At 53.8% G+C, this 54581-nt stretch carries 62 protein-coding genes and 3 pseudogenes (1 of these 65 running past the window's edge); 42 read left to right on the top strand and 23 right to left on the bottom strand.

What is annotated here, in order from left to right:
* Nucleotides 1-104 carry the 3' portion of a hypothetical protein gene (locus ABRZ26_RS20850; RefSeq protein WP_319606027.1) on the top strand. 19 nt of this gene lie to the left of the window's left edge, so the window shows 104 of its 123 coding nt (coding positions 20-123); its start codon lies beyond the left edge, outside the window; the stop codon is at nt 102-104.
* A gap of 92 nt (nt 105-196) precedes the next feature.
* Here the strand turns inward: ABRZ26_RS20850 and ABRZ26_RS20845 are convergent.
* From ABRZ26_RS20845 to ABRZ26_RS20835, 3 genes and pseudogenes are all read right to left on the bottom strand, one after another.
* Nucleotides 197-300 (bottom strand): annotated as a pseudogene (locus ABRZ26_RS20845) (transposase domain-containing protein); the annotation flags it as partial.
* A 193-nt stretch (nt 301-493) separates the two neighbouring features.
* Nucleotides 494-1483: a class I SAM-dependent methyltransferase gene (locus ABRZ26_RS20840; protein WP_319606026.1), complete on the bottom strand. Its 990-nt coding sequence runs from the start codon at nt 1481-1483 to the stop codon at nt 494-496.
* Entirely contained in the window at nt 1452-2291 is an 840-nt protein-coding gene (locus tag ABRZ26_RS20835; RefSeq protein ID WP_319606060.1) for a DMT family transporter, read from the bottom strand. The genes ABRZ26_RS20840 and ABRZ26_RS20835 overlap by 32 nt, the downstream gene beginning before the upstream one ends.
* Before the next feature lie 172 nt (nt 2292-2463).
* On the opposite strand from ABRZ26_RS20835, the gene ABRZ26_RS20830 reads away from it, so the two are divergent.
* A complete protein-coding gene (locus ABRZ26_RS20830) occupies nt 2464-2739 on the top strand; it encodes a LysR family transcriptional regulator (RefSeq protein WP_319606025.1) in 276 nt (91 codons plus the stop codon).
* 122 nt (nt 2740-2861) lie between these two features.
* Here the strand turns inward: ABRZ26_RS20830 and ABRZ26_RS20825 are convergent, their stop codons facing one another.
* The 12 genes from ABRZ26_RS20825 to ABRZ26_RS20770 form a co-directional block, all read right to left on the bottom strand.
* Entirely contained in the window at nt 2862-3254 is a 393-nt protein-coding gene (locus ABRZ26_RS20825; RefSeq protein WP_319606024.1) for a Mor transcription activator family protein, read from the bottom strand.
* Nucleotides 3251-3673, bottom strand: coding sequence for a gp16 family protein (locus ABRZ26_RS20820; protein WP_319606023.1), 423 nt, complete (start codon nt 3671-3673; stop codon nt 3251-3253). Before ABRZ26_RS20820 ends, ABRZ26_RS20825 begins: the two co-directional genes overlap by 4 nt.
* Entirely contained in the window at nt 3666-3860 is a 195-nt protein-coding gene (locus tag ABRZ26_RS20815; protein ID WP_319606022.1) for a hypothetical protein, read from the bottom strand. The genes ABRZ26_RS20820 and ABRZ26_RS20815 overlap by 8 nt, the downstream gene beginning before the upstream one ends.
* Nucleotides 3857-4069: a hypothetical protein gene (locus ABRZ26_RS20810; RefSeq protein ID WP_319606021.1), complete on the bottom strand. Its 213-nt coding sequence runs from the start codon at nt 4067-4069 to the stop codon at nt 3857-3859. The genes ABRZ26_RS20815 and ABRZ26_RS20810 overlap by 4 nt, the downstream gene beginning before the upstream one ends.
* Nucleotides 4060-4590 (bottom strand): host-nuclease inhibitor Gam family protein, encoded by a 531-nt coding sequence (locus tag ABRZ26_RS20805; protein WP_319606020.1) that lies wholly within the window; start codon nt 4588-4590, stop codon nt 4060-4062. The genes ABRZ26_RS20810 and ABRZ26_RS20805 overlap by 10 nt, the downstream gene beginning before the upstream one ends.
* A 69-nt stretch (nt 4591-4659) precedes the next feature.
* Nucleotides 4660-4935: an HI_1482 family protein gene (locus ABRZ26_RS20800; RefSeq protein WP_319606019.1), complete on the bottom strand. Its 276-nt coding sequence runs from the start codon at nt 4933-4935 to the stop codon at nt 4660-4662.
* A complete protein-coding gene (locus tag ABRZ26_RS20795; protein WP_319606018.1) occupies nt 4935-6080 on the bottom strand; it encodes an ExeA family protein in 1146 nt (381 codons plus the stop codon). The genes ABRZ26_RS20800 and ABRZ26_RS20795 overlap by 1 nt, the downstream gene beginning before the upstream one ends.
* 9 nt (nt 6081-6089) lie before the next feature.
* Entirely contained in the window at nt 6090-7859 is a 1770-nt protein-coding gene (locus tag ABRZ26_RS20790) for a DDE-type integrase/transposase/recombinase (RefSeq protein WP_319606017.1), read from the bottom strand.
* Between the two features lie 9 nt (nt 7860-7868).
* Entirely contained in the window at nt 7869-8777 is a 909-nt protein-coding gene (locus tag ABRZ26_RS20785; RefSeq protein WP_319606016.1) for a DUF3102 domain-containing protein, read from the bottom strand.
* 9 nt (nt 8778-8786) lie between these two features.
* Nucleotides 8787-9092, bottom strand: coding sequence for a helix-turn-helix domain-containing protein (locus ABRZ26_RS20780; protein WP_319606015.1), 306 nt, complete (start codon nt 9090-9092; stop codon nt 8787-8789).
* Nucleotides 9092-9331 (bottom strand): hypothetical protein, encoded by a 240-nt coding sequence (locus ABRZ26_RS20775; protein ID WP_319606014.1) that lies wholly within the window; start codon nt 9329-9331, stop codon nt 9092-9094. The genes ABRZ26_RS20780 and ABRZ26_RS20775 overlap by 1 nt, the downstream gene beginning before the upstream one ends.
* A gap of 52 nt (nt 9332-9383) precedes the next feature.
* Nucleotides 9384-9572, bottom strand: a complete 189-nt coding sequence (locus ABRZ26_RS20770) for a DNA-binding protein (protein WP_009113925.1) — start codon at nt 9570-9572, stop codon at nt 9384-9386.
* Nucleotides 9573-9663: 91 nt separating this feature from the next.
* Between ABRZ26_RS20770 and ABRZ26_RS20765 the strand changes: the two genes are divergently transcribed.
* The 4 genes from ABRZ26_RS20765 (at nt 9664) to ABRZ26_RS20750 (ending at nt 13193) form a co-directional block, all read left to right on the top strand.
* Entirely contained in the window at nt 9664-10080 is a 417-nt protein-coding gene (locus tag ABRZ26_RS20765) for a helix-turn-helix domain-containing protein (RefSeq protein ID WP_319606013.1), read from the top strand.
* Nucleotides 10081-10097: 17 nt separating this feature from the next.
* Nucleotides 10098-10634, top strand: coding sequence for a hypothetical protein (locus ABRZ26_RS20760; RefSeq protein ID WP_319606012.1), 537 nt, complete (start codon nt 10098-10100; stop codon nt 10632-10634).
* Nucleotides 10635-11001: 367 nt separating this feature from the next.
* Nucleotides 11002-12009 (top strand): nucleoid-associated protein, encoded by a 1008-nt coding sequence (locus ABRZ26_RS20755; protein WP_319606011.1) that lies wholly within the window; start codon nt 11002-11004, stop codon nt 12007-12009.
* 2 nt (nt 12010-12011) lie between these two features.
* The gene (locus ABRZ26_RS20750; RefSeq protein ID WP_319606010.1) at nt 12012-13193 is read left to right on the top strand and encodes a hypothetical protein; all 1182 of its coding nucleotides are present in this window, start codon (nt 12012-12014) and stop codon (nt 13191-13193) included.
* A 19-nt stretch (nt 13194-13212) separates the two neighbouring features.
* Here the strand turns inward: ABRZ26_RS20750 and ABRZ26_RS20745 are convergent, their stop codons facing one another.
* A complete protein-coding gene (locus ABRZ26_RS20745) occupies nt 13213-13977 on the bottom strand; it encodes a DNA adenine methylase (protein WP_319606009.1) in 765 nt (254 codons plus the stop codon).
* A gap of 250 nt (nt 13978-14227) precedes the next feature.
* Here ABRZ26_RS20745 and ABRZ26_RS20740 point away from each other — a divergent pair, with 250 nt between their 5' ends.
* The 19 genes from ABRZ26_RS20740 (at nt 14228) to ABRZ26_RS20650 (ending at nt 27479) form a co-directional block, all read left to right on the top strand.
* Nucleotides 14228-14560 (top strand): putative holin, encoded by a 333-nt coding sequence (locus ABRZ26_RS20740; protein WP_319606008.1) that lies wholly within the window; start codon nt 14228-14230, stop codon nt 14558-14560.
* Nucleotide 14561: 1 nt separating this feature from the next.
* Entirely contained in the window at nt 14562-15209 is a 648-nt protein-coding gene (locus ABRZ26_RS20735; RefSeq protein ID WP_319606007.1) for a transglycosylase SLT domain-containing protein, read from the top strand.
* Nucleotides 15193-15861 carry a hypothetical protein gene (locus ABRZ26_RS20730; RefSeq protein ID WP_319606006.1) on the top strand — a complete coding sequence of 223 codons (669 nt, stop codon included), beginning with the start codon at nt 15193-15195 and terminating at the stop codon, nt 15859-15861. The genes ABRZ26_RS20735 and ABRZ26_RS20730 overlap by 17 nt, the downstream gene beginning before the upstream one ends.
* A complete protein-coding gene (locus ABRZ26_RS20725) occupies nt 15858-16175 on the top strand; it encodes a hypothetical protein (RefSeq protein WP_009113934.1) in 318 nt (105 codons plus the stop codon). The genes ABRZ26_RS20730 and ABRZ26_RS20725 overlap by 4 nt, the downstream gene beginning before the upstream one ends.
* Nucleotides 16175-16486, top strand: coding sequence for a hypothetical protein (locus ABRZ26_RS20720; protein ID WP_009113935.1), 312 nt, complete (start codon nt 16175-16177; stop codon nt 16484-16486). Before ABRZ26_RS20725 ends, ABRZ26_RS20720 begins: the two co-directional genes overlap by 1 nt.
* A complete protein-coding gene (locus ABRZ26_RS20715; RefSeq protein ID WP_319606059.1) occupies nt 16486-17031 on the top strand; it encodes a DUF3486 family protein in 546 nt (181 codons plus the stop codon). The genes ABRZ26_RS20720 and ABRZ26_RS20715 overlap by 1 nt, the downstream gene beginning before the upstream one ends.
* Complete coding sequence (locus tag ABRZ26_RS20710) at nt 17028-18563, top strand: hypothetical protein (RefSeq protein WP_319606005.1); 1536 nt, start codon at nt 17028-17030, stop codon at nt 18561-18563. Before ABRZ26_RS20715 ends, ABRZ26_RS20710 begins: the two co-directional genes overlap by 4 nt.
* On the top strand, nt 18563-20056 hold the full coding sequence (locus ABRZ26_RS20705; protein ID WP_319606004.1) for a DUF935 domain-containing protein: 1494 nt from the start codon (nt 18563-18565) through the stop codon (nt 20054-20056). Before ABRZ26_RS20710 ends, ABRZ26_RS20705 begins: the two co-directional genes overlap by 1 nt.
* The gene (locus ABRZ26_RS20700) at nt 20037-20858 is read left to right on the top strand and encodes a phage head morphogenesis protein (RefSeq protein WP_319606003.1); all 822 of its coding nucleotides are present in this window, start codon (nt 20037-20039) and stop codon (nt 20856-20858) included. Before ABRZ26_RS20705 ends, ABRZ26_RS20700 begins: the two co-directional genes overlap by 20 nt.
* Nucleotides 20855-21304 (top strand): phage virion morphogenesis protein, encoded by a 450-nt coding sequence (locus tag ABRZ26_RS20695; RefSeq protein WP_319606002.1) that lies wholly within the window; start codon nt 20855-20857, stop codon nt 21302-21304. The genes ABRZ26_RS20700 and ABRZ26_RS20695 overlap by 4 nt, the downstream gene beginning before the upstream one ends.
* Nucleotides 21305-21498: 194 nt before the next feature.
* A complete protein-coding gene (locus ABRZ26_RS20690) occupies nt 21499-22608 on the top strand; it encodes a peptidase (protein ID WP_319606001.1) in 1110 nt (369 codons plus the stop codon).
* 33 nt (nt 22609-22641) lie between these two features.
* Nucleotides 22642-23577, top strand: a complete 936-nt coding sequence (locus tag ABRZ26_RS20685) for a hypothetical protein (protein ID WP_319606000.1) — start codon at nt 22642-22644, stop codon at nt 23575-23577.
* A 10-nt stretch (nt 23578-23587) separates the two neighbouring features.
* Nucleotides 23588-23944, top strand: coding sequence for a DUF2190 family protein (locus tag ABRZ26_RS20680; protein ID WP_319605999.1), 357 nt, complete (start codon nt 23588-23590; stop codon nt 23942-23944).
* Nucleotides 23945-23946: 2 nt separating this feature from the next.
* The gene (locus ABRZ26_RS20675) at nt 23947-24393 is read left to right on the top strand and encodes a gp436 family protein (RefSeq protein ID WP_319605998.1); all 447 of its coding nucleotides are present in this window, start codon (nt 23947-23949) and stop codon (nt 24391-24393) included.
* Nucleotides 24393-24857, top strand: a complete 465-nt coding sequence (locus tag ABRZ26_RS20670; protein ID WP_009113945.1) for a Gp37 family protein — start codon at nt 24393-24395, stop codon at nt 24855-24857. The genes ABRZ26_RS20675 and ABRZ26_RS20670 overlap by 1 nt, the downstream gene beginning before the upstream one ends.
* A complete protein-coding gene (locus ABRZ26_RS20665; RefSeq protein WP_319605997.1) occupies nt 24854-25084 on the top strand; it encodes a hypothetical protein in 231 nt (76 codons plus the stop codon). The genes ABRZ26_RS20670 and ABRZ26_RS20665 overlap by 4 nt, the downstream gene beginning before the upstream one ends.
* Nucleotides 25074-26501: a phage tail sheath subtilisin-like domain-containing protein gene (locus tag ABRZ26_RS20660; RefSeq protein ID WP_319605996.1), complete on the top strand. Its 1428-nt coding sequence runs from the start codon at nt 25074-25076 to the stop codon at nt 26499-26501. Before ABRZ26_RS20665 ends, ABRZ26_RS20660 begins: the two co-directional genes overlap by 11 nt.
* Nucleotides 26501-27025 (top strand): phage major tail tube protein, encoded by a 525-nt coding sequence (locus tag ABRZ26_RS20655; RefSeq protein ID WP_009113948.1) that lies wholly within the window; start codon nt 26501-26503, stop codon nt 27023-27025. Before ABRZ26_RS20660 ends, ABRZ26_RS20655 begins: the two co-directional genes overlap by 1 nt.
* 133 nt (nt 27026-27158) lie before the next feature.
* On the top strand, nt 27159-27479 hold the full coding sequence (locus tag ABRZ26_RS20650) for a phage tail assembly protein (RefSeq protein WP_319606058.1): 321 nt from the start codon (nt 27159-27161) through the stop codon (nt 27477-27479).
* A gap of 59 nt (nt 27480-27538) precedes the next feature.
* Here the strand turns inward: ABRZ26_RS20650 and ABRZ26_RS20640 are convergent, their stop codons facing one another.
* Nucleotides 27539-27808 (bottom strand): hypothetical protein, encoded by a 270-nt coding sequence (locus ABRZ26_RS20640; RefSeq protein WP_319605995.1) that lies wholly within the window; start codon nt 27806-27808, stop codon nt 27539-27541.
* Between the two features lie 41 nt (nt 27809-27849).
* Between ABRZ26_RS20640 and ABRZ26_RS20635 the strand changes: the two genes are divergently transcribed.
* The 10 genes from ABRZ26_RS20635 to ABRZ26_RS20590 all read left to right on the top strand — a co-directional run bounded on the left by ABRZ26_RS20635 (nt 27850) and on the right by ABRZ26_RS20590 (nt 38622).
* Nucleotides 27850-30474, top strand: a complete 2625-nt coding sequence (locus ABRZ26_RS20635) for a phage tail tape measure protein (RefSeq protein WP_319605994.1) — start codon at nt 27850-27852, stop codon at nt 30472-30474.
* Nucleotides 30474-31358, top strand: a complete 885-nt coding sequence (locus ABRZ26_RS20630) for a phage tail protein (protein WP_319605993.1) — start codon at nt 30474-30476, stop codon at nt 31356-31358. The genes ABRZ26_RS20635 and ABRZ26_RS20630 overlap by 1 nt, the downstream gene beginning before the upstream one ends.
* Entirely contained in the window at nt 31358-31570 is a 213-nt protein-coding gene (locus ABRZ26_RS20625) for a tail protein X (protein WP_319605992.1), read from the top strand. The genes ABRZ26_RS20630 and ABRZ26_RS20625 overlap by 1 nt, the downstream gene beginning before the upstream one ends.
* A complete protein-coding gene (locus ABRZ26_RS20620; protein ID WP_319605991.1) occupies nt 31558-32703 on the top strand; it encodes a phage late control D family protein in 1146 nt (381 codons plus the stop codon). The genes ABRZ26_RS20625 and ABRZ26_RS20620 overlap by 13 nt, the downstream gene beginning before the upstream one ends.
* On the top strand, nt 32700-33293 hold the full coding sequence (locus ABRZ26_RS20615; protein WP_319605990.1) for a phage baseplate assembly protein V: 594 nt from the start codon (nt 32700-32702) through the stop codon (nt 33291-33293). Before ABRZ26_RS20620 ends, ABRZ26_RS20615 begins: the two co-directional genes overlap by 4 nt.
* A 26-nt stretch (nt 33294-33319) precedes the next feature.
* The gene (locus tag ABRZ26_RS20610) at nt 33320-34165 is read left to right on the top strand and encodes an AbiJ-NTD4 domain-containing protein (RefSeq protein WP_319605989.1); all 846 of its coding nucleotides are present in this window, start codon (nt 33320-33322) and stop codon (nt 34163-34165) included.
* 66 nt (nt 34166-34231) lie between these two features.
* Nucleotides 34232-34579, top strand: coding sequence for a GPW/gp25 family protein (locus ABRZ26_RS20605; RefSeq protein WP_319605988.1), 348 nt, complete (start codon nt 34232-34234; stop codon nt 34577-34579).
* Nucleotides 34570-35676, top strand: a complete 1107-nt coding sequence (locus ABRZ26_RS20600) for a baseplate assembly protein (protein WP_319605987.1) — start codon at nt 34570-34572, stop codon at nt 35674-35676. The genes ABRZ26_RS20605 and ABRZ26_RS20600 overlap by 10 nt, the downstream gene beginning before the upstream one ends.
* Nucleotides 35669-36244 (top strand): phage tail protein I, encoded by a 576-nt coding sequence (locus tag ABRZ26_RS20595; protein WP_009113959.1) that lies wholly within the window; start codon nt 35669-35671, stop codon nt 36242-36244. The genes ABRZ26_RS20600 and ABRZ26_RS20595 overlap by 8 nt, the downstream gene beginning before the upstream one ends.
* A 2-nt stretch (nt 36245-36246) precedes the next feature.
* A complete protein-coding gene (locus tag ABRZ26_RS20590; RefSeq protein WP_319605986.1) occupies nt 36247-38622 on the top strand; it encodes a phage tail fiber protein in 2376 nt (791 codons plus the stop codon).
* A 33-nt stretch (nt 38623-38655) separates the two neighbouring features.
* Here the strand turns inward: ABRZ26_RS20590 and ABRZ26_RS20585 are convergent, their stop codons facing one another.
* Both ABRZ26_RS20585 and ABRZ26_RS20580 read right to left on the bottom strand, forming a co-directional pair.
* A complete protein-coding gene (locus ABRZ26_RS20585; protein ID WP_319605985.1) occupies nt 38656-39423 on the bottom strand; it encodes a CatB-related O-acetyltransferase in 768 nt (255 codons plus the stop codon).
* Nucleotides 39424-39694: 271 nt separating this feature from the next.
* A complete protein-coding gene (locus ABRZ26_RS20580; RefSeq protein ID WP_319605984.1) occupies nt 39695-39967 on the bottom strand; it encodes a helix-turn-helix domain-containing protein in 273 nt (90 codons plus the stop codon).
* Between the two features lie 330 nt (nt 39968-40297).
* On the opposite strand from ABRZ26_RS20580, the gene ABRZ26_RS20575 reads away from it, so the two are divergent.
* Nucleotides 40298-40963, top strand: a complete 666-nt coding sequence (locus tag ABRZ26_RS20575; RefSeq protein WP_319605983.1) for a LysR substrate-binding domain-containing protein — start codon at nt 40298-40300, stop codon at nt 40961-40963.
* A 95-nt stretch (nt 40964-41058) separates the two neighbouring features.
* On the opposite strand, the gene ssb is transcribed toward ABRZ26_RS20575, so the two are convergent.
* The 4 genes and pseudogenes from ssb to ABRZ26_RS20555 form a co-directional block, all read right to left on the bottom strand.
* Nucleotides 41059-41460, bottom strand: a complete 402-nt coding sequence (ssb, locus tag ABRZ26_RS20570) for a single-stranded DNA-binding protein (protein WP_413556357.1) — start codon at nt 41458-41460, stop codon at nt 41059-41061.
* Complete coding sequence (locus ABRZ26_RS20565; RefSeq protein ID WP_319605982.1) at nt 41438-41962, bottom strand: DUF3158 family protein; 525 nt, start codon at nt 41960-41962, stop codon at nt 41438-41440. The genes ssb and ABRZ26_RS20565 overlap by 23 nt, the downstream gene beginning before the upstream one ends.
* On the bottom strand, nt 41955-42326 hold the full coding sequence (locus tag ABRZ26_RS20560) for an AcaB family transcriptional regulator (RefSeq protein WP_319605981.1): 372 nt from the start codon (nt 42324-42326) through the stop codon (nt 41955-41957). Before ABRZ26_RS20560 ends, ABRZ26_RS20565 begins: the two co-directional genes overlap by 8 nt.
* Before the next feature lie 38 nt (nt 42327-42364).
* Nucleotides 42365-43150: pseudogene (locus ABRZ26_RS20555) on the bottom strand (tyrosine-type recombinase/integrase); the annotation flags it as partial.
* 726 nt (nt 43151-43876) lie between these two features.
* On the opposite strand from ABRZ26_RS20555, the gene ABRZ26_RS20550 reads away from it, so the two are divergent.
* From ABRZ26_RS20550 to ABRZ26_RS20525, 6 genes and pseudogenes are all read left to right on the top strand, one after another.
* Complete coding sequence (locus tag ABRZ26_RS20550; RefSeq protein WP_319605980.1) at nt 43877-44908, top strand: hypothetical protein; 1032 nt, start codon at nt 43877-43879, stop codon at nt 44906-44908.
* 2 nt (nt 44909-44910) lie between these two features.
* Nucleotides 44911-46518 carry a hypothetical protein gene (locus ABRZ26_RS20545; protein WP_319605979.1) on the top strand — a complete coding sequence of 536 codons (1608 nt, stop codon included), beginning with the start codon at nt 44911-44913 and terminating at the stop codon, nt 46516-46518.
* The gene (locus ABRZ26_RS20540; protein WP_319606056.1) at nt 46515-48221 is read left to right on the top strand and encodes a nuclease-related domain-containing DEAD/DEAH box helicase; all 1707 of its coding nucleotides are present in this window, start codon (nt 46515-46517) and stop codon (nt 48219-48221) included. Before ABRZ26_RS20545 ends, ABRZ26_RS20540 begins: the two co-directional genes overlap by 4 nt.
* A gap of 1 nt (nt 48222) precedes the next feature.
* Nucleotides 48223-51927 carry a helicase-related protein gene (locus ABRZ26_RS20535; protein WP_319605978.1) on the top strand — a complete coding sequence of 1235 codons (3705 nt, stop codon included), beginning with the start codon at nt 48223-48225 and terminating at the stop codon, nt 51925-51927.
* A complete protein-coding gene (gene drmB / locus ABRZ26_RS20530; RefSeq protein WP_319605977.1) occupies nt 51917-53848 on the top strand; it encodes a DrmB family protein in 1932 nt (643 codons plus the stop codon). The genes ABRZ26_RS20535 and drmB overlap by 11 nt, the downstream gene beginning before the upstream one ends.
* 429 nt (nt 53849-54277) lie before the next feature.
* Nucleotides 54278-54436 (top strand): annotated as a pseudogene (locus tag ABRZ26_RS20525) (transposase); the annotation flags it as partial.
* Nucleotides 54437-54581: the final 145 nt, after the last annotated feature.

The raw sequence follows: 54581 nt of genomic DNA, 5'->3' as shown, positions 1-54581 counted from the left end.
TCATTTTCAGTCGTATTGAGCATCAGGCGAGCATCACCAGAGGTGGACAGCTTGCAGCTCTGCTGTACGGGCCATCGCAGGGATGGGTAAAGCAGGCACAGTAAATAACGGCAGAGATTATTCGAGAAGAAAAAACTGTTTTTCGAAATGAAAAATTAAATGTGTAAGCATTAACCGAGCGCCGTGTTGATGCTCATCAGGCAGGTAGAACCACGTTCCACGGCAGCAATTCGCCACTTTGTTGACTGGCCATTCCGGCAGTACGCTGAGGATGTGGTGCAGATAAGCCTCTGGAGCGATACGGCTTTATTAATTTTACCAGTAACGCGGAAACGTCATGGCTGAGGCGGAACGGGTAGACGATTAGTAATTCATACCGCTTAATATACTCACGCTTTTAGGCGGATGGGCTTGCTCATCACATTAAAAAAATTCATCATATCAACACACAACAACATAATAATAATTTTGGCAAACAATCACGCATATGATGTCATTTCTTTCGTGATTCCAGTACCGCGACAGTATGCCCAAAACTCATCCCCTTTTGGTATTCTGCTAAAGCAGTCGTGGCATTTAACTGGTACGATTTTAATGATGCCTCAATCTCTATTGCTCTTTGCCCCGCTTCCGCCGGAGAAATATTATTAAAAGTGTCGTCAAGGACATTTATCGGGTAAAAGTGAAAAGGCCCCAGCCCTTGATTTTCCCATTGAGCATAGCCGCCAATGACCTCTTCTGGCTCAGACTGTATTTTCCATGTATATGTTAGTATTCTCCCATCATAACCTGTTTCACCCGCTAGTCTAAGAATAGTCTCCAAAGGTATTCGTCCACCAATAGATGAAAGAATACGTCCTCCATCATTAAGCAATGACGTGGCCTCTCGCAGAATAAGATAATGAAGTGCAACCAGGTTTTGTGATACGAAACCAGGTATGTCTTCGGAACGATCTTCAATAAATGTGGAACTTGCCTGATCTTCTGATAAATCCACCTCACCCACGATAGGAATATTGGGGAGATTCTCGTAAATCAGATCAAATAAATGGGAAATACCAGATAGCGGTTGAAACAGATCGCCAGCACCTGAAAATAATGCAACATCATGATCTGTTTTAAGGTTATTTAAAATATTAACTCGAGCCATTGCAACAACGTCTTTATGTAAATCGGTCAAAGCAACATTTCGAGCATTGAGAATCTCAATAGCCGCCAGCGCATCAAGCCCGGCTCCGGTTCCGATAGTACAGAAATTGGGTGCCTGGATATTCCTTTTCGCCAGTGTCTGAAAAGCAGGGACTGCAACGCTTGCCACCCAATCACTGCGTGGATCGTCCAACTTCGGCAGATAAGAGCGAGCGGTCAGGCCGATGTGCGCCATTTTTTTAACGCGTGATGTGTCTGTCAGCCCAAAGAACGAAGCAATATCCAGATCTAAGGCATGAAAATCAGCGTTTTGCTGGTGAAGTTGTTTTTCCATTAATATTTCCTCTTTCTGTCTTACGCAGGGTTAATAACAAACCGAGTGCAATCAGGCTGGCACCGGCAAAATCTTCTGCTTTGAGCTCGGTATTGAGCAAAAAGTGGGATAACAGCAGTCCGAAGAATGGATTCATGAGGTGATAGGAAGAGGCAATAGCAGCGCCATCGGTCCGGATAAGCCAGAACCAGAGCGCCATGCCCCCCATAGTCACAACGATAGCCAGCCAGAGTACGGCTAGGGTCGATGATATGGATAAGCGTTCAGGGGCTGATTCCAGAATGGCCGATATCGGCAGCAGCAATACGACGCCAGCAATGGATTGCCAGAAATTGAGGTCGCGTGCGCGCAGCCCTTGTGTGTTACGGCGAAACAGAACCGTCCCGATAGAAAAAGCCAACGTACCCAGTACGGCAAGAATGATGCCTGTCAGACTGGCGTGCATTTCCGAGCGCCAGCCGGATATGATTACGACGCCGAAAAAACCACACAGAATGCCTGACGCCTGCCTTAATCCAATGCGCTCCAGGCCGAGCGACATGGTAAGCATCATGGTCAGAAACGGCGCACAGCTGACGATGACCACAACCAACGCAGGGGAGATGAATTTTAGCGCTGAAAACGTTAGTCCGAGATAAATGGCGTTGTTAAGCACGCCAAGCCATAATCCATTGACAATGGCACGTCGTTCGAATAATCGAGTCGTCTGTAGGAGGCAAAAGGGCAACAGCATAATGGCGCTGATCACGAAACGGATCGTCAGCGTCGTCAACGGGCCATAGTCGGCGATAGCAAAGCGACCAGCAATAAAAGCAGAACTTCAGATGACGCTGAAAAGAACCACTAGCCCATAGTGCCATGACTTATTCATAACCGTTTCTCCATCTCTTGCGTTGCCATCGTTACATCTCATTTGTTCAGTTGAAAATTAATATTGATGCTTTCATAATCACTTTGATTAATACCGATCGGGAGGTGTTATGGTGACAATCACAACAGTGGGTCTTGGCGATCGTCGAGTAACGTTGGAGCACCTGAGGGCTTTTGTTTCTATTGCCGAAGATGGCGGTTTTCAGCGTGCCAGCGAAAAACTTTATCGAACTCAGTCTGCGGTGACGCAAAGCCTGCGCAAGCTGGAAGAGATTTTGGGATGCCGGCTGCTTGAACGGCGTCAGGGGCATATTGTCGGTCTGACCGCTGACGGGCAGCGATTGTTGATTAGAAGTGAGATAAATAATACAGAGTCTGCGAGATAATTGTGGGACTAAGCGGGGTGTGCTGGGAAAAGATTGGATGGTAATTGTAATTCTCTTACAGTATGTGAAAAAAAACAGGCCGGACAAAAAATTAAGAAATTTGTCGTTCAGCCTGTTTGATTTTACTCCACCGGCGTCGGCTCATCATCAGGTTCACCATCAAACAGCTTGCCCTGCATCCTATCCAGTTCTTCCTTTCTGACACGCTTGACGACGCTGTAAACCCATTGTAGCGAGACGCCAAATTTACGCGCCAGTTCGTGATGGTTCCTGCCGTTAAACTTGTGAAATATTTCTAGGTCACGCTGGCTAACTTTCCATGCCATCCCCATCGGAAAGTAGACGTTCTGACCGCCCCAGACCTGCATCATACGGTTGGCTACCGCCTCGCCAATTTGGTCGGCTATGTCGGTGTCGATCTCGACTACCTCTTTGATGGTGCTGGCGGTATGCTGAGCCAGTTCGACCAGCAGTTCAGGGCCTTTGCTGCGAAAGCTATTGGTATCATTGCTCATGCTGTTTTCCTCGCTCGGCGTTGCCACTGTTTCAGCTTTTCAATGATGACGCTGGCCTGTTCTGAACTCAGCCATTGCAGACTATCAACGCCGGTTTCACGCTTTATCCAACGCGCCAGCGCTGCTTCAGAACGGTCACGAATGATGCCAGCGTCGGCCATTTCAAGCCATAAAGAACGGACTTTCCTGGACTGGGGAGCATCATCCAATGGGCGAGCACTATTAGCCTTTTTTGCAGACTTAATTTTAAACCCTCGTTTTTTCATCGCCTTCAGCACGTTATCTAACTGCGGGACTGCCATGTCCCGCGTTGAGGTTTTACCGGTTGTGGTAGTCAGCACCTGGCGATAAGTTTCATCGTCTAGTCGTAGATCGCGTTTTGCGATATGGATAAGTTTGATCAGTAGAGGTTTATTCATCTTCACTCTCGCTTTCATCCCGCTGGACTTCGCCGCAGATCAGTACGGCATCCGGGCGGCGTTCATGGACGATATCCATCACTAACTGGCACGATTCCCGGTTCAGATAAATGTCGTCTGAAACAGGCAACGCCTCGCAGAAACCGGAATCGCAAGCTGATACCAGCAATATAAAACCGATAATCATGAGCCACTCCCATATTTGCCGCATAAATCTTCAGCTAACAGGTGAAAATCGCCAGTAGGAATAAAGACGTTGTATTTCTGTCCGCAACATGGACAGGACAGAATCAAATCGACCACCCAACCGCCATCAACCGCATTTTCGGTAATGTCTGACTGTTCCGGGTTCAGATATTCGATTTCTTTTTTGCACGCCATGCATTTCAGTGACATTTACTCCCCCCTTGTTCAAACGGAATAATGGCGAAATCCTCGATATCTTTTTTAATGGTGATGCCGGGAATATTTTTCACCGCCACTGGTTCATTGAGGATCGCGTCTTTATTAATTTCCTCCTTGACGCGAATAAAACGATCCAGCTTTAGGCGTTTTAATAATTCGATAACGGCTTCTGTCCCGCGAATTACGCAGGACGGGGGGCGATTGCGCCACTGTACTTCGCCTGTCGTCAGGTTCGCCGTTTTCACTTTGCCGCCATTGGTAAGTTCGTCGCGGTTGGCTTCGCACCAGGTCTGGATGCCACCTTGCAACTCATCGCGTTTGGCTTTCAGTTGTTCGATAACCGGGGAGTGGTACTCGGTTACTGTCGCGATCTGATCATTCATCTCGGTTTCAACGCGGATTAATTCCCGTTGAATATCACCGAGACGTTTAATGCCGAAAATAACTTCTTCTTTCGTTTGCGCGGCGTACGGGGCCGCCGCAGCTTTAAGCCGCTTTTTTGCCTTTGCCATTTTTAATTACCTGCTGGTAGTCGTTTAATGAGTGGGTATTAGTATTTAGTTATTTGGTATTATTTCCCTTTAATGTAATAGCGATTCAGACCAGATAATGCGGCAACCATATTGCTCAAATACGCCCTGACGAAAGAGTCCGGTGCTGCCGCAGCCCACATGGATATAATTGGCTTGTCCTTTTTCAATTAATTTCTCGCAATGCCCGTTTCTGGCGATGCGGATAACCGGTTGCTTGCCGCATATCATTACGCTCTGAACAGTTGCATTGATTGCCCGCAATGAGGCCATCGCCAGATGCAGGTCGGCCAACTGCTGATTAATATTCGGGATAGCTTTCATCATTAAACTCCCTTAACCACATCCGCATTCACCACCGGCACACCTATTTCAGCGGCCAGATTCATGGCGGCAATCACCAGATTGGAAACGGCCAGTGGGTATAACAGGCTGACATTCTTCCGACCGCCGAGATTGCTACTGAGACGCCCGCGGATAGCATCAATGGCGCTGCCGTCCATCACGTCAGCCAGCTTCTTGCCGGTACGCTCCACTTTAAAGGTCAGAAACGCGTCCAGGCTGTTGTCCAGCGGCAGCAGTTCGACGACTTCGCAGCGCTGGACAACTTCACGCACTTCCATATTGCGTTCGCTCAGTTTGACGGCTAACTCAGGCTGGCCGATCAGGACAATAGAAAGCAGCTTCTTAAACCCGCTTTCCAACTCAAAAAATCGCTTGAGATGCTTGAGCGTGGGGATCGGCAGGCTGTGAGCCTCTTCAATGATAAGAACGTGGTTATACCCGGCGTTGCTGCTCTCTTTCAGCACCCGATGCAATTGGCGATACCGCGCCTCCTGCGAACGCTTGACGCCTTCTAGCGGGGCAATGGTGTTGATGATTGCCTCAGCAATACTTGCCGCTTTCAGGGTTTTGCCTTTAACATCGTTATCCTCCATCGCAATGATGTACGGTTCGATAACGATAACCGGCGCATTCTCGCGGTTGATGCGGTCAATCAGGTCGCGGCGCAGCGTGGACTTACCCGCACCAGACTCGCCGATGATCGCCATAAACCCGCCGTGCTTCGCGGTCTGGTACAGCGCCTCGCGCACATAGCGGATATCCGGTGTAGTGAACACGTCTTCACTGCCTTGCATCGCATCGTCGGCGAACGGATCGCGGAACAGCCCGAATGCCTTTTTTGTTGCGGGAAATAACACCTGCTTTTTAAGTAACATATTCTCCTCCGTATTGAGGTCTGTGGTTTCCGCTGTAAGGGAGTCCTGTACAGCGCCAAAACTACGTTGTGTTTCAATGCCATGAGCCGACAGAAAGGCCGTCAGACGCTGGCGAACTTCTCCGGCGTTGGTGCGTGGCCACTGGTCATGATTAACAATCTGTGCCAGCGTGGCCTCTGACACGGAAATGGTTCTGGCGACCACCGCCTGCGACAGTCGCGCTTGCTTTAACTGTTGTTTCAGTATCAGCATGTTTACCCCCTAGTTACCGTTGACGATGTTGATAGCGTTGCCGGAAACCGGCGTCAGCAGCGCATCCGCAACCTCGTCCAGTCGCGCCTCCTGAACGCCATTCGGGTACAGCGCGCTTAACTGGCGGTAGTGGTCTGCCGTCCAGGTCTGGTTACGTGCCGCAAACTGTTCACGTAACGCTTTGGCGGCTTCGACGTGAGTTAACGGACGCGGTTCAACACGCGGGCCGCGTACCTCGGATGCCCGACCGCGACGCGGCATAAAGGTTGGCAGCGTGTTGTCGTCGATATGCTTATACGGGTCGAGTTTGCCGCCGAACGGTAGCGCTTTCGCTTTGCGTACTGCTGCTGCATCCGTCGCGTTATCCGTTCCCGTAACCAACTGTTCAATTTCTTTGGTGGCGGTTTGGGCTGGCGTATCGGCATGCGATTTGTAACGTTCGCCGATCACCGCGGCAGAGTCGGCAAAGCCAAATTCATTTTTGGTGACTTCATCAACCAGGAAGAATGTGTCGTGGCCGTCTTCACCTGTCAGTACCACTTGCGCGGCATCGGCGCGCCACGGATTACGGGTAATCAGCAACTTCTCGCCGACCATCACGCCGGGTACGGTAGACACATCGTATTCAATGCCCCGGAACGACACGCGCAGCTTCGGCGTGACCTTGCGCTCTTCCGGCGTGGCCACTGCCAGTTCGCGGCATATCTCAACCGATGGCGCTTTTATCAACTGTTCGGCGGTGATTGTCAGCCAGATGTCGGTACGGGGTTTACCGTGACGGCTGTGGATGGCGGTGGCGTTAAAGTGGGCGCGCCATTTCTGCGCCAGCGCATTCAGTTCTTCCAGACTGTAAACCGGCTGGAACTTTAGGCCCGGCTCCAGCTTGCGTTCGATAATGTCACGCGCCTTTTCCACGCTGCCGGTAGAACGGGCGGCATGGGCTTTATGCGCTATCAGTTCGATACCCAACGCACGGCATAGATTTTTGGTCATGCCAGCGGTGTTGGCGGAACCGGGATCGAGGTACAGCAGCTTTGGCACGCCGTGCAACACGTCCGCGCCGCCGCGTTCCTGCATGGCGTTAATCAATACCGAGCACAGGTTTTCGCCCGATTCCGCGCCCATCACATACTCGACATAGATCCAGCCGCTAGTATGGTCAGTGATTTCATAGCTCCAGACACGGTCGCTGGTGATGCGCGCCAGATTGGCCGGTTTATTCTTATAGAAACGGGCGCTGTCCATGACTTGCAGCCCTTTGTGACCGTTGCTCAGGTAATAAAGGGTGCAGAGCGAGGCGTCGATTTCCCATACATGGTTAGGGTGCAGGCTGGCCAGCTCGGTCACCGGCGCGGGCTGGTTTAACTGATCGGGATGCAGGCCGTAATTGCGTAGTGCGCGGCTGATGGCGGTTTCAGAAAGCGGCAGAAACTCGCCGGTTTCTGAAACCATGCGGCCAGCGGTGATCATGTCATTTGCCCGTAGGGTTTCCACCGCGTCGGCGATGGAATACAGCCGCTTACCATTTTTACGCGTCGCCTCCATCAGCGTGGCGGAAATCATTGCCGCCTCATCACGCGTTAAGGCGCTTTGTCCGGCATCGGTACGTTTTTTACGTTTGTCAGTCACCGCAACCTCCTTTAACTTGCGCAGCAGCGTGGCGCGGGATAATCCCAGTTCCATACAAGCGGCATCATAGATAGCGCCGCGTTCACCATGCCCGGCCTGTCGTGCTGTGCGGGCCACGGCCACTAATCTTTCCGTCAGGGCGGCACTCATGGCAGCCCCTTATGCGTCAGTGCGCTGAATCTGGGGTTCCGGGGCATCCAGCCATGCCGGACGTTCGCTGCCGGTAGGCGCGGCCTCAAGGTCAAAAACTTCACGAACACGGTGTAACGCCCGCTCAATCTGGCACACCAAACCGGCCATAAAGTCGTAAGGCGGCTCGACCTCGTTTTCGGAAGTAAAAGTGGTCAATGTTGAAAAGGCGGTGTGCAATTTAGCGGTGATCGCCGCTTCCGCTTCAAACGCGATAGCGCTGACCTCTTTACGCAGCTTTTCCGCTTCCTGATTGGGGGCTGGCGGCTGGATACGGGATTTTTTTTCCAGTTTGGTGGAAAGGTCGTCGATCTTCTGATTCTTGTCAGTCAGCACACGCTGCTGGGCGGCGTGAGTTTCGCGCGCTTCGCGCAGCGCGGTTTTCAGTTCGCGGCTGGTCATACGGTCGATATCGTCGAGCGTCATGCCTGCGATAGTTCCGCCATCGGCTAGTTCAGCCAACTCTTCATCGTCTTCTGTCATTAATTCAAAGAGTTTTGTTTTGCCTAAAACGGCAAGCGCTTGCCGCTTTGGTTCCAATTGGGGAGATGTGTATTTGATCGCAGCTTGCATTACCAACCGTGCTGTTCTCTCAGCCAGCCCCAATTGTTCTGTAACGATTTGAGTGAAATCCCCATGAGGCTCACACTCTTTGAGAATAACCAACCGCTTACCCGCCTCCAGCATGGCTTCCGCGCTTTGCGCCATATAGAACCGGGTTTCATGCACGATGCGATCACGCTCATACGGCAGGCCGTCGCCAAACTGATCCATTACCTGTATACGGTGCTCGGTCAGCGCATTGAGCTTGACGTTCAGATCCCCCGCTAACGGAGTATCTCCTATTAATTCAACATGTTGTGATTTTGTACGTGCCATTTTTTATCCTTAGCGACTGCCAGCCAGCAGGCGTTGGTTCATTTCGTTAATGCGATCTTGCGCACGAGCGATCTCGTTGGCGTGCGCCTGAGCGATTTGCAGAGTCTGCATACTCAGCGCAAAGCGCCCGTTATCCAGTTTCTGCGCCAACCCTTCTTCAATCAGGGTATTTAGCGCCCGGTTAACGTTGGCCGGAGAATCGTCCAGCGCAGCCGCCAGTTCACCGTTTGATACGCCGTTGAGGGTATGGCCGCGCAGCGCCTTGAGGACGCGCAGAATGCGTGCGCCCGCGCTGGAAACATTGGGTTTGCTCATCACGCTGAGGCCTCCAATGGGTGTAACAGTCGGGAGACTTCATAGTCGGAAAGGTGTACATCGCCGTTATCGGCAGAGCCATTCAGTCCGGCAAATTCATCAACCCGAACAACAGTGAGTGCGATACGCCCGTATGTGCGCGATGTACGGCTGATAACGGTGGCGTGAAACGCTCCAGACGGGCCGAGGCTGGGGTGAAGCAATACGCGCATACCGGGTTTTAACGTGCTGGGTTTCATGTCACATTCCCCTTTTTGCGATATGTGATAACCTGTTTCATAGATTGATATTTCAGGCCGCGCGGGCGGTGGGCTTCAGACCGAGTTTGACGGCGATTTCATGTGCCTGCCCGTACTTGGCTTTGGTAATGCCGTTCAGTACGCGATAGACCGCCTCGCGGGAGTAACCGTTCTCCTGCGCCCACTGAGTGACGGTCATACCGCGCTGCTGAAAGCGGCTTTTAACTTGTTCGGGTGTCATGCTACGGCCTCCGGTTATGCAATGATGTTTGTAGAATACGTGATAGATTATTGTCCCATAAATGGGACTTGTAAAGGTTTTGGTGACAAAAATGTCTCTTGGTGAGCGATTAAAAGAAGAACGCGAACGATTGGGGTTCAGTCAGGCCGACTTTGCGGAAATGGTCGGTGCATCAAGAAAATCACAGATAAGGTGGGAAAAGGATGAGTCTGCGCCGGGGGCCGACGCTATAAGCCTGTGGGCAAAAGCCGGTCTTGATGTGTTATATCTGATCACCGGACAAGCTCAGGAATCTACGTCTAACGTTAGAAAAAACAGTGAAATAGACGAAGAACTGCTGGGAAAGATCGTTCACAAGTTGGACTCGCTGGCACGACAGGCTAACCGCCGGTGGACATCCGGTGAACTCGTTTTGCAATCATCCAAAATATATAACTTTTTAATTAAAGAGTCGGCGGTTGATGACGATAGGATTGATAGAGTGTTGAAACTGGTTGTTAATAATTAAAAAATAAGGGATTTATCATGGATAGAAGAGATGAAGAGCTACAGACACTAGCAGAACAAGTTATTGATAGTCTTAAACAACTCCCCCAGGATGGGCAGGAAAGACAGATAACCATTAGCGTCGGCGGCAATAATCATGGCTCTATCCATGTCGGTTCCGTTGTTAACATAAACCACGCCCCCAAGCGTCCGCCGGAACTCCATGAGAGAGATAGCCAGGAACTGCTTGCTATAAAGCGAGGATTACTTAAAAAAAGGAATGGTGCAAAATGGCGCCGCTACTTCAATATTCCTTTTTTGCTGATGTTAAGCCTTTTACTTATAGGATTAGCGTCTTGCCTGTGGATCGCCTATATGTCCCTATGGGTCGGAGGATTGACTAACCCATCAGTTCTTAACGAAAAGATGTACATAGCTCTCATTATTTGGGGCGTTATCATGGCATTTTGCGTGAAATTTCTGGATAGCCGCTGGAAGATTGAGAATAGAATAATAAATGAAAATCAGGATGTTATAGATACTATTGATGTGATTTTACGACGCAGGAATTATTAATAAACATAGCTATTCTTGATTCAATATAAGGATATGGGTATGCGCAATGTGTTTATTGACAGTTAATAAAATACCTATTACCGAGTGATGCTCTTATACTTGTATTGATGTGCGTCTTACCTTTACTGGCCCTTATATTTACCAGTCAAAGAACGGTCTGATAGTCGCTCAGTTGAATAGCGGTTTAATCCCGTAAATAGCAGAAAAGTTAGCAGCAATAGTAATGGAATATTAAAAATGGGCTGATATTACAATGCTACATAATACCTAACCCATATCCATGTAATGGATTAAATTTATTAAAATTTTTTAATGAGAAGTTGATTGTAAGATTACAAGCAGCAAATAAAAACAGGGTGGATAACTAATGTCTGAACAGGCCATTGAAGTCAAACACGTCGTAGTTCACATTCTGGATAAACAACAGAATGGAGATGCCTCTGAGCGATTGAGCCCTGAAGAAGGTATGGTCACTGAAGCTTCCCAGCGCCTGATCAATGATATTTGTGCAAAATACGCAGGCAGGACAGGCAAAGGTTACGGCTATTTTGAAGGTGATACGGATAATTACCCGATGGAGCGAATGGCTGGTGATTATCTGGGGGGTACTGATGGTTTTTACCAAAGCTCCTGTCGTATGATGCATCACCTTACGGAACGCTCACAGCGAGAAAACATGGCTACCGGTGGTTACGTTCTGTTCGCACACATCGGGATAGGACATAACGAACATCTGTTGATCGCAATTGTTAGTGCCACCATAGGTTCAACCGTCACTGACGATTTTAACATTCAAGACAGTACCTATCTGGACATCGCAAAGTTGCGTATGGCCGGGCGTATTGATTTAACGGCGTGGAAAAGTGATGCGGAACGCTATATCAGTTTCCTTAAAGGCCAAGGAAACGTTTCAAACTACTTTAAGCAGTTCCTCGGCTGTAATGATGTTTTAATCGCCAAACGTGAGTCTGAAAAACTACGTGATACTTTAACAGCGTTTGCAACAGAGAAAAATCTTGAAGGTGCAGAAAAAGACGCGTTTCTTAAGGGTGCGTTTGAGCATTTACATGCTTTAAGCAAGGCCGGTGAACCACTAAGTCTTGAAACCTTTGTTAACGCCGTCTGGCCACATGCACCTGAAGAATTATCTGGTAAACTTGCTGCTGAAGAACTGGGGCTGTCGGATGGCTTTGTGCCTGACGGGCGCGTCATACGGGCGTTAGTATCTTTCAAAGGCAAGTCAAAATACTGGGAACTCAAGTTCGACCGGGAAGGGACAACTTCGGGTGACATTGACTATGACCAAGAAACAAATATTATCACCCTGCGCAATGTACCTGATGAGTTCAGGGAAATGTGGCTGAATGAGGTTTAATCGTGACGATTTCGTTTGAGACGTTGACAGAGCTGTACCGTCGCATGGAATTCCGGGAGGAATTCCGTGTCGGTTCGCTGTTGCTCTCTGACCAGTCCGATTGCGATCTGATTAACACATTGCTTGACGATCCACGTGAGTACGGGGTTTCTGTTGATACCGGAACGGTCGAGCTAGGCAGCACCATCACTCTTCGCGTAACACCTCCACGCAATGGGCTTGGACTTGTTTTCGCCACGCACAGTATATTGCTGAACGCACCAAAGCATCAGTGCCAAGAACCAGCTAATTACTTCATTCTTGAAACGAAATTTCGTAACGATGATGTAGACGTTCCGGTCTTCATCAGTAACTACCGGGCGATTCTGAAGTTCGTTGACCTGCTGAAAGAGGCTGCAGCTTATTTTGACAATACTACCTGTCAACTGGTTTTTTTGAAAAAAGAAGTTATTAAGCTATCGCCGCGCTTTACAGCAGAGACAGTGCAAAATCTGAAACGTGAACATCTGGATAACCTGATGGCTGGTTTCAACGACGACACGCACAAGAATCAGAAGCAGGATATTCTGATTGAAAGTATCCAAGCGGTCAGTGAGGGCGTTGATTCTCAGGAAGTGTTTGAATTTTTGCTGGTCAATATTCAGCGCCTGCATGAACAGTTCCTTAAAGGGTATCGGATATACTCTTCTGGCTTCTCCTACGACAAGGTGATGGATCAACTCCGTGCCGCAAAAGTTGAAGAGATGGGTAAGATCCATAAGACGTTTTCGGATATTCAGAACCATATTCTTGGCATTCCTGTGGCATCCGTCATTGTGGCCACCCAATTCAAAGAGGCCACAAGCTGGTCAGGCCAGGGGGTCACAAACACGATAATCCTGCTGGGATGCATTTTTGCTGCGACGCTAATCTGGCTGGCACTGTCGAACCAGACGCAGTCCATTAAAGCACTGAGCGAAGAAATCGAATACAAAAAAAAGCAGATAAACAAGGAATTCTCTTTCATCAAAGATGATGTGGACGGTGTGTTTCGCAGCATCACCGAGCGACTGAAAACTCAGAAACGTACTTTCCGGGTCATTCGCGGTGTGCTGGTCATTGGTATCATCACAGCAATTACTGTTTATTGCTGGTACACAAAGCCCGTTCTTGACTACATGCAGTCCTTCTTTAACCGCATGTAGTATGCCTGTTTTTCTCCTGTCAAAAACTGCAAATCACCAGTTCCCTCCGGGGAACGGGTTTCCCTGACAGGCTGTAATTGATCCCCACACTCTGCATGTTAAGCTCGGAAAAGGCCTCGCGCATTGCCGGAATATCGTTTACCGAAATAATCATCTTCCCTTTGATGCCGCGCGCCAGCTCCGCCATGCGGGCATAGTTCTCCAGCCCAAACGCCACGCCGTAGCCCTCCGTTCCCCAGTACGGCGGGTCGCAATAGAACAGCGTATGCGGACGGTCATAGCGGCGGATGCATTCCGCCCAGTCGAGGTGTTCGATAATGGTGCGGGCCAGCCGCAGATGGGCCATCGATAACTCTTCCTCAATCCTTAGCAGATTAAAACGCGGCGCACTGGTGGTTGAGGTGCCAAAGGTGTGATCGGCAACCTTGCCGCCGAACGCCTGCTTTTGCAGGTAATAGAATCGGGCGGCACGCTGGATATCGGTCAAGGTTTCTTGCGGCGTGTCCCGTAGCCATTTATAGATTTGTCGGCTGATTAGCGCCCATTTGAACTGGCGCACAAATTCTTCCAGGTGGTGTTTCACTACCCGATAAAGGTTCACTAGTTCGCCGTTGATATCGTTGATCACTTCAGTCTTGCTAGGGTGTTTGAGAAAATACAGAGCTGCCGCACCGCAGAACGGTTCGACATAGCATGTATGGGTGGGGAATAACGGCAGGATATGTTTTGCCAAACGACGTTTGCCACCGACCCACGGCACGATGGGCAAAGATTGCTGTTTCATTATCTGTAAGCCTTTTTCGTTTATCGAAAATACGGTAGGCTTTTCCTGTTCTCGAGAACGGGAGAGCCTTGGTTGACTCACAGGTCGTATCTGTGTGTTGACGGCCCGGCGGATGTTGACGCATCTGACGGGCCGCTCTTTTCCCCGCCATACTGCCGTTACGCCACGGCCCTCACTATTAACGCCGTTTAAAATCCCCGCCGCGCTATCCCGGTAATGATGTCTCCACTCACTTCACAGGAGACAGTTCATGAACCTTAACATTCGAATCAAACGCCTGCTGGGCTGGCAAATCACCGCTGTTTTGCTGCTGGTGGTTATCGCGCTGGTGTCGCCGCAACAGCTTCCCGTGGTTATCTACAAAATCTCACTGATTACATTGGCCGCCGTGCTCGGTTACTGGCTGGATCGTTCGTTATTCCCTAAAGCCGGGCTGGCGCAGTATCTGGTGCATGAGCCTGAACGGATGGAGCAAGGCGAGTACCCGGTCAAAGACGGTTACCAGCGGGTATTCGCCGCCGCGCTGATCCGTCGCGCCATCATTGTGGCGGCAGTCTGTCTGGCCGTGGCGACGGGGCTGTGATATGGCAAACCGAATTCGTCACAACGGATCGGGTTCCGGTCTGCTGTTTTTACTGTTGATCCTGTTGCTCGTAGGCACGTTTGACAGTGATGCCGCCCAGCCGTCCGCCGCCGCTCAGCAATACCGCAGCGATCTGATCCGTAACGCTCGTCTGGACTGGGGGCTGAATGCCCCGGTAGCGGATTTCGCCGCGCAGCTCCATCAGGAGTCCGGCTGGAATGCGCGTGCGGTATCGCCCGTTGGCGCACAAGGGCTGGCGCAGTTTATGCCATCTACATCCGAATGGATCAGCCAACTTATGCCGGAACTGAAAGCCAATCAACCGTTTAATCCGGCGTGGGCTATTCGGGCGCTGACCCGTTATGACCGCTGGATTTGGCAGAGAGTTAATGCTGCTGACGACTGCCAGCGCATGGCAATGACGTTATCCGGTTATAACGGCGGGCTGGGCTGGGTCCAGCGCGATCAAAAGCTGGCGGCGCAGCGCGGGTTAGATCGTCAGCGCTGGTTCGGTCATGTCGCCGCCGTCAACGCCGGGCGCAGCAAGGCCAACTGGCGCGAAAACCGCCACTATCCGCAGCGCATCCTGCTGGAATTAGCGCCGCGCTATCTGACCTGGGGAGGCCGTAGCTGTGCTGAACCTGCTTAAAACCCTGCCGTGGAAACCGCTGTTATGGATTGCCGCCGCGCTATTTGCGCTGTGGCTGATTCATCAGCACGGCTATCGGCGCGGATTTACCTCGGCGGAATTGGACGGCAAGACCGCGCTGGAAAAACAGCAAGCCGAAAGCAAGGCGGCGCTGGCTTCACTTCAGGCGGATTTTGCCCGGCAGCTTCACCGGCACGCCGAGCGGGAAAATGTCGCTTTGCTGGCCTGGCAGCAGCGCTACCAACAGCAGGTAAACACCGCCAATAAAGCGGAACAGCGCTACCTCAGCCAAACGGCCTCGTTGCGTCAGCAGAATGAAAATCTGAAACGGAGAATTGATGATGTCACCCAACGCTGGATTGACGAGCAAGGCAAGTCTCACCCTGTGCAGTGCGTGTTTACTGCTGGTTTCGTGCAGCAATACAACGCCGCCTACGGATTATCAACCGACTCTGAAACAGGCTCTGCCGCCGCTGTCGGCAGGGTTGGCGGTACGTCCACCACCGCTGAGGCCGTTAACCCCCGGCTACGCGACTCCGGCATCACCCAGCGCGACATCCTTGCCCACAGCGCCGACGCCGGTGAGCGCAGCCAACAATTAGCCGCGCAGGTGAACGGCCTGCTGGATTACATCGAAGGATTACAACAATGAAAATGGAAGTGGAGTTCTGGCAACTGGTGGGCTTGCTGCTGGGGTTTCTCGGCTTTGTGTTTACCATCGCCAAAATGTTTTTCTCCCAGTTGGAAAAACGGCAGACCGAACTGGTGGATACGCTGGAAAACAGCCTGCGCGAGTTCAATGGCAGCCTGACCGGGTTAGAGCGTGACCTGATGGCGCTGAAGGCCGATCTGCCGCTCAACTATGTACGGCGCGAAGATTACGTGCGCGGCCAGACTGTGATCGAAGCCAAGCTGGACGCGCTTTATAACAAACTGGAACTGGTGCAACAGCGCGGGAGGCAATGATGGTGGATATGTTACGGGTGCGCCGCGAGTCGATGCGCTGGAATTTAATGGTGACGCTCAATAAGGCGCGGCCTTATACCTCGAATGAGGCTTTTTTGCTGGATGTGATGCGGGCGATTTACCCGGATACCACCGCGCTGGAGCTGCGGCGCGAGCTGGATTATCTGGCCGACCGCAAAATGATTGATCTGGTCAAACAGCCCAGCGGCATCTGGTTTGCCGATCTGACCCGGTTGGGCGTCGATCTGGTGGAATACACAGTGGAGTGCGGCCCCGGTATCGCCCGCCCTGAAAAATACTGGAGCGAATGATGGCCCGTCGCAGCACTATCGACAAACTGCCGGAAGACGCCCGCCGCTGGCTGGAGCGGGCGCTGACAGAGTCCGGCTTTAGCGGTTATGCCGAGCTGGAGAGCCTGCTGCGTGAGCAGGGTTACGTGATCAGTAAATCGGCGATCCATCGCTATGGCCAGAAGATTGAAAAGCGTTTCGGTGCTATCCGCGCCGCCACCGAAGCGGCCCGCATGCTGACCGAAGGCGCAGCGGACGATCAAGACGCCCGTTCCGAGGCGGTGATTGCGCTGATCCAGACCGAGCTGTTCGAAAGTATCGTCCAGTTGCAGGAAGCCGATGAGGGGGAAATCGACCCGCAAGAGCGCGTGGCGCTGCTGTCGAAGGTGGCCAGGAACGTCGCTACGCTGTCGCGGGCCAGCGTCAATCTGAAGAAGTTTCAGGCTGAAGTCAGAACCAAGGCGCAGCAAGCGGCCAGCAATGCCGAGAAGATCGCCCGCAAAGGAGGATTGTCTACCGATGCCGTACAGGCGCTGCGGCGGGAAATTCTGGGGATCGCCTTATGACCAAATCATCTGGAAATCTTGCCCCCGTTCTGCCCGATACCTCTTTGCTGGATGCGCCGGTGGCGCTGATGCCCTATCAGCAGCGCTGGGTTGCGGATGACTCTCCGCTGAAAGTGATCGAGAAAAGCCGCCGCACCGGTATCACCTGGGCGGAAGCCTCTGATGATGTGCTGACGGCGGCATCATCCGCCGCCGCTGGCGGGATGAATGTCTACTACATCGCCTACAACCAGGATATGACGATTGAATATATCCAGGCATGCGCCATGTGGGCGCGGGCGTTCAACTATGCGGCCAGCGAAATTGAGGAAGGTTTCTGGGAGGAGGACGAAGACGACAAGCATATCAAGACCTATACCATCAAGTTCCCGGATTCCGGGTTTCGGGTGGTAGCGCTCTCCAGTCGCCCGTCCAACCTGCGTGGACGTCAGGGCATTATCGTGGTTGATGAGGCGGCGTTCCATGAGCAACTGGACGAACTGCTGAAGGCGGCACTGGCGATGTTGATCTGGGGCGGCAAGGTACGGGTGATCTCTACCCATAACGGTTCGGAGAATCCGTTTAACACGTTACTTAACGATATTCGCGCAGGACGCCGACAGGGCAGCGTGCAGCGTATTGCCTTTCGTGATGCGGTGGCCGAGGGGCTGTTCCGCCGCGTCTGCCTGCGCACCGGGCGAGCATGGTCAGTTGAAGCTGAACAACAATGGATGGACGGCGTCTATAAGTTCTACGGCGACGGTGCGACGGAAGAACTGGATTGTATCCCGGCCCATTCCGGCGGAGCCTGGCTGTCCCGCGCGTTGATTGAGTCACGGATGTCGGTGGATACGCCGATACTGCGTTTTACCTGCCCGGCGGGTTATGAAATGAAGCCGGATGTGGTGCGCGAAAGCGAAACGCAGGACTGGCTGGAAACCCATCTGAAACCGATGCTGGAGACATTGCCCAAAGAGTCAATGTCTTATCTGGGGCGCGACTTTGGCCGCAGTGGTGACCTGTCCATTGATTTTCCCCTGATACAGCAAAAGAACCTGACGCGCCGGGTGCCGTTCGTGCTGGAGCTGCGCAACGTCCCCTTTAAACAGCAGGAACAGATCACCTGGTTCCTGATGGACGGTTTGCCCCGGCTGATGGGGGCGGCGTTCGACGCACGCGGCAACGGCGCTTATCTGGCCGAGTACGCCATGCAGCGCTATGGTGCCAGTCGCGTCCAACAGGTGATGCTGAGCGAGGGCTGGTATCGGGACAATATGCCGCCGGTTAAAGCGGCGCTGGAGGATGGCACGCTGGAAGCCATCCCCAAAGATGAAGATACCCTGACCGACTTACGCGCCGTGCAGGTGATTAAAGGCGTTCCGCGCGTCCCGGACACCCGTACCAAAGCCAAAGCGGACGGTGGTCAGCGGCACGGTGACGCGGCTATCGGGCTGGCTCTGGCCTATTTCGCCAGCCGTGAACTGAACAAAGGCCCGGTCACCGTCAATTCCCGCAGGCGTCGCCAGTCTGCACGTTTACTGGAGGGTTACTAATGGCGCGTGGACTCTGGGTTTCCCCCACCGAGTTTGTCAGTTTCGCCGAGTCGGAGAAATCGCTGACGGAACAGATTGCCTCGCGCAGCCGCTCCATCGATTTCTACGGGCTGGGGATGTATCTGCCCAATCCCGATCCCATCCTCAAAGCGCAGGGTCGGGATATCAAAATCTACCGCGAGCTGCGCACCGACCCGCTGGTCGGCGGCTGTATTCGTCGCCGTAAAGCGGCGGTGAAAGGTCTGGAGCGCGGCCTCGAACGCGGTAGCTCACCCGTCCGTGTGTTCAATATTGTGCGTGATATGCTGGCCGACCTGGATATGTCCCGCATTATCGGCGAGATGACCGACGCGGTGCTGTATGGCTATCAACCCTGCGAGGTGATGTGGCGGCGTACCGGGACAAGCTGGCTAGTTGACGACATCGTGGGCAAGCCTGCCGATTGGTTCCAGTTCGATACCGACAACCGGCTGCGCTTTCGCGCCCGTGACAGCGGGTTCGAAGGGGAAGCGGTGCCGGAATTCAAGTTCCTGGTGCCGCGTCAGGATGCCAGCTACGACAATCCCTATGGCTTCCCCGATCTTTCGATGTGTTTCTGGCCGGTCACTTTTAAGAAAGGCGGTATGAAATTCTGGGTGCGCTTTGCCGAGAAATACGGTTCGCCGTGGGTGATTGGCAAACATCCACGCGGCACGTCGCAGGGCGAGATCGACAACCTGCTGGATTCGATGGAGTCGATGATCGAGGATGCGGTCGCCGCCATTCCCGATGACTCCTCCATCGATATCAAAGAAGCGGCAGGCAAGGCCGACAGCAGCGAGATTTACCAGAACCTGATCACCCTGTCGCGCAGTGAAATCGCCATCGCATTGCTGGGGCAGAACCAGACTACCGAGGCTACGGCGAACAAAGCCTCGGCGCAGGCCGGGCTGGAAGTCACCGACGATATCCGCGACGGCGATGCCGACATTGTGGCAAGCGCCGTCAATCAACTGATACGCTGGGTGGTCGATCTTAATTTCGGCAACAACGTTGTCGCCCCGGTTTATCGCCTGTGGGAACAGGAATCGGTGGATGAGGTACAGGCCACGCGCGACGAAAAGCTCAGCCGCGCCGGTGTTAAATTCACCCCGCAATACTGGAAGCGCGAGTACCAGCTTCAGGACGGCGATATCGACGAGACGCCGCATCAGGATGCGCCCGGCCAATCGCTGGCGTTTGCCGAGGCGGTCGATGCCGACCTGAAGGCGCAGGATATGCTGGATGAAGCACTGGATATTGTGATGAACGGCGGCACACTTGATGCCGTGCTGGAGCCGGTGCTGGCTCCGTTGTTTGAGCGCGTCCAGTCCGGCGTTCGCCCCGGCGATCTGCTGGGTGAACTGGCGGAACTGTATCCGCAGATGAAAGCCGACGACCTGCAAGAGCGGCTGGCGCGTATCCTGTTCGTAGCCAATATCTGGGGGCGGCTGCATGAGCGCGACAGCGACTGAACTGGCGTACTGCATGACGCTGCCGCCGCAGCGGGCTATCGGCTACCTCCAGTCAAAGGGCTATGCCATTAGCTGGGACTGGGAAGAAGTCTGGCAGGATGCGCATGCCCGCGCCTTTACCGTCGCTAAGGTGACCCGGCTGGATATTCTGGAGGATATCCGCCGCGCCCTACAGGAAGCGCTGGACGAAGGGAAGACCGACCGCTGGTTTCATAAGGAACTGGAGCCGGTGTTGCAGAAGAAAGGCTGGTGGGGGCCGCGTGATACCACCGACCCGGTAACCGGCGAACCGGTCACCGTTCAGCAGGGTAGCCGGTGGCGGCTGGATACCATCTTTCGCACCAATATGTCGGTGCTGTACAGCAGCGGACGCTGGGCGGCGCAGATGGAAAATATCGACGATCGTCCCTACGGCATGTACAGCGCTATCCGTGACAACCACACGCGGAAAAGCCATCTGGCGCTGCATGATATGGTATTCCGGCTGGATGACCCATTCTGGCAGGCGTTCTACCCGCCGAACGGCTGGCGCTGCCGTTGTAGCGTGATCGCTCTGAGCCAGCAGGATATCGAGCGACGCGGGCTGAAGATAGCCAGCGCCATCAAGGCAATGGGCTGGGAATTGAAGCTGGTATCGGAGAAAACCGGCGAAATGCAGCAGGTGGCCACGTTCAATACCGGCACGACGAAAGTGTCTACCGATATCGGCTGGTCGTATGCACCGGGCGCATCCTATTGCCCGGATTTGGCCCGCTATCAGGGAAACCTCTCATCCCTGGCTAAACAGGAACTAAAGTCATGAGTAGCGTAAATATTACGATTAACGACAGAGAGTTACAGCGCGGTCTGCGGGCGCTGGAGAGTGCGGCGACGGATATGACGCCCGCCATGCGTAAGATTGCCGGGACGTTGCAGGCGGAAACCGATATCAATTTTGACGAGGGTGGACGACCGCAGTGGATTGTGTCGCAGGCGGCGGAAGACCGGGACGGCCAGACGCTGCGTGACAAAGGCAGACTGCAAGGTTCGGTGTCAACGGATTATGACGCCAGCCACGCGATGGTCGGCACCAATACTGTTTCCGGCGCTATCCACCAGTTAGGCGGCAAAGCCGGACGTGATGAATCGGTGGTGTTGCCCGCGCGCCCGTATCTGCCGATGGATGAGGACGGCAACCTACAGCCGGAGGCGTCGCGTTCTGTGCTGGACAACATTCAGCGCCATCTTGAATCTGCGGCGCGGCGTTGATTTCAGGTGGCACAGCTAGGTCGATGTGCCGCCAGCCGCGAAAAGCGGCCAGATTGCCTTTATAAAGGCTTTACAGCCGCGTTCCGTTCCCTGCCCGACACCGTCACCGCATGAGTTTTTTCTAAACTGGATTAAAAGCCGCTTTCCCTTTGTTCCCCGACACTGACCGGAGTTTTCCAAACCGGGACAGCGTTATGCCACTCCACATTTTTAAATCCGGCACCCATACCGATATGCACGGCACTAAACTGCCGTTCACGCCAGCCGATTTAGCGGCCTGTGCCGCCGCCTATGATCCGGCGGTGCATGAAGCGCCGATGGTGATCGGCCATCCGCAAGCGGATGCGCCCGCCTATGGCTGGGTGGCCTCGCTTTCAACCACCGGCGGCGATCTGCTGGCTGAACCCAAACAGGTCGATCCACAGTTCGCCGAACTGGTGGACGCCGGGCGCTATAAGAAAATCTCCGCCTCATTCTATCTCCCTGATTCCCCCAATAACCCGAAGCCCGGCACGCTCTATCTGCGCCATGTCGGTTTTCTGGGCGCGCAGCCGCCATCGATTAAAGGGCTGCGACAGGTGGCATTCGGCGAACGGGAACAAGGCGTGGTGGAGTTCGCCGATTGGGGAATGATGACCAGCGCCAGTCTGTTTAGCCGTTTGCGCGACTTCATTATCAGCAAATTCGGTCTGGAAGAAGCCGACAACGTGTTGCCGTCATGGCAGTTGGACACGCTGCGCGATGAGGCTACACGCGACGACATCCCATCGCAATCCGGCCCGGCGTTTCAGGAGCCGGCCCCCGTTACATCCGTACCATCCCAGGAGGAGTCCATTGTGACCAAAGAAGAAATTGACGCCATTCAGGCCGAAAACGCCCGGCTGAAAGCGGAGGCGGCGGCGCGACTCGCTGATGACGCCAAACGTAAACAAGAGACTATTCACACCGGCAATGTGGCCTTTGCCGAGAAGCTGGTAAGCGACGGCAAGCTGATCCCGGCGGCGAAATCCGTGGTGGTTGCCCTATTGGATGAAGTGTCCAAAGGCGACGCGCTGGTTGAGTTTGCCGAAGGCGAGGTGAAAAAGCCGTTGGCCAGCGCTTTCAAAGAGCTATTAGGCGGCACTGCGCCGGTACTGAATTTTGCCGAGCATGCCACCAAAGAGCGCGTAACGCCAACTGACGCGACGGTATCGGCTGAGTTTGCCGAGGCCGACCCGGAAAGGCTGGCGCTTCACAAGAAAGCCACTGAACTGGCGAAGAAAGAAGGCATCAGCTACGACGCCGCCGTCGCCCGCTGCCTGTAACGGCGTCTACCCGTAACCGTAAAAGGAAAAATCATGTCTGACTATTTAAAAGGTAAACGCGTCGTCGACCCGGTGTTGACCAGCGTGGCTCGGGGTTACAAGAACGCCGCGTTTATCGGCGAAATTCTGTTCCCCATCGTGCAGGTGGAGAAAGAAGGCATCGTGGTGCCACTGTTCGGTAAAGGCGCGTTTGTCGAGTATGACACCGCGCGGGCCGTGGGCGCGGAGAGCAACGTATTGCTGCGCGAGAAATCCGGCACCATGGATTTGGTGCTCAACGAGCACGATCTGGCTGCGCCGGTGGACTACCGCGAACAGGCGGAATCGTTGTTCAACGAAGAGGCTAAGGCTATCCGCCGCGCCACTAACGGCGTCAATTTGAAGCGTGAACTGTACGCCGCGCGGTTGGCGCAAGATCCGAAAGTCTATCTGGCCAAAGCGAAGCGATCGCTGGCGGCGGCGGAGCGCTGGGCAGGCGGCAAAGGTGAGCCGGTTGCCGTTATTGAGGCGGGCATTGAGGCTGTGCGTAATGCCACCGGGTTGCGTCCCAATGTGATGACGATGGGCGCCAGCGTGATGTCGGTATTGCGCTATCACCCGGCAATCCAGGCGCAAATCGGCGCCAACGAACGCAAGCGCATTACGCCGGAAATTTTGCAGGACATTTTCCAGATCCCGAAAGTAGTGATCGGCGAGCCGGTTGCCTCGGAATCGGAGAAGAAAGACACATCGGATATCTGGGCCGACAACCTGATGTTGCACTACGTTTCCCCGCCACAGCCCGGCGTCGACAGCGCGGACGAAAACGAACCGTCGTTTGGCTATACCTTCCGTCGCAAAGGAATGCCGGTGGCCGACAAATATCCGGGCGTCGGCGGCAAGGTCTCTTATGCGCGTTTCACCGATATCTACAAAGTCGCGGTAGTCGGCGGCGATGCCGGATATCTCATTACCAACATCCTGAAATAACGGGGGCATCATGGCAGCAACACAGCAAACGATCCTCACCACTACGGTGGTGGCGCTCGCCGCATTAACGCAGCAGCGTTTTGTCGGGGCGGATAACGCCCCCTGTCAGGCGGGCGCTATCGCGCTGGGCGTCGCCGAGGTGGATGGCGCGGCGGGCGATGAGGTACCGGTCAATGTGCTAGGCATTATCGCGGTGGAAGCCGGAGCCGTCGTGGGGCGAGGAAAGACCGTTCAATCTGACTCCGATGGGCGGGCCATTGAGCAGGTAGCGGCAACAGAAACGGAACCGGCAGGCATCTCTAATGGATTCGCGCTGGATGAAGCCACCGCCGAAGGCGACATCATCCGTATTTTGCGCGGGGTATAACGATGTACTGCACGCTGGCGGATGTACTGGAGCAGGTGCCGGAAACGACGCTGATTCAACTGACGAATGAGATGGTCTCATTTGACGTTTCTGTTTCCGTCAATGTCGACGTCGTCAACGGGGCCATTCGCTACGCCGATGAGTTAATCGACGCCCATCTGCGCGGGCGTTACACCCTGCCGCTGGCGGAGATCCCCACTGTTCTGCGCGATATCGCGGTCACGCTAACCCGCTACCGGCTATATGCCCGTCGCCCGGAAGGCGCGATGCCCGATACGGTAAAGGATGACTGCAAAACGGCATTGCGCCAACTGGAGGGCGTCCGCGATGCGAAGCTGACGCTGGGCCTGCCGTCCACCGGAACGGATGCGCCGGAGTCCGGCGAGTTTCGAGTCCGGGCGCGGCGGGCCACCTTTGGCGGCAACAGCGGCCTGCTGGAGAAATACTGATGGACGTCAATCCGGTTATCGAGGCGGTGGTCGCCCGCCTGAAAGAAAAACTGCCCACGCTGTTGATTGAATATTTCCCAGAGAACCCCGCCGATTTCAGGCTGAATCACCCAGTGGGCGCGGTACTGGTGAGCTATCCCGGCTCCCGCTTCGGCAAGCCGGAAGATATCGGCGCGGTGATGCAATCCCATACCGTCACCCTCAATGCCACTGTGGTGTTTCGCCAGTTAAATGGGCGTCAGGGCGCGGTGGCGGTACTGGATATCGTACGCCGGGTGTTATGCGGCTATCAGCCCCCGAACTGTCGCCGCAAAATCTGGCTGGTGCGGGACGTGTTTCTCGGCAATGTCGGCGGGTTATGGCAGTACGCGCTGGATTTTGCCACCGAGTCCGTCCTGATTGAGGACACTGATTTACCCGATGGGCCATTCCTGACCATCGTCAACTATGAGGAAAGCGAATGATGAAATACCGTTATAGCGGCCCGGCCAGCGGCGTGACGCTGGCCGACGGCACCGAGGTGCTGCTGTGGCCCGATAGTATCGTTGAGCTACCGGAGGCGCACGACTACGTCAAAACGCTGGTAGCGCTCAAGCACCTGCACGCCGAGCCTGACGTCACGGCTGTAGCGACCTCGCGCCGCAAGGCTGTCGCCGCCGAGGATAAAACGGAGGTGAACAGTGGCAGCTAACTACTTACACGGCGTGGAAACCACCGAGGTGGAAAACGGCGCACGCCCGGTGAAAACCGTCAAATCCGCCGTGATCGGCCTGATCGGCACTGCGCCAATGGGGCCGGTCAATGAGGTTACCTTGTGTCTGTCGGAAAAGGACGCGGCGCAGTTCGGCAGCCAGTACAGCGGCTTTACCATTCCACAGGCGCTGGATGCGATTTATGACCACGGCGCGGGAACGGTGTTGGTGATCAACGTGCTCGACCCGGAAGTGCATAAAACCCACGTTGATAATGCCAGCGTGACGTTTGCCGCCGCGACCGGGAAAACGCAGTTGGCCCATCGTGCGGTAGCTAATCTGGTATTGCGTCAGTCGGCGGAAACCACGCCTTATGTCGCCGATACGGATTACCAGCTCGATGCGCAAACCGGGGTTATCACCCGCCTGAACAACAATATCCCCACGGATGAGGCGGTGCTGGCCAGTTACGATTATGCCGATCCGACCAAGGTTACAGCGGCGGATATTATCGGCGCGGTCAACGCGGCGGGCAATCGCACCGGTATGAAGCTGCTGCACGATACCTATAACCAGTTCGGCTTCTTCGCCAAAATCCTCATTGCGCCGGTGTTCTGTACCCAGAACAGCGTCAGCGTGGAACTGATTGCGCTGGCGGATAAGCTGGATGCCATCACTTATGTCGACGCGCCCATCGGCACCACCTTCGCGCAGGTGCTGGAGGGGCGTGGGCCACAAGGCGTTATCAATTTCAACACCAGTTCGGACCGCGTGCGACTGTGTTATCCGCACGTCAAAGTGTACGACGCGCAAACCAACGCCGAACGGCTGGAGCCGCTCAGTCAACGAGCCGCAGGATTGCGGGCAAAGGTCGATCTGGAGAAAGGCTTCTGGTGGTCGTCATCCAATCAGGAACTGCTGGGTATCACCGGCGTGGAGCGTCAGCTATCGGCGATGATCGACGACCCGAATAGCGAAGTGAACCTGCTGAACGAGCAAGGTATTACCACGGTGTTCAACTCTTATGGCTCCGGGTTGCGTCTGTGGGGCAACCGCTGCGCCGCATGGCCGACCGTCACCCATATGCGGAATTTCGAGAATGTGCGCCGCACCGGCGATGTAATTAACGAATCCATCCGCTACTTCAGCCAGCAATATATCGATATGCCGATCAGCCAGGCGCTGATTGACGCGCTGACTGAATCGGTCAATGCCTATGGCCGCAAACTGATCGGCGACGGCGCGTTGCTGGGCTTCAAATGCTGGTACGACCCGGCGCGCAACGAAGAGACCGAACTGGCGGCGGGCCACCTGCTGCTGAGCTACAAATACACGCCGCCACCGCCGTTAGAGCGGCTGACGTTTGAGACGGAGATCACCTCCGAATATCTGGTTACATTGGAGGGCAATAGCTGATGGCCGGGAAAATTGAAGTGAACCGTATCACCAATGCCAATATCTATATTGACGGAGTGAACCTGCTGGGGCGGGCGGAGGAAGTGAAGTTGCCGGACGTCAGTATGATTATGCAAGAGCATAAAGCGCTGGGCATGGTGGGTAAGGTCGAACTGCCCGCCGGGTTCGACAAGCTGGAAGGCGAGATCAAGTGGAACTCGTTCTATAGGGATGCCATGCTCGGCGCAGCCAACCCCTATAAGACGCTGGCGTTGCAGTGCCGCTCCAGCGTCGAGCGCTACAGTTCTCAGGGGCGTATTGACGAGATCCCGCTGGTTACCTACCTGACCATTATGTTTAAGAAGAACCCGCTAGGCACCTTCAAACAGCATGAAAACGCCGAGTTCTCCAGCGGCTTCACCTGTTCCTATCTGAAACAGGTGCTGGATGGCGAAGAGCTGCTGGAGCTGGACTATCTGGCCAATATTTTCCGCGTCGGCGGAGTCGACCAGTTGACCGATTACCGCAGCAATATCGGCGGATAAACCGGCGTGTCTGCTGGTTCATTAGGGAGAGACGGCGATCTCTCCCTTTCTTTAAATCCCTTTAATAGTCGTATTCGTTCCCGCTTTTCATACTGTGCCTGAAATCTTACTTTCCCACATTCAGGAGCACATGATGTCAGAACAATCCTTTCCGCTATCCATTCCGTTTACCACCGCTGCCGGTATTCGCATTGACTCCCTCAATCTGCGCCGTTTGCAGGTCAAGGACCTGAAAGCGGTGCGTAAAATCAGTGATAACCCCGCCGACTGGGACGATCTGTTGATCGCCCGCGCCAGCGTTCTGCCGCCGGAAGATCTGGATAACATGGACCTGGCCGACTATCTGGCGTTGCAAAAACGATTTCAGCAACTTACCGGGGTGGCTGCATCATCCGAAAACCTTGATTCAGGCGCAGGGGCTGCTGGCGAGGTGGTTTCGGTTTCAACCGAGTGAGTTGAACGAGCTGGATCTGGAGGAGTTTGAGTGCTGGCTGGAGACGGCCAGCACACAGATTAAGCGTGAGAACGGCGATAGCGATTGAGCAGTGCGCCAATACCGGCAAAAACGGCGGCTAACAGATAGATGGCGGGTTGCAGGATAAATATAGCCAGCACTAACGCGATTGATAGCACCGTTGCACCGCCGCCGATCATCAACACCCACGTCAGTGGTTCGCTGCTGGCGTTAACGGTATAGATAACCAGTTGCACCAGCAGATAAAGATAAGCGCTGCCGACTGCTGTTATTAGCAATGCTTTGCATACTGCCAGCCCGTTTTCCATATCTTTATCCCCGTTCCACATAGTTAAAGGAAGAATACATCGTGGCCACTGAATTTTCCATAGGCGTGATCATCGGCGGTGCCATCTCCGGGGCGTTTCGCAGCGCGGTGACGGGAACCCGCCGTACGCTGGAGTCGATTGGCGAAACCACCCGCCGTTTACAGGAACGGCAAAATGGCCTGACGCGGGCAATGGAGCGCTACGGCCAGATTGGTTCCCGCGCCAGCCAGCGCATGAATAGTGATTTACAGCGTGTTGGCCGCACGATGGAACAACTTCAGCGTCAGCAAAATCGCCTCGCTTCAGCTGCTGCCATCAGTGACGCGGCGCGGGCCAACCGCATGTCGCTCTACGCCAAAGGCGCGGAAACCTACGCTGTGGCCAGAACGGTGGCCGCGCCGGTGATTCGTTCCGTCACCCAGTTTGCCGGCTTTGAATCCGGGTTGCGGGATATTGCGGTAACGGGCGATCTGGATAACGCTCAGGAGCAAAGAATTGGTATAGCTATCCGTCAGGCCGCGCGGAGAGTTAATCAGATACAGGAAGCGCTGCTTGGGGGCGTCGGGCAGTTGGTCGCTGATGGGATGGCCCCGGAACAGGCTGCGCCATTTGCCGGATTGTTGGGAAAAACCGCCACCGCCACCAAAGCCGATATGACCGATCTGGCTAAAATGACCTTTGCCTTCAGCGATGCGTTGAAAATCACCGATGCCAAAGAGCTGGAACAAGCCTTCGGTATGGCGGCGACGGGGGCAAAGCTGGGTTCGTTTGAACTGAAGGATATGTCGAAAGCCTTGCCGGGGCTGGCGAAGGCCTTTGCGGCGCGAGGGATCACCGGCAAAGAAGCGGTCACTCAGATTGTCGCCAGTCTGGAAGTGGCGAAAGGCAGTGGCTCCGCCGAGGAAGCCGTAACTAATATGAGCAACTGGCTGGCGGCAATGGGCAGAGGCGATACCATCCAGAAATACGAAAAAGCAGGCGTGGACTACACGAAGTCGATGCAAAGCTATGTCGCCAGCGGTTTCTCGCAGTATGAAGCCTCTCTGATGATTGCAGATAACTTTATCAAAGGGAAAGGCGATGCGTTCCTAAAGCAATTCCAGGCGGCGGGCGCGCAAGGCGATGCGGACGCTCAGCAGAAATTGATGGAGTCATTTGGTCTGTCTGAGGTTTTTACCGATATTCAAACCGTTAACCACCTGCTGTCGATGCGCCAGGGCTGGGATAAATATCAGTCCAATAAGCAGGCGATGAATAGTCCTGCTGCGCAAAGTACATTAGATACCGACTTCGCTAAACAAAACGACACGCTGGAAGCTCGCTGGCGACAAACGCAGATTACCGTTAATGACGCGGCTATCGGTATCGGGCAATCGTTGCGTCCGGCGCTGATCTCGCTGGGTGAAGCCATTATCCCTTTGCTCGATCAGGCGGCTAAATGGATTGCCGCCAACCCGGAAATCGTCAAAGGCGTGGTGACGGCCGCTGCCGGGTTACTGGCGTTTAAAGCGGCATCCATCGGCACCAAACTGGCGTTGAACCTGCTGCTATCCCCGGTGGTTGATTTGTGGAAAGGAGCGGTGCTTCTGCGCTCAAAATGGCTATTGCTCCGTGAGTCGTTTGGAGCCGGAGGCCGCGTACGGCAATGGCTGGGGATATTTACCCGGCTGAGCAACGGCGCATTATCGCTGGGCCGTCAACTCGGCAGTGGTCTGATGGGGGGGCTACGCCTGGCGGGCAACGGTCTGGCATGGTTGGGCCGGGGAGCAGCGCTACTGGGGCGCTTACTGGGCGGCACATTATTGCGCGGCATTACCCTCGTCGGTCGCGCTGTGCTGATACTGGGACGGGCGTTAATGCTGAATCCCATCGGCCTGCTAATCACCGGCATCGCCGTAGGCGCATACCTGATTTACCGCTACTGGGGGCCGATCAGCAACTGGTTCCGGGCGCGCTGGAACGATATCCGCACCGCCTTTAGCGGCGGTATCGGTGGCGTGTCTCGCTTAATCATTAACTGGTCGCCGCTGGGACTGTTTTATAAAGTCTTTGCCGGAGTGATGAAATATTTCGGCATTGATATGCCGAATAAATTCACCGAGTTCGGCGGCAATATTATCAGCGGGCTGGTTAACGGCATCCGTAATAGATGGCAAGCCGCCAAAGCCAGCGTGTCCGAATTGGGGAACAATATCTCCGGCTGGTTTGCCGACAAGCTCGGTATCCATTCGCCCAGCCGCGTGTTTATGGGATTCGGCGCCAATATCGTGCAGGGAGCCGCTATTGGCATTAGCCGTACCACGCCGCAGGCGGCACAGGCGGGACTGCAATTGGCGCGGGCGCTGATTCCCACAGTGCCTAAAATCAGCTTGCCAGCACTACCGCCATTACCTTCGTTACGCGCCAGAACGACAGCGAAAGCCTTACCGGAAGTCCCGGAGTTGCCCACTGGAACGGAAAATACGGTTGTCGGCCGTCGTGCTGGCCATCAGGCGGGCAACGCCAGCGGCGGTATTCGGGTGACGTTTTCGCCCAACATTTATATGGATGGTAAAAGATCCGCTTCAACGCCGGAAATCGCCAACGCATTGAATCTCAGTCTGCACGAATTGGAAAAAATGCTGGAGCGCATCATGACGCAACAACAACGCCGGGGGTATGCCTGATGTTTGCCGTTCTCGGAGATATTGAGTTTGAGTTAATCACCTATTGGGACGGCTTCGAGTCCACCTTTGGCGTCGATTATGCTGAACATAGCCGTATTGAAGGTAAACCGGGCTTACAGTTTATCGGTGAGCAACTGGATGAGTTTCGCATTAGCCTGGTATTCCACAGCATGTACTGTACGCCGGATAGCGAACTGGCCCGACTGCGTCGCGCCATGCAGGCGCATCAGGCGCTGGCGCTGGTATTCGGCAACGGCGACTATCGCGGCTGGTTCGTGGTTACAGCGGTGACGGCCAGCAGCCAGCAGACGGATGCGTCCGGCAATGTGATGGCTATGACGGCGGAAGTCACATTGCGCGAATATACTGGCGATCCGAAAAGCCCGCAGGTTCCCTCCGCGATTAAAAGCACCGTTCCGGGTAGCGGCGTTGTCACCGGCGCAGTGACCAAACCCAGCGGACTGGCGCAGTCGGTGCGCGATGCCGTGAGTAACGCCAAAAAAGCCCAGTCGGCACTGCAAACCGCTTCCAGTACGGTGCGCATGGTGCAAAAGATGGCGTCCAACCCGGCGATTGCGCTGACCCGCGTTCCCGGTCTGTTAACGCAAATCAGCGGCGTTGCCACGCCATTAGCCGCGTCGGTTCCCGCGCTGAGCGCCATCACCGAAACCTTCCCTGATGCCATTCGCGTCGCCAGAGCAACCAGTCAGGCAACCGACTTTGTTAACGCGGCGCGTGATTCCCTGGCGAACGTCGACAGCCGCAATATCGCCAGCGCATTGAACAGCGTTTCCGGCCAGTTTAATGCTGCTGGCACCTTACTTACCAACGTTTCACCGACGCTGAGCCAGATAACGGCGGCGATTGCCACGCGGAGGGTGTGATGTACATTGAGCATGTAACTAAAATGGGCGAGCGCTGGGATCTGCTGGCCAACCATTATTACGGCGACCCATTAGGGTATGACCGGATTATCGCCTCCAATCCGCATGTCGCCATCACGCCGGTGTTACCTTCCGGTATCGTGCTGCTGATCCCGCTGATTGCAGCGGATGAGGCGGTGACTGCCGAGGAGATCGCGCCGTGGTTACGTTAATTCAGCAGGCTAATCTTTCTCCGGGTATTTCCGGGGTACTTCAGCCGATCTTTTCTCTGTGGTATCTGCAACAGGATATCACCAGCGATATCGCGCCCTATGTCACCCGCGTCAGCTATAGCGACAATATCAAGTCGGAATCGGACACCATCGACGTCGAACTGGAGGATAGCGACGGTCGCTGGCTGGATAAATGGTATCCGGGCAAAGGCGATACGTTGACGCTGAAGCTGGGCTACAGCGGAGAAAAACTGCTGTCCTGCGGTACTTTCTCTATCGATGAAATCGAAGTCGGTGGGCCGCCGTCAACGGTATCGATTCGCGGCGTGGCCGCGTCGGTGAACTCGGCGCTGCGTACAAAATCCAGCCGGGGCTTTGAAAACACCACGTTGGCCGCTATCGCCAGCCGGATAGCCAAAAAGCACGACCTGAAACTGATCGGCGGCATCGAGCCGGTAAAGATTGATCGCGTAACCCAATATGCCGAAACCGACGTCGGCTTTCTTAAGCGGCTGGCGAGCGAGTACGGCTATGCGGTCAAGGTCGTCAGCGATCAACTGGTGTTCTCGCATCTGACCACGCTGCGCCAGCTCGATCCCGTCAGGCAACTGACGCCGCAGGACGTGGCCCGCTATTCGCTGCGCGATACCATCAACCGCGTGTACAAGTCGGCAAAGGTCAAGCATCAGAAAGCCAGCGATAAGAAACTGGTGGTGTATGAGGCGGACGGCAGTACGACGACCACGACGAAAAGCGGCGGCAAAGCCACCAGTGCGGATACGCTGAAGCTTAACAGCCGCGCAGCGGACAAAGACAGCGCGCAGCTTAAAGCCGATGCGGCACTGGATGGGCATAACGAGTACCAGCAGACCGGCTCAATAAGCCTGATGGGTACGCCGCAGCTCATCGCCGGCAACAAAATCGAGTTGGTGAAATTCGGTCAACTGTCGGGTCACTGGCTGATCACCTCCGCCCGGCATTCGTTTGACCGCAGCGGCGGTTATATCACTGAGATCGAGATTGCACGCGGCCCGGTCACCACCGGCAAATCGACGCGCAGTAAAAAGCAGAAATTAACGGTGTATAAACCGGACGGCACCACTGAAACCGTCACCAGGGAAAAGAAAAAATGAGCGTATCCCGCCAGGTAGGCACTATCAGCGCCGTTGACCCAAAGAACGTCCGCGCCCGCGTTCGCCTGCCTGAATGCGATAACCTTCGCACCAACTGGCTGGACGTGCTGCAACACAATACCCAGAACAATAAGGACTACTGGCTGCCCGACGTCGGTGAGCAGGTTGTCGTGCTGCTGGACGCCAACGGCGAAGACGGCGTGATCCTGGGCGCGGTCTATTCCAGCGTCGATACGCCGCCCATCAATAACCCGGACGCGCGCGGCGTTACCTATGCGGACAGCGCGGCGTTTTACTACGACCGCCAAACCCACACGCTGACGATTAACGGCGGTATCGAGCATATCGTGATTAGCTGCGGCGCGGACGTGACGGTCAAAACGCAAAAAGCCACCATTGACGCGCCGGAAACGGAAGTGACGGGCAATCTGCTGGTTAAAGGCAAATTCACCTATCAGGGCGGTATGGCGGGATCTGGCGGCAGCGGCGCGGCGGCGATTATTCAAGGGAATGTCAGCGTTGAGGGCGATATCGATGCCGGTGGTAAGATCATGGACAAGGGCGGCAACTCGAATCATCATACTCACTGAATATTATCTACTTTTCAGGTGAGCATATGCCGTCTTTTTCTCAGCGGATGGGAATCCGCCCGATGCAGAAAGCGATTCAGCGTGAATCAATGGATAATGAGTTGCGTATTGGTCTTTGGAATGTATTACAGATCTATGTTTGGGATAAATGGAAAACACAACCAGATCTTATTGAAACATTGTCGGAACAGATATGGGCTTTTTTCTTTAAGAAGGAAATAGACTCCTATCCTGATTTTTATTCATCATATTCTTATCAGGATGGTGCTCATGAAATTTTCAAAAAGTATATCCTGAAAGGACAATGGTATGATGTCTATGACTTTGTGGAAGCCATATTAAAACGGTTTCCTGTTCCTGATCATGATAAAAAAAATCTAATTCAAGCATTAAATTTTGTTTTTGAGACGGAAAACTCAGCCTATCGAATTATAGAAAATGAAATAGTGGAAATTACGGATAATCAGGAGATTGAAGCCATTGAAGATGCTATCAGCAATAGTCCTCAATCGGCAAAAGCACATCTTCAGCGAGCCTTAGAACTTCTCTCCGACCGTAAACAGCCCGACTACCGTAACTCCATCAAAGAGTCCATCTCCGCCGTTGAGTCAGTATGTAATACCATTTCTGGCGACTCGAAAGGTACGCTGGGTAAAAGCCTAAAACAAATTGAAACCTCTATTAGCCTGCATCCCAGCCTGAAAAACGCATTTTCAAGCCTGTACGGCTATACCAGCGATAGCGGCGGTATCCGGCATGCATTAATGGACGAATCGGCGCATCCTTCTTTTGCCGACGCCAAATTTATGCTGGTTGCCTGTAGCGCTTTCTGCAATTACCTATGGACGAAGGTGGCGGAAAACGGGCGCTAATTCCTGGCTTCTCCTTTTTAACTCCCTTTAATATCGGCCAATCCTTCCGGGGGCGATACTGCCCCCATGAATACTCACTCTGTTTTCTGGCAACCGGCCCTGCAACGCCCCGGCGAACTCGTCGAGGGTGTCGCCGATATCACGCAGGCCATCCACATCATTCTGCGCACGCCGCGCGGCAGCGATCCCCATCGTCCCGAATTCGGCAGCAATTTGCATCGCTACATCGACTATCCCATCGACCGGGCCGTTCCGCATGTGGTGCGTGAAGCGGTTGAGGCCATCAAACTCTGGGAGCCGCGTTGCAGATTACTGGCGGTCAAACCGCTAATCAGCGGCGAGCAGATGACGCTGCGCGTGAGCTGGGAAACCACCAGCGGCGTATTGCAGGCCACGGAGGTGTTATGGCGGTAACTGAAGAACCGATCTTTATTGCGCGTGACGCCGAGGCGATCACCGCCGAGATGATCGCCAAATATGAAGCCGATAGCGGAAAAACGCTCTATCCGGCGCAGGCGGAGCGCTTACTGATCGACCTGATCGCCTACCGGGAAATGCTGCTGCGCAGCGGCATTCAGGAAGCGGCGAAACAGAATCTGGTGCGCTATGCCCGCGCGCCGATGCTCGATTACCTCGGTGAACTGGTCGGCACTTACCGGCTGGCGGCTCAGGCGGCGCAAACCACGCTGCTTTTCAGCATTGAAGCCGCACTACTGACGGATACGCTGATTCCGGCCGGAACGCGCGTCAGCGCTTCAGACAGCATTGTGTTTGCTACCGATGGCGACGTGCTGATGAACGCGGGAGCGCTGAGTGCGACCATTAGCGCCACCTGTACGCAAACCGGCACCGCCGGGAATAACTGGCAGCCGGCGCAGGTCAGCACCCTGCTGGATGATATTGCCGATGTCGATTTCACGGTGATCAACACCGTCGCCAGTTCCGACGGCGCGGAAGAAGAAAGCGACGATCGGCTACGGGAACGCATTCAACTGGCGCCGGAGTCCTTCAGCACCGCGGGTTCAAGGTTGGCGTATCGCTATCATGCGCTGAGCGCGCACCCGGATATTGTCGATGTGGCGGTGGTCAGGGCTGAGCCGGGCGTCGTCCATCTCTATCCGCTGCTGTCTGGCGGGTTGCCCGATACCGCGCTGCTGGCGCAGGTGGAAAGCGTCTGTTCGGATGAGAAAGTGCGACCGCTGACCGATACGGTCGCCGCCAAAGCCCCCGTTGCGGTGGAGTATAGGCTCCATGCCCGGCTGACGCTTAAACGCAATGTTCAGACATTGCCTGTCAAACAGGAAGCGGAACGGGTAGCCTCCGACTGGGCGGAAAACCGCCGCGCAACGCTGGGGCAAGATATCGTCCCCAGCCAGATTATCGCCGCGTTATCGATCGATGGCATCTATAGCGTCGAGCTGTTATCCCCCGGATTAACGGTGCTGGATGACTGGCAACTCGCCGTTTGTACCGGTGTCGCCATCACCATTGCCGGAGTCGCCGATGAGTGACGTGCTGCTTCCTCCTCCGCTGGCCGCCGACGTCAGCTTCCGGTCGCTGGCGTCGCTCATCGACCGCTTTGACGCGCTGAAGCTGGAAGCGCTGATGGTCTATCTGGTCGATATCGTCGACAGCAGCGCGCTGGATTCGCTGGCCGAACAGTTCTCGCTGACCGAAGACGGCTGGCAACTGGCGGAATCCGAAGATGCGCGCCGGGCCATGATTAAATCGGCCATTGAGATGCACCGTTATAAAGGTACGCCGTGGGCGGTACGCGAGGTGATCCGTAGCCTGGGGTTCGGCGAAGTCGAACTGATCGAGCATATCGGACGGCTCAACTACGACGGCGTCCGCAGTTACAACGGCCATATGGTCTATGGCGATAAAACCCAATGGCCGGTCTACCGGGTATTGCTTCAACAGCCCATCACTAACGATCAGGCGCAGATGCTGCGCAATACCCTTGAGATGATCGCCCCCGCACGCTGCCAGTTGGCCAGTCTGGAATATTGGGGCGTTCCTATTCGCTACAACGAAACCGCATCGTATGACGGTAACTATAACCACGGGAGTGCATAAGTATGGCGAACTTGCCGGAAAAACAGGAATGGATTGACGGTATCTACCAACTGGAGACCTCAGACCCGGTAGTCGGCGGCCCCGGCGGCGTATCCAACCGACAGGCGGAACAACTGGCTGACCGTACCGCCTATCTGAAAAAGGAGCTGGAGAGCACCGGGGAAGATCTGCAAGCGCATATCAAAGCCACCGATCCGCATACGCAGTATGCGCCGAAAGTCAGCCCGGCATTGGCGGGAACGCCGACGGCGCCGACGGCGGTAGCGGGAGTCAATAATGCGCAGATCGCCACCACGGCCTATGTGATGGCCGCGATAGCCGCATTGGTTAATGGCTCCCCGGGGGCGCTGGATACGCTAAAAGAGCTGTCCGCTGCGTTAGGGAACGACCCTAATTTTTCGACCACTATCCTGAATAAGCTGGCGGAAAAGCTGGATAAAGCGCAAAACGGCGCGGATATTCCCGACAAAGCCAAATTTATGGCGAATGTCGGGTTAAAATCCGCTGCTACACGCACGGTAGGCTCAGGGGCCAGCGATATTCCCGATATCACTATTGGCGATGGGCGCTATTTAGGGAAAACCGCCACGGCGGCAGCGGCCACTAAATTAGCCGCCGCGAGAAAAATCGCCGGCGTGACGTTTGATGGCACGGCGGATATCGCAATCAATCCAGCTAACGTGGGTGCGTTACCTATCGCGGGCGGCACATTGACCGGTAACCTGATTTCGACGGTAGCCGATGCATTACGCCTTATTTATGGCGGATACGGTGCTATTTTTCGTAATGACGGAAGCGGTTTTTATATCCTGCTGACTAATAAGGATGCGGCCAGCGGAGCATTCAATAGCTTGCGGCCACTCCGAATTAACCTAGCTACAGGGGATATCGAATTCGGTCATACCGCAAATGCCTCGGTACTTCAGGAAAAAGGTCAGCGCGTCTACAGCCCCAATAATAAACCCTCAGCAGCGGATATCGGCGCATTGCCGGCTGGAGGGACGGCGGCGGCAGCCACCAAATTATCAATGGCACGGAAAATAGCCGGAGTAGCGTTCGATGGTACGGCGGATATCGCGTTGACACCGGCTAATGTGGGGGCGTTGCCTGCGGCGGGAACGGCGGCGGCGGCGACCAAATTGGCCTCCGCGCGCAAGATTAACGGTGTAGCGTTTGACGGCACCAGCGATATTAGTTTAACCCCGGCAAATATCGGCGCATTGGCAACCACTGGCGGAGATATGTCTGCATCAGCGCGTATTTCATGGAAGGGGGTAAATGACTACGGGCAAATAGGTTTCACCGACCGCAGTACTGCTTCACCAGCACATAGTTCGCTCTACTTCAAAGTGGGGGATGACTTACCGAATGGCGATGGCGATTATTTTCTGTGGCAGGCATTTACCGGTTCATTAGAGTCTCCGACCGCCACCGTGGATCTTATGAAGCTAAATGGTGTGGGTTTGTACTATAAAGGTAACCAGGTTTATCACACGGGTTATAAACCCACTGCCGCCGATGTTGGAGCCTTGCCTGCTGCGGGAACTGCTGCCGCTGCTACCAAACTTGCAACAGCACGTACCATCAATGGTGTGGCATTCGACGGGACGGCGAATATTTCTCTTACCCCGGCAAACGTCGGCGCGTTGCCTGTGGCGGGGACTGCCGCTGCCGCTACCAAGCTGGCGGCAGCACGCAAAATTAACGGTGTAGCATTTGATGGCACAAAAGATATTGATGTTGGAGCGGGACTGGGATTAAAACTGGTTGCGTTGTTACAGACGTCAGTTCATCGATTAGATGAGGTATCATTTAAGGCGATCGATGCGTCTACGTTGGAAGCCACATTCTCTTTTAATTCTCGAGGCCGTTTTATTGAGACAGGCGAAACGAAATTGTTGCTGCTCGATCAGTCTGCCACATCGTCACGATATCAACCGGTGGGAAAATTTGTCGTTACGTCAGTAAGCGCGCCGGCAAGCGACACAAAAGATACGACTATTCGTATTAATTATCCCTCACACGGTGTTACCACAGGGTCAACAAAAACATTCCGTCTGGGCGGTTTCATTTATAGAGAAGTTGGTTGCTCTTTCGATGGACACGTCAGTACCGTTGCAAACGTTACATTTGCGTACCTTATGACACTCAGCAATGCATTATCGTCAAAAAACGTACCTATCATGGCTTCATCGACCAGTGATGTATATACCTATAACAATACCTATGGCACCCGAACGTTGGCTACTGATAACCATGCGATGGTAATTAATGCTGAACAGGTTAATACCAAAACAATTAGTTTTAATGTTGTAGATAACAATACGGATGAAGCACTGCGTGTGGATATGCTTACGATTATGGTGTACGACATTTAATAAGATGGCTCTCTGGTGAGAGCCTATAACATGTTAACCAAGCTCTTTAAAAACTTTTGATAAATTTATCTTTTTGTACGAATGTTTAATGATATCGCCGTGATTAACTCTTTCCTCCAGCTTATCGATAAACGCATGGATATTCTTGGTTTCATCGGCAGGAATATCCGCTGGTTTGTAGTCCCACCATGCCAGTTCTTGCAGTTTGTGAATAACGTCTTTTTCAAATCTGAACCGAATGATCTTTGCAGGTACACCGGCGACAATCGCGTAAGGAGGGACGTCTTTGGTGACAACCGCGTTAGCGCCAATAACGGCTCCATTACCAATCGTTATGCCGCCCTTTAGCACGACGTTGCCACCAATCCAAACATCGTGACCGATGCTGGGAAGCGGCAAATTTTCGTTGAAGCAATCCCGGTGTCGCATACCGGATAGTCTGGCAAAATCATCATGGTATGTTATTGGGTTGGTCGTGAATCTGTCGGTGGGGTGCTGAGTTCCCATAAACGTAACGCCCTGGGCAATACTACAGTATCTCCCTATGCGCATTTCATTGGGTAACCGGCAGTCTGCATAGGAATATGCCCCCACTGAGCAAAAGCCTCTACGCGGCATCGTGGCAAAATTTTCGGCGAAAATATCACATGTAACGATGAAGGTTTTCCCTTTTTTGAACCACCAAGGCTTCCACTGTTTGTACACGCCTTTTATTTTCAGTGTGTGTTCCAGAAAGATATTCTCTGTAACGCAGAACTCTTCATGACGTGCGGTCCATCTGAAGCTGAGCGGATAATCCATTTTCCCTTTGCTTACCCCTAGAGTAGCTGTGCATGTAAGTTTATCGTAATGATATCGTCAGCTTTTTGACTTTCTTTAAATTGCTTGATGGAACAGTGAAATCGATCACAAGGGAATTAATGAGAGGGGATTATTGCTGGGTAAGATCAAACCTCAAGGCGCGGATACCGAACTGACGATGACGAGCGTCAGGACCGGTTCATGAAACCGAACCAGCCCCGCTAACAATCAACTCAAATTCAGTCACGGCGGCAGTACGATTAAAAAATCACTACGCGGCAGGCTTGTGGCCTCGATCTCTGATTACTCTGGATATAGGACATCCGTTAGTATCGTAATATCGACTGGGCCAGATCTCCGATGGGGGAATGCCAAGCGCATTGGCGATCAATAATTCGCCTTTAGGCCAGGGCCGCAAAAGCGCGTTTGCCAAAGTGGAAGAACTCAATCCTGCCGCCCGCGAAACGGCGGCAAGCGTGGTTCCTTTCTTGCGTAAAGCGGCGATGATGTCGGCCGGATGCCAGTCGTTGTGCTGTATAGTCATATTCACTGCTCCCCTTCCTGGTGGCGATTCAGACAGGGTTTGCAGTACCGGCATGTGACCACCCGGCGCGGATTTCTCCGCCCCTGCCTGAACCGCCATTGAGGCGAGCACAGGCGCATCAGTTGAATAATTCACTGATGGGTCACAGTTCGGGGCTGCAAATCCCCGGCTCTGGATTTTGCCAGAGCAGTAATACGGTAAAGGGTTGAGGTGAAAAAGTGAAATTGTTTCTCATATACTGAAAAAAATTTCGTCGTCATTTATCTCACAGATCACGACGCATTTATCGCGCGAGGCATCAGATTGTTGCCCGCCGCCCGTGAGATCCTGATGCATTTGGACGACACCATCAGTACGATGAAGCGTCCCAGGCTTTCAGGCCGTATTCGGCTTGGCGTCCCGGATGATTTCCGGATTGCGGAGTTGCATGGCGCAATATCTCATTGCCTGTCGTTGAACCGGAATTTACGCATTGAAGTAGTTTCAGCGCTGTCGGCGCGTTTGCTGAAGCTATTGGCAAACCAGGATTTGGACGTCGCCATCTACAAGCACACAATAGAGAACGACGGAATAGGGCCTCACGAGGTATTGTGGCGGGAGCCACTGCACTGGGTCAGCCATGCCCCATTAGCGTTTCATGACGTTGAGGAAATTGCGCTTGTGTCTTTCCCCGATGGTTGCGCGTATCGTCACGTTGCATTACAGACGCTGGGAAATATTGGCAAACCCATTTTCCACGCCTACGAAAGCGCATCCTATGAAAATATCAGGAGAGCAATTTCAACGGGGCTGGGAATTGGAATTTTGCCACGTAGCGCCATTGGCCGGGATCACGTCATTCTGACACCCGTGGAGGGGTTTCCTGAGCTGCCAGAAGTGAAACTATCCATAAAGATAAATTCTGATGGCGACATGTTCGAACAATTTTCAAATTATTTGAGACAATCAGCAGCATTCACGCTGAGGGAGTCGGAACCTGTTTCCATAGCAGTCTGATTATTTGTCATATTCTGCTTCTGAAAATTCGTTGGAATGCATTTATAAATACGGTAAAAAAAGAATGACGCCCGTCAGGGCGTCACCAGAGCGAGTTACTCGTTATTTTCCGTTTCAGGAGAGGGTCCCGGCTCTTTGTCTGTATCAGGTTTACTGCCCAGCATCTGCAACGTGCCGTTAATATCGATAACCACCTCGGTGGACAGCCGCTCCGCGCCCAGGTTGTCTTGCCATTTTCTGACTTGTAACCGTCCTTCCAGATACACCTGCGTTCCTTTTTTCAGGTGTTTTGCCGCGATTTCCGCCAGTTTGTTGTACACCACAATCCGGTGCCATTGGGTGCGTTCTTTGGTTTCCCCGGTTTCCTTGTCTTTCCAGACATCCCCGGTGGCGACCGAAAAAACGGCGACCGGCTGTTTATCCGCCGTATAACGCACCTCCGGATCCTGTCCCAGAAAACCGATCAGGCAGACTTTATTCAATCCACGTTGGGCCATAGTGATTATCCTCGTGTTGATGTGTTGCAGGGGAGTCTGACGCCGATAGCGCGGCTGAACGGGCGTCAGCCATTTTGAGGGAGCATTCGCGGATCTGGCGCAGCAGGAAGGTGGTTATCGACATCTGCATGTTGAAGAGGATCCGATCCTGTTCGATCGCCAGCAGCGCGTCCCTGATTTGCAGCGGTTGTGAGGCGTCTTGTAGCAGCGCGCGCCATGCCGGTGTGCCGGAGCGATTGTTCTGCTGATTGCGCCAGCGCAGAAAATTTGCACCAGAGCGGGCTGGCCCACGGCATAACAGCAAGGGTAAGTTTCGTAACGGCCAGCGCCAGGCACGGTGAATGATCCGCGTCTGTAGCTGGTGCAGGGTCGCCGCCGCGTCTGCTGCAGATTGCGCTGATAGTTGCGGCTCCCTTACCCTTAAAAGGCCTTTTAGACAGCTTTCGTAAGCAAGCCAGTCCTCGCGGGTCAGCGCCTGGTATCTGGAGGCTGGATCAGTCATCGTCGTCTCCGGGCTCTGTCGCAGTAACCGTCGATACGTCAAGGTCTGGCCCATCAGTGGAAGGTTCATCTGGCGCAGAGACAGGAATATCAGCCATAGGTTCAGGTTTATCCTCTGAGGCAGACCGGAGTGGTGGCGCATAGGCCGAGCGTCGGGAGCCGTCAAAGATATCGTCCGGCACGGGACCGGCTAATTCTTCCGCCGCCTGTGCGCGGGCATTGCCGTCGCGGATATCCTGCCGGGTAACGGGAATACGCCGGTATTTCTGGGCCAGCACAAAAATACTGCGGAGCAGGTTGCCGCCGCGCTGACGAATGTCGTTGAGCTCCACGCGGTTAATCAGCGCCATGTGATTCGCCAGCATCAGGTTGCGCATTAGCTTGTCGAAATCGGTCAGCAGATAGCGGGAATGGTCCAGATTCTATTTTTGAAATCTATCTCGCGCCAGCGAGCGAAGCGCAGTTCGCTGGAACGGATAAACAGGTGCAGGGTGAGCAGTACCGCCAGCCGGGTCAGTTCCCGGCCTTGCTGATAGTTTTCAATGCGTTCCAGCAGCTCAGGCAGACGTTCCAGCGGCAGAGCCGGATAGTGGCGTCTAACCGGCGGAGCCGTTACGCCAACTAAATTCAACGCCGGGTTGTTTTCCACCCATCCTTGCTGAACAGCGTAACGCATAATATTGCACAGGTGCTGCCGCGCGCGGGATGCGACCTCCAGCAAACCTTTTTCCTCAATACCTTTCAGCAGGGCAGTGAAGTGTCGGGTTTTCAGTTCCGTTATCGGCAGATTACCGATCGCCGGGAGGATGTGATTGTTCATACTGGCAAGCAGGCGGGCAGCATGGTTCTCCGACCAGGTTCTGTTGCTTTTATGCCAGCTCAGCGCAACGGTCTTGAAGCTCTTTGCTGGTGAACGAGCCGCCTTTTCAGCGGCTCGTTGCTGCGCCGGGTTGATATTTAGAGCCAGCAGTTTGCGGATGCCGTCGCGCTGTTGCCGGGCATCGGTCAGCGATACATCGGGATAAGTGCCTAAACTGAGGCGAGACTCTTTGCCATTGATACGATATTTGAGATACCAGAGACGTGAACCGCCTGGATTAACCAAAAGGTATAGACCGTGTGAATCGGAAACTTTGAAGGGATTAGCGGATGATTTTAAGTTGCGGATTTTTGAGTCGTTAAGAGACATTTGGGGGTCACTCCATTATCGAACCAACCTGACCCCAAATCTGACCACCATTTTTTCCCGATGCGGAGGGAAAACTAGAAACGCACCGGGAAGGTTTTTCACGCTAACCTGTTGAATAAATGTACAAATAGGGATTCGCAAGGATGCATGAAAACAAGTAAATGGCTCCTCTGACTGGTATCTCCTTTGCCAGTAACTGGCTAATAAATAGGCTAAACCTGAATTTTCATCATGTCAAGAACACCAGAATGACCACCAATAGTTGCGGGGTTTGCAAAACTGATTTGAGCGCTCTACTATAGGTGGTGATCGTTACCTGAAAGGAAAACGTAGTTAGAGCAGGCATCGAAGAGTCTGCCTAAGTGGAACTATGTTCAATTCAAAGAGATCTAAAAGTCAGCTCAGTGCCAGAGGCATACCCTGCGAGCATCATGGTGTATGGTGTAGTAAACGGGGATTACTATATCTCCAACCTTTATTAATCAGGCTTTTTATAAATAGGTTTTTAGTAATGTAATGCACTCCCAAATTAAAGGCAGCCGTTAGAAGTATGATGCTGGCTGGATTGGGACAGATGCCCATCACATTGCTGCAAAAATGACCACGTTCAATAAATATAACAAGATGTCCGAGAAATCACGTTATATGAGATTTTCATTTATCTGTCGGAGTGATTTAATCGAGTCTAAATTTATTTAGGATACTTGTAGCCTCGGGATTGCTTAGATGCAATATTTTGAAGTGGATACGTTTTATGACGAGGTCCCTATATGGGCTGCTACTGCTCTAAGTCTGGGGTATCGGTGGAACCTAGGTTGCGGTAATGCTCGCCGGATCGGTCTGTTGTCGATGCCGTGCGAGTCGGAGGCCGCTGGTCTTATCGCTCTGGGCGCCCTGCGGAGCGATCTTGAGCGTACGACGGCAAACCACGTAGATATGTACTTCGATTTTCTACTGCGAACATGCCGCGAGCGTATTGCCGCGAAAGTGCGATGCGGGACCCATCCTGAAGAGCCCTCGTGGGATGTGTGTAACTCTGTTGACGATACTCGCTGGCGTTTTGTTGCCTTTAATGGCGAGTTAGATGCCATTGTTCTCGAGAAAGCTACATACCGGCCTTTTGTCAAAAGGAAGGGCAAAAGTATCCCTAATCCGCACGGGGTCTGCACCAGGTACATCATGCGTGGCAACGCCATCCGCTGGCAGTTGCGCGATTGCCCGTTGCCGCAGTTACCTCCTGACGGGAAGGGGCTGGAATACTCCGAGTATCGCGATCTCCCGGGCTGCATTGGCCCTATCTTGGAAGCAAATCTGCGCCAGTCCTATGACGGCCTAGTCTTGGTTGGGCAGGGGGCAGGGCGTGACTCCAGCTATATGCAGAAGCTTTATGCTGCGGGTTTCGCAACAGCTGACCGCAGGTCTTCGCTGGGCGATCTGCTGACCTTGCATCACAGTGAGCGGCAATACATACGGCGCCTTCGCTTCCTCAACGAGCGAGTGCATCAAGACGACGCCGTACATGCGGCCTGGTTAGTGGTGGCCGATGGCATATCGGCGCTGCTCTGTGCGGAGAAACTGTTTCCCTCAAGCGACATCATTGGTGTCTGCAATCGTGATGCATCTGTCGAGTCGATCCTCCAGTTTAAGGACTGGCTGAATAATATCTGCCGCTACTACAAAGATACGGACGCCAGCAATTGTCTGTTGGGCGAAATGCAAACCGGAATGCAGCTGCGCGTGCTGCAACGAGGGATGTGACCATGATTATCCCGACAACCGCGCGCTTGCAGTTTCTAGAGAGTAATCCGCCGGTCCAAGAGCTCTTTATTGGCGAGTCTCCGCTTTTTTCCGCGATCCGCCACCATATGCGGATACTTTATTCAGCGCTTTATCAGCCAGATAGCGATCTTTACGTGAACGAGTCGGCCCTGCTGCTTCGCTTCGAGATGCAGAAGTGGCTGACGTCACCTTTGATACCCGATATTGGCCTTTTTTCCCGCTGTGGCCTTGCCGATGCAGCACAGATTCACCGGCAGTGGGGGGAGCATGCCGCACAAACCTTCGAGCTCCTAAAAGACCTGATCACCTGTTACGCTGAGGAGGGCTCTGTACTTAATGCAGAGTTCGTCCGGTTATTCATCGAACTTAAGTGCGAATATGGGAAAGACAACGTCAGGATCTGGTGCCAGCCCAAAGAACGCGACCTTTTTAGCGAGCTGCTCGAAGGGCTGGTCGATCTTGATGATGGGAGATTCGTAAGCACACTTGCCGAGTACCGCAAGATCCCTCCGGCAGATGCGTTGATCCGATTCGGGCCTTTGCGCACCCGTGGCTTCGGCAGTGCGCCGGAGGCATTGATTACTTCCCCATCATACCGTCGGCTGGTCCGCTTTGTCTGGGCAGGGCTGGCAGATGAGGAAGGATTTGCCGATGACCCGGTACTGCCCACCTACAACTATCTGGCCAGTCTGCATTCAGTCCGGACAACCGTTAGCGGTAATCCCGTAACGGTGATCGTGCCTCCTGCGGCTGAACAAGTTGATGATCTTGTGTTCCTTGACAAGAAGACGTCCGCGGGCAAAGCCTTGCATCGATGTGTGCTAGTGGAGTTTCCAGCTGAGTACGGAGTGCTTCTTCGTCCGGGTTCCCGCTTGCTTGTGTTCAGTCCCCACCGCACCGACCTTGAGGCCATTGGCTACAGACAGATTAATGAAGTAGAGGCAGATGATTACCTGCTGATTCACGATGCTGATGCTGACCTTGGTGAGGTTAGTGTCGATGCCTCCAAAGCGCCGCTGGCCGCCCTCTGGAAAAAGGCGCTGGCTGATACTTGGAAACGACACCCCATTATATGTCTTCAGAGAATGCGGCAAGCTGGCATTGATCTCCAGGATCTGTGTCGTGCGGTCCACAAATGGAAAGAAAGCAATGGTACTGTGATTTCGGCGCCACGGAGTAAGAGGCATTTCGAAGCATTGCTGACAAAGGTACTTGATCCGGATCTTATTCCACTGATGGTGGTTGATGGCGGAACTGTTCCTGGATGGCGTCGGGCGTGGAGAGAGGTCGAAGCCTCTCGGGTTAACGCGATAAAACACGGCGCGGTTGAGCATGCCATTGTAAATGAACAACTTACTGCGGGGCTGCGTAGAGAATTGTCTGCTATTCGTAGCATGCTCTCGTTAGTAGATGTATACCCTCACCGGCTTGAGCCGGAAAGTGGACTGACCGGCAGCGTGTTATTTAAACCTGTGATTAGTATTTCTCCGGACTTCGCTGCTCCGGCAGAGGTGTTGGAAAAACCGCTCAAGCTGGCGATTGCTGAAAGCTATCGCGCAGTCTTAGGAGGTGAACATCTGTGCGCATGATTCCCGGATTTATCGATGAGACTTCACCGCCCGGTGAGATTGACCTTTACCGCAAACTCGAAAGTGCCCAGTACAACTGGACCGTTATCCACTCGCTGGATCTGGCACCGAGCAACCATAACAGGCGTACCGAACTTGATTTTGTGATTGTGATTCCCGACGTTGGCATTCTCTGCATTGAAGTCAAATCGCATCGAGAGATTGGCTTCGACGGCGATCACTGGTACCCAGAAAGCATCACAAAATCGCCGTTCCGCCAAGCACAGGATGCACGTTATGCACTGCGGCGCCGGCTGGTGGAGCGGCTATCGATCTTTTCTCAAGTTCCGGTGATTCACTGCTGTGTTTTCCCTCGGGCCGATTTTACCGTGCCGCCCAATTTGTCGGTTAGTCCATACGAGGTGATGGACCGTTACCGGTTTGATGCCTGTACAACGGGAGATGCGCTTTGTGAAGCTCTTAAAACCATGGCCCTGCGGATCATCAATGCGGATCCAACGATCACCCTGTTGAAGGCACAATTGTCAGGGCAGCAGGTTGAGGATTTCGTCAGTTTTTGCTTCCCCATCCGCACGCGCCGGCCGGAAAAGATCACCGAAATTCGCTATCGCGAGGAGGAGCTTGAGAAGCTATTGCGCGATCAGCAATACCCGGTGCTTCGTTTGACGGATTACAACCCGAGGGTGCTCGTTGAAGGGGGGGCAGGAACCGGTAAGTCACTGATAGGCATCAGCGTGGCGCGGCTCAAGGCGGCTCAAGGTCTAAGAGTAGGTTATCTCTGTTTTAACAGGCTGATCGGTCAATGGGCCGCCAGTCAGCTGGAGGAAGAACACAACCCGCTTTTGGTCGGAGGATCTGCCCTAAGCGTGTTGATGTCCCTGACTGGGATCCGTGTGCCGGAAAATCCAAACGATGATTTTTGGTCTGAAGTAGCGCTGGTGATCCAAGACCGACTCACGGATCCATCATGTGTACATGATGCTCAGTTTGACTATCTGGTCATCGACGAAGCGCAGGATATTCTCGGGCGCCCAGACCTGTTGGACTGTATTCGTCTGCTTATGGATGGTGATTTAGATGGCGGCCGCTTCCTGATGTTAGGTGACTTCCGCAACCAGGTACTGACAGGAGCAACGGCACTGGAGCTCCCCTTGGTCGCCGTGCGTAAGAATTCAGCATGCTGGGTGCTTACGGAAAACTGCCGAAATTATAAGTCTATCGGTATGCTTGCGATGATGCTCTCCAAGGCTGACCAGAGGACTTATTCCGGATACCTTCGTCAGGGCGGCGGTCTGCATACCTGGAATTGGGAGCCGTACCTGGACGCAACCGAGCAAGTCCGTAAAATCATCGCATGTATAGATGCGGCTCTGGCCAGTGGATTTTGTGAGGCTGACATTACGCTGCTCTCCTTCGGTGCGGAGCAGTACTCAGTGTTGCCAGTGCTTCGCGAGACATGCGGTCGTTCCTTCGCAAATGCCGGCAATGCGGGTGCCAGGGATATCCGCTGGTCGACTGTAGGAGCCTACAAGGGCCTTGAGAACAAGGTCATCATCATCACAGATGTAATTCCATCTGACAGAGGGTTTGATCGCAGCCGTTTCTATACGGGAATTACCCGGGCCCAGGAGCGGCTCTATCTTTTTTATCATGCGTCGTGCGCTTCACTGCTTACTCAGTGGGTCACAAGTGCAGGGAAATAATATGAATAATGAACGATCTGCCGAGATTGAATTTTTGCGCGGTGAGTTGGTGGGGCCGGCGCGCGTCATCGAAGCCGTTCCAACCAACGGTACGGTTACTATTGATGCACAAGGCAGCTTCCGGCTTTCCGGGGAAGCTTTCGGGCCCCTTTACTACCAATGCGGAGACAGCAACGTTCTGCAGGAAATCGTCCACTACCATAGCGAAACGCCTATGCAACGTTATGGCACAGGCCTTTTGTACCCACGTAACCACATGCAGGGGATGGTTATTGACGATCACGCGGACTCTGGATCATCCACCGGGCTAATAAACGACGGTGAGCAGGGTGAGAATGCATCGACTGAGACAGTGCTGGCAGTGGTCTCCGATCCGGAAGTGTCGACGTTGCCTGCAATGTTTGCCAGCGGTGACTCAGCTTTAGAGGGAGCCGACGTGGAGGCGGATGGCGATGATTTCGAGGTTGGCAGTGACGATATGTACCAACCCTCAGTCATGGGGATTAGCTTCTGCCTGGAGGAGAGTGAAGGCGAGTTTGTTGTGTCGCTTCCCACTGCGAAAAAGTTCTTTTGGCAGTCACCAGAGGCGGCCGCGTTCCCAGTCAACGGAAGGTATGAACCCTGTATCAAAGTAACGAACAAGGAAAATGGTGAACATCGGACGGAGGCATGGCGGCGTGTGCCGGCTACAACTGATGCTACGTGTGAGCGATTTCTGTTGGCTAGCCTAACGCCCGGGAAAACCGAGTCAAGAAGCCTGAGCTTGCCTGGGGGGCTTGCTCTACAAATCCAGGTTTTTCCACGACGCATGCATGGGAAGTGGATTGTCACATGCGTACTGCGCAACCAACAGGATGCTCAAGCGGCCAAGAGCAAAGCAGATCAGATCCGAAGTATCCTTTTTCAGGCGTATTTCGAGGTGCGGGTGCAAGGCGGTGCAGTCTTTAGCTGTTACCCTGAAGGAGTCAGGCCGTTCACACAGCTCGATGATGACGAGAAAATGCTCTCCCTGCTGTACCGTGACCAAGCCACTTGGGCGATCGGACACGGCTGTGCGGCGGGATGGGATCTTGTTGAAGGGGGAGCACCGGATGCTATTTTCGCGGATGTGATGCCGGCCGTGGAACTGCCGAGTATGACTCCTGACATCACGGACCGCGAGGGAAACCCTGTCACCCTGTCTATGCGTGGTCTGGCGGGGCTTGCAACCTTTGCCCGGGGCGCTCAGGGCTGGGCACCACTTGAGAGTCTTGCGCAAGAGTATGCCGCTTGGATTGATGCTCGCGAGGCAGACAGCGAGAAACTGTCGCCCCAGTCGCGTGATGAAGCCACAAGGCATCTGGATGCCTGCCGCCAAAGCCTCAAACGTATCAGACATGGCATTGAGATCCTGCAAACCGACACCACTGCACTGGAGGCGTTTCGTCTGGCCAATCAGGCAATGCTGCTCCAGCAGGTAGCGTCCAAACAGATCTCTCGTCGCCCGCTAGTTCTCTTCAACAACCACGTGGTCGCCGAGGACGTACCAGAAGGACAGCCACGCACACCTTGGGAGGTGTGGATTGATGGCTCCGAAAAACAAGGGGTCGGCAAATGGCGGGCCTTTCAGGCAGCATTCTTGCTGATGAGTATCTCTGGACTGGTTGAGGAACGTTGTGATGACCGGGAAATCGTCGACCTGATCTGGTTTCCCACCGGAGGAGGCAAGACCGAAGCCTATCTCGCTGTCGCCGCTTTCTACATGTTCCACCAGCGCTTGATTTCGCGCCTGGATGATGAACTACGCCGCGATGGCACCAATGTATTCATGCGTTATACCCTGCGGATGCTGACCACACAGCAATTCCAGCGTGCTGCCAGTCTTATCTGCGCTATGGAACAGATCAGGGTGCGTCGGGAAAAAGAGGCTGCCAGCCCCTCGCTAGGGACCTCCCGCTTCACACTTGGACTTTGGGTTGGTGGTGATGGTTCACCAAATAAATGGGCTGATGCCAGCACAGCAGTCCGCAAATATGACTCCGGAGATGTGACAGGAAATCCATTAGTCCTGACGGAGTGTCCTTGGTGCCGGAGCACAATCGGCCGACTGACTCAAGCCGCGTCCAGTAAAGGCAAGAAGAATAAGAACAGTAATCTGGCAGGTGTGGTCGGTGGAAAGCAGCCGTACCTGATGTGCTCTGACACTGGATGTGAATATGGTGGCGAACGCTGCAGACTACCTGTCGAGGTTATCGACGAAGCTATCTACAAAGATCCACCATCCATGTTTATCGGGACAGCTGACAAGTTCGCAATGATGGCCTGGAAGCCGGAAACCGGCGCACTCTTTGGCTTGGGTCATGGTAAGGAGGGGGCGGTGATTCCTGTCAGGTACCCCCCAGGACTGGTGATCCAGGATGAGTTTCACCTGATTTCAGGGCCTTTGGGTACGATCTATGGCTTGTATGAGGGGGTGATCGAGCAGCTTTGTAGCGCAAAGAACGGGCTAAAACCCAAGATAATCGCTTCGACCGCCACCATTCGGGGGGCAGCAGAGCAGGTACGTGCTGTTTATTCCCGTGAGAAGCTGCAGCTGTTCCCCAGCCCGGGGCTGGAGATGGGCGACTCGTTTTTCGGCCGTTACGCTAAGGGCAAAGACGGACAACTGAAAGAGGGCCGACTCTACCTGGGCATTCACGCCAGTGGTTACCGGTCTTTCCTGACGACTCAGGTCCGCGCATTTTCGACTGTTTTGTTCAGAGCGTGGATGTTCGATGACAACAAAAAAGATGCATGGTGGACCCTGCTGGCTTTTTACAACAGCTTGCGTGAGCTGGGGGGGGCCCAGACCCTGTTCCAGTCTGACATCGCTGCACGTCTGAAGGACTATTCATCGCGTTATGGACTCAAAGGTGACCCTCAACGCTACCTCAATACAGTGGAAGAGTTGACCAGTCGTCAGAGTCAGGCACAGCTGGTTGAGTTAATGGATCGGTTGGCGCGCCCTTGGGATTCTAGGGACAGCCTGGATGCCTGTCTTGCGTCCAATATCATCGAAGTTGGCGTGGATATCGACCGGCTTGCGTTGATGGCTGTTGTCGGTCAGCCCAAGTCAACCGCTCAGTACATTCAGGTGACAGGCCGGGTAGGACGGCGCTGGTGGGAGCGTCCTGGACTGATTCTGAGCATGTTCAACCCGGGGAAGAGTCGTGACCGCTCGCACTTTGAACAGTTTCACAGTTATCACCGCCGCCTCTATGAGCGGGTCGAACCGACTTCCGCTACACCATTTTCGGTCGAAGCCGTGGAACGCGCACTGGCAGGCGTAATGCTGCTATGGGCACGGCAGCGGCATGATGCCCCATCGCCCGGAGAGGCCTTCGGTGACTATGCCGGCTATTTGAATGAGGCACTTGAGCTGCTGCTTGAACGATGCCGGGCCATCATGAAGGATCAACCAGATGAATTGGGTCGAGTATGCGAAGCCATGCGCAAAGTACACAGTGAACTCCTCAAGAAGTGGCAAACCAATCCCCAAAAGTGGTGGGCGTATCCGCAAAAGAAAGATGAAGAGTATCTGATGCTATGGACAGGTGAGTTCGCGACTAGGGAGCAAAAACGAAAAGGAATACGGGTTCTCAGCAGTATGCGCAATGTTGACGGCACTGCCCGGGCAGCAATCAGCAGCAACTATTTAGACGAGGAGCACACAAAGCATGGCCAGTGACATTCGGCTGGGGCAATTGATCGCCCCCTTCGGGCCGGGAAGCATCTACACCGACAAGAACGGTATACCTAATATAATCTGCGGGCTAGACTTCTGGCATAAACAGAGGGATGAGAAAGGCGAATGGAAGTTGGATGATGCCGCCATGCGCAGGCATGTGATTGACGAGCCTCGACTATCTGCGCTGCTCAAGGTTCCACAATTCCGCCAGCCGCCAGAGTACTGCCGTGACGACCAGAATCCGGGGCTGTCGGGGCTGGAAATCCAGACTCACCGCTTTCCTACTTGGTATGTCGACAGCTACAGCGGAAAAATGCGCCGTTTCAACCTGGAAACCCGGAAACTTGCCCCTCTCGAAAATGGCAAAAAATCAAATTGGCGGCCCGTGCGTTTCATCAGTGCCTGCAGCCAGGGGCATATTGCAGATTTCCCATGGAAAGCTTGGTGTGGATGTACCTGCCTAGGGGATAGCGGACTGGTACTTAAGGATTCCGGCGGCCCGGATCTGGGGTCCGTTAAAGTTTCCTGCTCCATATGCAATAAATGGAAAACCCTGGCGGGAGCAATGAGCATGGTACGCGATCCGGACAGTGGTAAAATCGATAAATCCGGACTTAAGTCGGCAGGGATCGTCTGTAGTGGTGAACGCCCTTGGCTGGGCTTGGCAGCCCAGCCATGCCAGGAACCCCCTGTAGCAGTGCTGATCAACCAGTCGAACATCTATTTTGGAAAGGTGCTGTCTTCAATCTACCTGCCGGATATGAGCAGCGAACAGTGTGTTACTGACATACAGAAGATACTGAGACATGATGATCGGGATTTAAGCCTCGTAAAGACACTTATCCAATTCGGAGCTATCTCGGACGCACTAAAAAAGCTCCATGATATCCTGCTCCCCTATTACCCCAGCCTGCCTGATGATGCGTTGATCATGCAGGCCATGAACGCCCTCAACCAAGGCTCCTCGCTGGCAGACGAAGGCCCGGTACCTGTCATGGAAGAGTCCGAGTCGCAGAAATTTCGTCGTGCCGAGTACAATGTTCTGCGCAATAAAGTAGATCTGGGAGTAGATGACGAACTAAGGGTAGTACCAAGCCAGGTTCCTGATGGAATGAAGCGCTGGTTCGGGCGGCTCAATCTGGTCGAACGGCTGCGGGAAACCCGGGTTTTCTGCGGATTTGACCGCCTGATACGTGAAAGGGAGCCGCTGGCTAGCATGCCGGCCTCAGCTATGAACCAGCTTTTCCTTCACCCGCCGAAACCAGAACTTCAGTGGCTGCCTGCTATCAAGAATTATGGTGAAGGTGTTTTTGTCGAGTTGGATGAGGCAGCCATCAGCAATTGGCTTGCAAAGAATGCCGAGTGGCTCGCACACCGGCTGGACCCGGGGTTTGTGGCACGCATGGCTGACGAGAAAAACCTGATGCCACCGCTCCAGAGTAATTATGTTACGCCGCAATGGGCTGCACGATACCTTCTGGTTCACACCTTAGCTCACATCATAGTCAACCAGATGGTGTTCGAATGTGGTTATTCCTCAGCTTCGCTGAAAGAACGCATCTTTGTATCTAGCGATCCAGAGACACCAATGGCGGCCTTCCTTATTTACACCGCAGCCGGAGATTCGGAAGGTAGTCTGGGCGGGCTGGTTCGTATTGGCCGGCCTGAGCTTTTCGAGCCGATGGTTCTCAGAGCTCTTTCCCGGGCGTCTTGGTGCTCTGCCGACCCTGTCTGTTCGGAGGATTTGGGCGGGACGGGTTCACGACGGGTCAACAAAGCAGCCTGCCATGCCTGTGTGCTATTGCCGGAAACAGCATGCGAAACACTCAATAGCGGGCTGGATCGCGCTATGGTCATAGGGATGCCACAGGCACCGCAGCATGGGTTCTTCGCGGAATTGATTAATGAATTTTCCATCTGATTTACTTTAGCCACTCAGCACAGCGATCCAAGAAAAGGCTACGATTGAAACTAATCTAGGCGGTACCCTTAAAGTGATGAAGATATAATCTCACATATTCTCAACAGATTAAGAGCTATGCTGTGTCCCGCCGTTAGCTGTGATCAGCTGAACAATGATGCACAATGGGGCTCATCGAGCCCCATTTTTCTTATCGTCGTCTGAGTGGACTACTTAAACTTTAACCACGCTAAATGTTCATGAGTACCTATTTTTTTAAGCCATTTTAAATAACTCTGAGGTGTCTATCAAACTCGCAGCGATTCAGAATGAATTAGCTGAGCCTCAGATAGTCCTGATGGTTCGTCATTTCAGAAATGTAGTGGTTTACTGAATTTGGCCACCTGAACAGAGGTGATATGCTCACCTCAGAACAACACAGGTGCTCCAATGAAAAGAAGAAATTTTAGTCCTGAATTCAAACGCGAATCTGCTCAGCTGGTTGTCGATCAAAACTACACCGTCTCTGATGCCGCTAAGGCTATGGATGTAGGTCTTTCCACGATGAAGAAATGGGTCAAACAACTGCGTGATGAGCGTCAGGGCAAAATGATCCTACCCACGAAGGGTGGACACGCTGTTAAGCGAGTAAAATCGTTAACAAGGTGAACCATGACGCAAGCAAAATCTGTGAAGAAGACATCCCGTAATCAATATACCCCGGAGTTTCGCCAGCAGGCGCTGGCGCTGGCTG

It is taken from the genome of Brenneria sp. L4-2C (assembly GCF_040240335.1).
In the GTDB taxonomy this organism is placed as follows: domain Bacteria; phylum Pseudomonadota; class Gammaproteobacteria; order Enterobacterales; family Enterobacteriaceae; genus Brenneria.
Note: the sequence above shows the minus strand (reverse complement) of the source record. Positions and strands in the feature narration are given on the sequence as shown.

Excerpts from the sequence above, each read along its gene's own strand:
- ABRZ26_RS20650 (WP_319606058.1), top strand. The coding sequence starts at position 27,159 with ATGTCAGAACAATCCTTTCCGCTATCCATTCCGTTTACCACCGCTGCC.
- ABRZ26_RS20775 (WP_319606014.1), bottom strand. The coding sequence starts at position 9,331 with ATGAAACCCAGCACGTTAAAACCCGGTATGCGCGTATTGCTTCACCCC.
- ABRZ26_RS20640 (WP_319605995.1), bottom strand. The coding sequence starts at position 27,808 with ATGGAAAACGGGCTGGCAGTATGCAAAGCATTGCTAATAACAGCAGTC.
- ABRZ26_RS20825 (WP_319606024.1), bottom strand. The coding sequence starts at position 3,254 with ATGAGCAATGATACCAATAGCTTTCGCAGCAAAGGCCCTGAACTGCTG.
- ABRZ26_RS20685 (WP_319606000.1), top strand. The coding sequence starts at position 22,642 with ATGTCTGACTATTTAAAAGGTAAACGCGTCGTCGACCCGGTGTTGACC.
- ABRZ26_RS20705 (WP_319606004.1), top strand. The coding sequence starts at position 18,563 with ATGGCGCGTGGACTCTGGGTTTCCCCCACCGAGTTTGTCAGTTTCGCC.
- ABRZ26_RS20710 (WP_319606005.1), top strand. The coding sequence starts at position 17,028 with ATGACCAAATCATCTGGAAATCTTGCCCCCGTTCTGCCCGATACCTCT.
- ABRZ26_RS20770 (WP_009113925.1), bottom strand. The coding sequence starts at position 9,572 with ATGACACCCGAACAAGTTAAAAGCCGCTTTCAGCAGCGCGGTATGACC.
- ABRZ26_RS20715 (WP_319606059.1), top strand. The coding sequence starts at position 16,486 with ATGGCCCGTCGCAGCACTATCGACAAACTGCCGGAAGACGCCCGCCGC.
- drmB (WP_319605977.1), top strand. The coding sequence starts at position 51,917 with ATGGCCAGTGACATTCGGCTGGGGCAATTGATCGCCCCCTTCGGGCCG.
- ABRZ26_RS20600 (WP_319605987.1), top strand. The coding sequence starts at position 34,570 with ATGGCGGTAACTGAAGAACCGATCTTTATTGCGCGTGACGCCGAGGCG.
- ABRZ26_RS20680 (WP_319605999.1), top strand. The coding sequence starts at position 23,588 with ATGGCAGCAACACAGCAAACGATCCTCACCACTACGGTGGTGGCGCTC.
- ABRZ26_RS20745 (WP_319606009.1), bottom strand. The coding sequence starts at position 13,977 with ATGAAACAGCAATCTTTGCCCATCGTGCCGTGGGTCGGTGGCAAACGT.
- ssb (WP_413556357.1), bottom strand. The coding sequence starts at position 41,460 with ATGGCCCAACGTGGATTGAATAAAGTCTGCCTGATCGGTTTTCTGGGA.
- ABRZ26_RS20765 (WP_319606013.1), top strand. The coding sequence starts at position 9,664 with ATGTCTCTTGGTGAGCGATTAAAAGAAGAACGCGAACGATTGGGGTTC.
- ABRZ26_RS20815 (WP_319606022.1), bottom strand. The coding sequence starts at position 3,860 with ATGATTATCGGTTTTATATTGCTGGTATCAGCTTGCGATTCCGGTTTC.
- ABRZ26_RS20595 (WP_009113959.1), top strand. The coding sequence starts at position 35,669 with ATGAGTGACGTGCTGCTTCCTCCTCCGCTGGCCGCCGACGTCAGCTTC.
- ABRZ26_RS20540 (WP_319606056.1), top strand. The coding sequence starts at position 46,515 with ATGATTCCCGGATTTATCGATGAGACTTCACCGCCCGGTGAGATTGAC.
- ABRZ26_RS20810 (WP_319606021.1), bottom strand. The coding sequence starts at position 4,069 with ATGTCACTGAAATGCATGGCGTGCAAAAAAGAAATCGAATATCTGAAC.
- ABRZ26_RS20695 (WP_319606002.1), top strand. The coding sequence starts at position 20,855 with ATGAGTAGCGTAAATATTACGATTAACGACAGAGAGTTACAGCGCGGT.
- ABRZ26_RS20590 (WP_319605986.1), top strand. The coding sequence starts at position 36,247 with ATGGCGAACTTGCCGGAAAAACAGGAATGGATTGACGGTATCTACCAA.
- ABRZ26_RS20665 (WP_319605997.1), top strand. The coding sequence starts at position 24,854 with ATGATGAAATACCGTTATAGCGGCCCGGCCAGCGGCGTGACGCTGGCC.
- ABRZ26_RS20630 (WP_319605993.1), top strand. The coding sequence starts at position 30,474 with ATGTTTGCCGTTCTCGGAGATATTGAGTTTGAGTTAATCACCTATTGG.
- ABRZ26_RS20675 (WP_319605998.1), top strand. The coding sequence starts at position 23,947 with ATGTACTGCACGCTGGCGGATGTACTGGAGCAGGTGCCGGAAACGACG.
- ABRZ26_RS20805 (WP_319606020.1), bottom strand. The coding sequence starts at position 4,590 with ATGGCAAAGGCAAAAAAGCGGCTTAAAGCTGCGGCGGCCCCGTACGCC.
- ABRZ26_RS20575 (WP_319605983.1), top strand. The coding sequence starts at position 40,298 with ATGCATTTGGACGACACCATCAGTACGATGAAGCGTCCCAGGCTTTCA.
- ABRZ26_RS20735 (WP_319606007.1), top strand. The coding sequence starts at position 14,562 with ATGGCAAACCGAATTCGTCACAACGGATCGGGTTCCGGTCTGCTGTTT.
- ABRZ26_RS20790 (WP_319606017.1), bottom strand. The coding sequence starts at position 7,859 with ATGAGTGCCGCCCTGACGGAAAGATTAGTGGCCGTGGCCCGCACAGCA.
- ABRZ26_RS20740 (WP_319606008.1), top strand. The coding sequence starts at position 14,228 with ATGAACCTTAACATTCGAATCAAACGCCTGCTGGGCTGGCAAATCACC.
- ABRZ26_RS20535 (WP_319605978.1), top strand. The coding sequence starts at position 48,223 with ATGAATAATGAACGATCTGCCGAGATTGAATTTTTGCGCGGTGAGTTG.
- ABRZ26_RS20800 (WP_319606019.1), bottom strand. The coding sequence starts at position 4,935 with ATGATGAAAGCTATCCCGAATATTAATCAGCAGTTGGCCGACCTGCAT.
- ABRZ26_RS20840 (WP_319606026.1), bottom strand. The coding sequence starts at position 1,483 with ATGGAAAAACAACTTCACCAGCAAAACGCTGATTTTCATGCCTTAGAT.
- ABRZ26_RS20690 (WP_319606001.1), top strand. The coding sequence starts at position 21,499 with ATGCCACTCCACATTTTTAAATCCGGCACCCATACCGATATGCACGGC.
- ABRZ26_RS20720 (WP_009113935.1), top strand. The coding sequence starts at position 16,175 with ATGGTGGATATGTTACGGGTGCGCCGCGAGTCGATGCGCTGGAATTTA.
- ABRZ26_RS20760 (WP_319606012.1), top strand. The coding sequence starts at position 10,098 with ATGGATAGAAGAGATGAAGAGCTACAGACACTAGCAGAACAAGTTATT.
- ABRZ26_RS20780 (WP_319606015.1), bottom strand. The coding sequence starts at position 9,092 with ATGAGCAAACCCAATGTTTCCAGCGCGGGCGCACGCATTCTGCGCGTC.
- ABRZ26_RS20565 (WP_319605982.1), bottom strand. The coding sequence starts at position 41,962 with ATGACTGATCCAGCCTCCAGATACCAGGCGCTGACCCGCGAGGACTGG.
- ABRZ26_RS20670 (WP_009113945.1), top strand. The coding sequence starts at position 24,393 with ATGGACGTCAATCCGGTTATCGAGGCGGTGGTCGCCCGCCTGAAAGAA.
- ABRZ26_RS20625 (WP_319605992.1), top strand. The coding sequence starts at position 31,358 with ATGTACATTGAGCATGTAACTAAAATGGGCGAGCGCTGGGATCTGCTG.
- ABRZ26_RS20655 (WP_009113948.1), top strand. The coding sequence starts at position 26,501 with ATGGCCGGGAAAATTGAAGTGAACCGTATCACCAATGCCAATATCTAT.
- ABRZ26_RS20580 (WP_319605984.1), bottom strand. The coding sequence starts at position 39,967 with ATGACTATACAGCACAACGACTGGCATCCGGCCGACATCATCGCCGCT.
- ABRZ26_RS20560 (WP_319605981.1), bottom strand. The coding sequence starts at position 42,326 with ATGCTGGCGAATCACATGGCGCTGATTAACCGCGTGGAGCTCAACGAC.
- ABRZ26_RS20550 (WP_319605980.1), top strand. The coding sequence starts at position 43,877 with ATGCAATATTTTGAAGTGGATACGTTTTATGACGAGGTCCCTATATGG.
- ABRZ26_RS20610 (WP_319605989.1), top strand. The coding sequence starts at position 33,320 with ATGCCGTCTTTTTCTCAGCGGATGGGAATCCGCCCGATGCAGAAAGCG.
- ABRZ26_RS20615 (WP_319605990.1), top strand. The coding sequence starts at position 32,700 with ATGAGCGTATCCCGCCAGGTAGGCACTATCAGCGCCGTTGACCCAAAG.
- ABRZ26_RS20830 (WP_319606025.1), top strand. The coding sequence starts at position 2,464 with ATGGTGACAATCACAACAGTGGGTCTTGGCGATCGTCGAGTAACGTTG.
- ABRZ26_RS20755 (WP_319606011.1), top strand. The coding sequence starts at position 11,002 with ATGTCTGAACAGGCCATTGAAGTCAAACACGTCGTAGTTCACATTCTG.
- ABRZ26_RS20795 (WP_319606018.1), bottom strand. The coding sequence starts at position 6,080 with ATGCTGATACTGAAACAACAGTTAAAGCAAGCGCGACTGTCGCAGGCG.
- ABRZ26_RS20725 (WP_009113934.1), top strand. The coding sequence starts at position 15,858 with ATGAAAATGGAAGTGGAGTTCTGGCAACTGGTGGGCTTGCTGCTGGGG.
- ABRZ26_RS20820 (WP_319606023.1), bottom strand. The coding sequence starts at position 3,673 with ATGAATAAACCTCTACTGATCAAACTTATCCATATCGCAAAACGCGAT.
- ABRZ26_RS20605 (WP_319605988.1), top strand. The coding sequence starts at position 34,232 with ATGAATACTCACTCTGTTTTCTGGCAACCGGCCCTGCAACGCCCCGGC.
- ABRZ26_RS20585 (WP_319605985.1), bottom strand. The coding sequence starts at position 39,423 with ATGGATTATCCGCTCAGCTTCAGATGGACCGCACGTCATGAAGAGTTC.
- ABRZ26_RS20545 (WP_319605979.1), top strand. The coding sequence starts at position 44,911 with ATGATTATCCCGACAACCGCGCGCTTGCAGTTTCTAGAGAGTAATCCG.
- ABRZ26_RS20785 (WP_319606016.1), bottom strand. The coding sequence starts at position 8,777 with ATGGCACGTACAAAATCACAACATGTTGAATTAATAGGAGATACTCCG.
- ABRZ26_RS20700 (WP_319606003.1), top strand. The coding sequence starts at position 20,037 with ATGAGCGCGACAGCGACTGAACTGGCGTACTGCATGACGCTGCCGCCG.